The organism is Actinomadura rifamycini DSM 43936, from assembly GCF_000425065.1.
GTDB lineage: Bacteria > Actinomycetota > Actinomycetes > Streptosporangiales > Streptosporangiaceae > Spirillospora > Spirillospora rifamycini.
Map to the genome: position 1 here is coordinate 1 of NZ_AULB01000022.1, position 57,671 is coordinate 57,671.

Annotated in this window: 43 protein-coding genes and 1 pseudogene (1 of these 44 running past the window's edge); 26 read left to right on the plus strand and 18 right to left on the minus strand. The window is 75.5% G+C overall.

The features are described 5' to 3' along the window. The 3 genes from H505_RS0121220 to H505_RS0121230 form a co-directional block, all read right to left on the minus strand. A partial coding sequence (locus tag H505_RS0121220; protein ID WP_211238525.1) for a hypothetical protein occupies positions 1–1,254 on the minus strand: 1,254 nt, incomplete at its 3' end. Beyond that, entirely contained in the window at positions 1,251–4,535 is a 3,285-nt protein-coding gene (locus H505_RS0121225) for an ABC transporter permease (protein WP_026403592.1), read from the minus strand. The genes H505_RS0121225 and H505_RS0121220, both read right to left, overlap by 4 nt. Positions 4,536–4,649: 114 nt before the next feature. After that, complete coding sequence (locus tag H505_RS0121230; protein WP_026403593.1) at positions 4,650–7,895, minus strand: AfsR/SARP family transcriptional regulator; 3,246 nt, start codon at positions 7,893–7,895, stop codon at positions 4,650–4,652. Positions 7,896–8,029: 134 nt separating this feature from the next. On the opposite strand from H505_RS0121230, the gene H505_RS0121235 reads away from it, so the two are divergent. After that, entirely contained in the window at positions 8,030–8,785 is a 756-nt protein-coding gene (locus tag H505_RS0121235; RefSeq protein ID WP_341849569.1) for an NADPH-dependent FMN reductase, read from the plus strand. Positions 8,786–8,808: 23 nt separating this feature from the next. Continuing rightward, positions 8,809–9,369, plus strand: a complete 561-nt coding sequence (locus tag H505_RS0121240; protein WP_026403595.1) for a dihydrofolate reductase family protein — start codon at positions 8,809–8,811, stop codon at positions 9,367–9,369. A 25-nt stretch (positions 9,370–9,394) separates the two neighbouring features. Here H505_RS0121240 and H505_RS0121245 read toward each other — a convergent pair whose 3' ends face one another. Beyond that, positions 9,395–10,021, minus strand: coding sequence for a TetR/AcrR family transcriptional regulator (locus H505_RS0121245; protein WP_026403596.1), 627 nt, complete (start codon positions 10,019–10,021; stop codon positions 9,395–9,397). A 71-nt stretch (positions 10,022–10,092) separates the two neighbouring features. Between H505_RS0121245 and H505_RS0121250 the strand changes: the two genes are divergently transcribed. Both H505_RS0121250 and H505_RS0121255 read left to right on the plus strand, forming a co-directional pair. Then, positions 10,093–10,878 carry an ABC transporter ATP-binding protein gene (locus tag H505_RS0121250; RefSeq protein WP_026403597.1) on the plus strand — a complete coding sequence of 262 codons (786 nt, stop codon included), beginning with the start codon at positions 10,093–10,095 and terminating at the stop codon, positions 10,876–10,878. 27 nt (positions 10,879–10,905) lie between these two features. Continuing rightward, complete coding sequence (locus H505_RS0121255) at positions 10,906–11,655, plus strand: ABC transporter permease (protein WP_026403598.1); 750 nt, start codon at positions 10,906–10,908, stop codon at positions 11,653–11,655. 31 nt (positions 11,656–11,686) lie between these two features. On the opposite strand, the gene H505_RS43410 is transcribed toward H505_RS0121255, so the two are convergent. Continuing rightward, positions 11,687–12,613: a helix-turn-helix domain-containing protein gene (locus tag H505_RS43410; protein ID WP_425248266.1), complete on the minus strand. Its 927-nt coding sequence runs from the start codon at positions 12,611–12,613 to the stop codon at positions 11,687–11,689. A 266-nt stretch (positions 12,614–12,879) separates the two neighbouring features. Between H505_RS43410 and H505_RS0121265 the strand changes: the two genes are divergently transcribed. The 3 genes from H505_RS0121265 to H505_RS0121275 all read left to right on the plus strand — a co-directional run bounded on the left by H505_RS0121265 (position 12,880) and on the right by H505_RS0121275 (position 15,528). Continuing rightward, on the plus strand, positions 12,880–13,230 hold the full coding sequence (locus H505_RS0121265) for a YciI family protein (protein WP_026403599.1): 351 nt from the start codon (positions 12,880–12,882) through the stop codon (positions 13,228–13,230). Positions 13,231–13,363: 133 nt separating this feature from the next. Then, positions 13,364–14,605, plus strand: a complete 1,242-nt coding sequence (locus H505_RS43415; protein WP_245592602.1) for an RNA polymerase sigma factor — start codon at positions 13,364–13,366, stop codon at positions 14,603–14,605. Then, complete coding sequence (locus H505_RS0121275; protein ID WP_026403600.1) at positions 14,602–15,528, plus strand: threonine/serine dehydratase; 927 nt, start codon at positions 14,602–14,604, stop codon at positions 15,526–15,528. The genes H505_RS43415 and H505_RS0121275 overlap by 4 nt, the downstream gene beginning before the upstream one ends. On the opposite strand, the gene H505_RS43420 is transcribed toward H505_RS0121275, so the two are convergent. The 4 genes and pseudogenes from H505_RS43420 to H505_RS0121295 all read right to left on the minus strand — a co-directional run bounded on the left by H505_RS43420 (position 15,525) and on the right by H505_RS0121295 (position 24,544). After that, positions 15,525–16,778 carry a serine hydrolase domain-containing protein gene (locus H505_RS43420; protein ID WP_051300982.1) on the minus strand — a complete coding sequence of 418 codons (1,254 nt, stop codon included), beginning with the start codon at positions 16,776–16,778 and terminating at the stop codon, positions 15,525–15,527. The two genes, H505_RS0121275 and H505_RS43420, sit on opposite strands and share 4 nt — an antisense overlap. 191 nt (positions 16,779–16,969) lie before the next feature. After that, on the minus strand, positions 16,970–19,933 hold the full coding sequence (locus H505_RS0121285) for a DUF6493 family protein (protein ID WP_026403601.1): 2,964 nt from the start codon (positions 19,931–19,933) through the stop codon (positions 16,970–16,972). A 59-nt stretch (positions 19,934–19,992) separates the two neighbouring features. Beyond that, positions 19,993–20,895 (minus strand): annotated as a pseudogene (locus tag H505_RS43425) (RNA polymerase sigma factor); the annotation flags it as partial. Between the two features lie 277 nt (positions 20,896–21,172). Beyond that, complete coding sequence (locus tag H505_RS0121295; protein ID WP_026403602.1) at positions 21,173–24,544, minus strand: pyruvate carboxylase; 3,372 nt, start codon at positions 24,542–24,544, stop codon at positions 21,173–21,175. A 986-nt stretch (positions 24,545–25,530) separates the two neighbouring features. Here H505_RS0121295 and H505_RS50650 point away from each other — a divergent pair. The 3 genes from H505_RS50650 to H505_RS0121310 are packed head-to-tail and all read left to right on the plus strand — an operon-like array spanning position 25,531 to position 27,745. Continuing rightward, entirely contained in the window at positions 25,531–26,505 is a 975-nt protein-coding gene (locus H505_RS50650; RefSeq protein ID WP_051300984.1) for a nucleotide-binding protein, read from the plus strand. Then, entirely contained in the window at positions 26,502–26,810 is a 309-nt protein-coding gene (locus tag H505_RS43435; RefSeq protein ID WP_051300985.1) for a hypothetical protein, read from the plus strand. The genes H505_RS50650 and H505_RS43435 overlap by 4 nt, the downstream gene beginning before the upstream one ends. Continuing rightward, positions 26,810–27,745 (plus strand): DUF6177 family protein, encoded by a 936-nt coding sequence (locus H505_RS0121310; protein WP_051301009.1) that lies wholly within the window; start codon positions 26,810–26,812, stop codon positions 27,743–27,745. The genes H505_RS43435 and H505_RS0121310 overlap by 1 nt, the downstream gene beginning before the upstream one ends. 40 nt (positions 27,746–27,785) lie before the next feature. On the opposite strand, the gene H505_RS0121315 is transcribed toward H505_RS0121310, so the two are convergent. From H505_RS0121315 to H505_RS0121325, 3 genes are read right to left on the minus strand one after another with little or no spacing between them, the layout of a single operon-like run. Next, positions 27,786–28,511, minus strand: a complete 726-nt coding sequence (locus H505_RS0121315; RefSeq protein WP_026403604.1) for a hypothetical protein — start codon at positions 28,509–28,511, stop codon at positions 27,786–27,788. Then, the gene (locus tag H505_RS0121320) at positions 28,508–28,843 is read right to left on the minus strand and encodes a PadR family transcriptional regulator (protein WP_026403605.1); all 336 of its coding nucleotides are present in this window, start codon (positions 28,841–28,843) and stop codon (positions 28,508–28,510) included. The genes H505_RS0121315 and H505_RS0121320 overlap by 4 nt, the downstream gene beginning before the upstream one ends. A gap of 38 nt (positions 28,844–28,881) precedes the next feature. Further along, a complete protein-coding gene (locus H505_RS0121325) occupies positions 28,882–29,604 on the minus strand; it encodes a CPBP family intramembrane glutamic endopeptidase (protein WP_026403606.1) in 723 nt (240 codons plus the stop codon). A 209-nt stretch (positions 29,605–29,813) separates the two neighbouring features. Here H505_RS0121325 and H505_RS0121330 point away from each other — a divergent pair, with 209 nt between their 5' ends. Together H505_RS0121330 and H505_RS51810 are read left to right on the plus strand one after the other, a co-directional pair. Then, complete coding sequence (locus H505_RS0121330) at positions 29,814–29,996, plus strand: hypothetical protein (RefSeq protein WP_125620191.1); 183 nt, start codon at positions 29,814–29,816, stop codon at positions 29,994–29,996. Between the two features lie 167 nt (positions 29,997–30,163). Further along, on the plus strand, positions 30,164–31,993 hold the full coding sequence (locus H505_RS51810) for a serine/threonine protein kinase (RefSeq protein ID WP_245592596.1): 1,830 nt from the start codon (positions 30,164–30,166) through the stop codon (positions 31,991–31,993). 264 nt (positions 31,994–32,257) lie between these two features. On the opposite strand, the gene H505_RS0121340 is transcribed toward H505_RS51810, so the two are convergent. Then, the gene (locus tag H505_RS0121340; RefSeq protein WP_051300988.1) at positions 32,258–32,542 is read right to left on the minus strand and encodes a DUF397 domain-containing protein; all 285 of its coding nucleotides are present in this window, start codon (positions 32,540–32,542) and stop codon (positions 32,258–32,260) included. Then, entirely contained in the window at positions 32,539–33,405 is an 867-nt protein-coding gene (locus tag H505_RS0121345) for a helix-turn-helix domain-containing protein (RefSeq protein ID WP_026403609.1), read from the minus strand. Before H505_RS0121345 ends, H505_RS0121340 begins: the two co-directional genes overlap by 4 nt. Before the next feature lie 307 nt (positions 33,406–33,712). Between H505_RS0121345 and H505_RS51815 the strand changes: the two genes are divergently transcribed. The 6 genes from H505_RS51815 to H505_RS0121375 all read left to right on the plus strand — a co-directional run bounded on the left by H505_RS51815 (position 33,713) and on the right by H505_RS0121375 (position 40,492). Further along, positions 33,713–34,372, plus strand: coding sequence for an ATP-binding protein (locus H505_RS51815; protein ID WP_026403610.1), 660 nt, complete (start codon positions 33,713–33,715; stop codon positions 34,370–34,372). A 227-nt stretch (positions 34,373–34,599) separates the two neighbouring features. Further along, on the plus strand, positions 34,600–34,953 hold the full coding sequence (locus tag H505_RS0121355; protein ID WP_026403611.1) for an STAS domain-containing protein: 354 nt from the start codon (positions 34,600–34,602) through the stop codon (positions 34,951–34,953). Between the two features lie 153 nt (positions 34,954–35,106). Beyond that, positions 35,107–36,366, plus strand: a complete 1,260-nt coding sequence (locus tag H505_RS43445; RefSeq protein WP_034519112.1) for a M16 family metallopeptidase — start codon at positions 35,107–35,109, stop codon at positions 36,364–36,366. Continuing rightward, positions 36,363–37,730 (plus strand): M16 family metallopeptidase, encoded by a 1,368-nt coding sequence (locus H505_RS0121365; protein ID WP_026403612.1) that lies wholly within the window; start codon positions 36,363–36,365, stop codon positions 37,728–37,730. The genes H505_RS43445 and H505_RS0121365 overlap by 4 nt, the downstream gene beginning before the upstream one ends. Before the next feature lie 104 nt (positions 37,731–37,834). Continuing rightward, positions 37,835–39,538 carry a sporulation protein gene (locus H505_RS52465; protein WP_157433082.1) on the plus strand — a complete coding sequence of 568 codons (1,704 nt, stop codon included), beginning with the start codon at positions 37,835–37,837 and terminating at the stop codon, positions 39,536–39,538. A 99-nt stretch (positions 39,539–39,637) separates the two neighbouring features. After that, positions 39,638–40,492, plus strand: a complete 855-nt coding sequence (locus tag H505_RS0121375; protein WP_026403613.1) for a hypothetical protein — start codon at positions 39,638–39,640, stop codon at positions 40,490–40,492. Here the strand turns inward: H505_RS0121375 and H505_RS0121380 are convergent, their stop codons facing one another. The 3 genes from H505_RS0121380 to H505_RS43460 form a co-directional block, all read right to left on the minus strand. Next, a complete protein-coding gene (locus tag H505_RS0121380; RefSeq protein WP_157433083.1) occupies positions 40,493–41,206 on the minus strand; it encodes a hypothetical protein in 714 nt (237 codons plus the stop codon). Positions 41,207–43,827: 2,621 nt separating this feature from the next. Next, positions 43,828–44,673, minus strand: a complete 846-nt coding sequence (locus H505_RS43455) for a hypothetical protein (protein ID WP_245592597.1) — start codon at positions 44,671–44,673, stop codon at positions 43,828–43,830. Positions 44,674–44,730: 57 nt separating this feature from the next. After that, positions 44,731–47,127: an ATP-binding SpoIIE family protein phosphatase gene (locus tag H505_RS43460; RefSeq protein ID WP_051300990.1), complete on the minus strand. Its 2,397-nt coding sequence runs from the start codon at positions 47,125–47,127 to the stop codon at positions 44,731–44,733. Positions 47,128–47,770: 643 nt separating this feature from the next. Between H505_RS43460 and H505_RS43465 the strand changes: the two genes are divergently transcribed. From H505_RS43465 to H505_RS43490, 8 genes are all read left to right on the plus strand, one after another. Beyond that, positions 47,771–50,563 carry a M14 family metallopeptidase gene (locus tag H505_RS43465; protein ID WP_051300992.1) on the plus strand — a complete coding sequence of 931 codons (2,793 nt, stop codon included), beginning with the start codon at positions 47,771–47,773 and terminating at the stop codon, positions 50,561–50,563. A 535-nt stretch (positions 50,564–51,098) separates the two neighbouring features. Further along, entirely contained in the window at positions 51,099–51,725 is a 627-nt protein-coding gene (locus H505_RS43470) for a sigma-70 family RNA polymerase sigma factor (protein ID WP_051301010.1), read from the plus strand. A gap of 285 nt (positions 51,726–52,010) precedes the next feature. Further along, a complete protein-coding gene (locus H505_RS0121405) occupies positions 52,011–52,385 on the plus strand; it encodes an SSI family serine proteinase inhibitor (protein WP_026403616.1) in 375 nt (124 codons plus the stop codon). A gap of 164 nt (positions 52,386–52,549) precedes the next feature. Then, the gene (locus tag H505_RS0121410) at positions 52,550–52,984 is read left to right on the plus strand and encodes a CBS domain-containing protein (RefSeq protein WP_026403617.1); all 435 of its coding nucleotides are present in this window, start codon (positions 52,550–52,552) and stop codon (positions 52,982–52,984) included. Positions 52,985–53,034: 50 nt separating this feature from the next. After that, positions 53,035–53,787, plus strand: a complete 753-nt coding sequence (locus H505_RS43475) for an ANTAR domain-containing response regulator (RefSeq protein ID WP_051300993.1) — start codon at positions 53,035–53,037, stop codon at positions 53,785–53,787. A 103-nt stretch (positions 53,788–53,890) separates the two neighbouring features. Further along, positions 53,891–56,065 carry a SpoIIE family protein phosphatase gene (locus H505_RS51835; protein WP_084550623.1) on the plus strand — a complete coding sequence of 725 codons (2,175 nt, stop codon included), beginning with the start codon at positions 53,891–53,893 and terminating at the stop codon, positions 56,063–56,065. A gap of 134 nt (positions 56,066–56,199) precedes the next feature. Continuing rightward, complete coding sequence (locus H505_RS43485) at positions 56,200–56,724, plus strand: DUF6328 family protein (RefSeq protein WP_051300994.1); 525 nt, start codon at positions 56,200–56,202, stop codon at positions 56,722–56,724. Positions 56,725–56,825: 101 nt separating this feature from the next. After that, positions 56,826–57,353, plus strand: a complete 528-nt coding sequence (locus H505_RS43490; RefSeq protein ID WP_034519113.1) for a DUF6328 family protein — start codon at positions 56,826–56,828, stop codon at positions 57,351–57,353. Between the two features lie 27 nt (positions 57,354–57,380). Here H505_RS43490 and proS read toward each other — a convergent pair whose 3' ends face one another. Beyond that, positions 57,381–57,671, minus strand: the 3' end of a protein-coding gene (gene proS / locus H505_RS0121435) for a proline--tRNA ligase (protein ID WP_245592598.1). The gene runs 1,158 nt beyond the window's last position; 291 of the gene's 1,449 nt are visible here — the last part of the coding sequence; its start codon lies off the right edge, out of view; its stop codon occupies positions 57,381–57,383.

A 57,671-nucleotide genomic window follows, 5' to 3' on the forward strand; every position in this document is an offset into this window, starting at 1 on the left:
GGCCGCCGTGGGGACGCGTTCCCGCAGGACGGCGGCGGCCGGGACGGCGACGGCGAGGGCGGCGAGCACGGCGACGGCGACCGCGGACGCGTCCTGCGGCGGGCCCGCGTCCAGCAGGCGCCCGGCCGCGTACCCGAGGGCGGCGGCGGGCAGCACGGCGGCGGCGGTGACGGCGCAGGCGGGCGCGGCGAGCTGCGGCAGCGACGCGCCGCGCGCCCGCATGGCGGCGAGCGCGGGGCGGAGCCGGTCGCCGAGCAGCCCGGCGGCCAGCAGCACCGCCCCGGCGGCGACGGCGGCGAGCCCGCCGAAGGCGAGGCCGAGGACGGACCGGGCGGCGTGCAGCCGGCCGGCGTAGCCGGCGAGGTCGTCGCCGAGGGACGACTCGACGGCGCACGGGAAGATCTCGACGCGGCTCTTGACGGCCGTGCGGTACGCCTCCAGCGCGGCGGCGAGCCCGGCGGCGCCGGCCGCGTCGACGGCGTCCGCCCGGACGGGGAACCGCCACGTGTAGGTGAGCCGCCGGGCGGGCTCGGCGGTCAGCAGCCGGTAGCCCGGGCCGTCGGCGAGCAGGGTGCCCGCGTCCGCCCGGGTGCCGTCGGAGCCGACCGTCACCGTCTCCGGCCGGAGCAGGAACCCGCGCTCCGCCCAGTAGGGGTCGCCGGGGTCCTCCGGCTCGTACAGCCCGGAGACGCGCACCCGCAGCGGCCCGGCGTCCTTGTCGGGAAGGACGAGTTCGTCGCCGACGCGGTGGCCGAGCCGTTCGGCGAACGGCCGGGCCATGGCGACGTGCAGCGCGGCGCCGTCGCGGTCGTTCGGCCCGTTGCGGGGCGGGACGCCGTCGACGAAGCGGACGCGTTCGAGCGCGCCGGCGTCCCAGCCGACGGCGAGCAGCTGCGGCCCGCGGTCCCCGGCGACGGACATCCGGTCGGTCGTGACGGACGGCTCCGGCTGCCCGGCGGCGCCGTGCAGCGCGGGCGGCAGCAGGGCCTCCCAGGCGCGCCCGTGGTGCATCATCGCGGCGTTGGTGGGGACGGCCGTGCGCGCCTCGCCCGCCTGCACCTTGCCTTCGACGACGACGGCGGGGGTGCGGCCGACCGCCGCCCGCGCCGCCCGGTCGTACCCGGCGGCCGTCGAGGCGGGCACGGCCACCGCGAGCAGCGCGGTCACCAGCGTCAGGACGCCGAGCGCGGCGAGCGGCGCCCACTGTGCGCGCGCGAGCCGGCTCCAGGGCCCGTTCGGCGGACGCGCCATCATTCCTCCCCCGTGCCGGGTCCGGTGCCGGGTCCGCCGCGGCCGAGCGCCCGCAGCACCGGCGGGAGGACGAGGCCGAGGACCGCGACGACGCCCGCGAGCATGGCGAGCACGAGGGGCCAGCGGACGACGAGTTCGGCGGGCGGGTACGGATCCGCGGCCTGCACGCCGAGGACGATGTGCGGGACGACGAGCCGTGCGACGGCGAACCCGAGGACGGTGCCGCCGGCGAGGCCGAGCGCGATGAGGAACGCCTGCTCGACCGCCAGCGTCCCGGCGATCTGCCGGGGGTGGACGCCGAGGGCGCGCAGGACGGCGAACTCGCGGGCGCGCTCCCCGGCGGTGACGGCGGCGTTGACGGCGAACGCGAGGGCGGCGAACGCGACGGCGGCGCCGAACCCGAGGACGAGCGTCCCTTGCAGGGCGGCGCCGAGCGGGGCGTCGGCGAGACCGGCGCGCAGCCGCGACCGGTCTGCGGCGACCGTCCCCCAGGCGGGCCGCTTCGCGAGCGCGGCGGCCGCGGGGCCGGTGTCGCCGCCGCGCACCGCCGCCCACCACTCGCCGGGCGCGGCGTCGGCGGTGTCCGCACCGGCGGCGAGCCGGGCGCTCTGGAGCGCGGGCAGGTCGACCAGGACGCCCGGCAGGCCGGGGTCGGTCGCGGGCAGCGCGGGCACGATCCCGACCACCGTGACCGGCTGGTCGCCTTCGGGTGTGGCGAGGGTGACGGTGTCGCCGGCGCCGGCCTTCGCGCGGTCGGCCGCCGCGCGCGTCACGACGCCGGGCACGGCGGGCAGCGGGGCGTCCGCCCCGGACGCGGCGGGGGCGGGCGCGCCCGGCGCGGTGAGGACGGCGTGGACGCTCCGCGACCGGGTGGACGCGTCGGGCGGTGCGGCGGCGGGGATCGGGAGGTCGGCGATCTCGCCGCCGGCCCGCTCGTTCGGCACGGGCCGCACCCCGGGCGCGGCCAGGTCGTCGGTGATCCGCCAGCGGGCCCCGTCCGGGAGCGCGGCGGGCCGCCCGTCCCCGCGCACGCCGAGCACCTCCAGGCGCATCGGCCCGGTGGGCGGGCCGTCCTCGTAGGAGTAGTGGAACGCGCGGACCGCCAGCGGGAACGCCGGGCGGCCGTCCGGCCCGGCGAGGTCGGCGACGCGGACGGCGACGGTGCGGGCGCGGCCGTCCGCGCGGACGGTCGGCAGGTCGACGCGGTGCAGCAGGCCGCGCGCGTCGGCGATCGTCGCGGCGACGGTGTAGGGGGCGGCGGCCGGCGGTTCGGGGGTGTCGCCGTGCGGCGGGCCCTCGCGGGTGAGGCGCAGCTCGAACTCGAGCCGTCCGGGCGTCCCGGGGACGGCGACCGCGGGCGCGGGCAAGCGCCCCGCCGCCAGGTCGCCGAGCCGCAGGCCGTCCCGGAGGCCGGGCCGGACGCGCAGCAGCGGGGCGAGGGCGCCGGTGTCGGCGGCGAGCAGCGTCGCGTCGCCGGTCCCGAGGGAGCCGCCGGTGCGCAGCACCGCGGCGGTGCCGGTGACGCCGGGCAGCGCCGCGAACCGCCCGCCCGCGCCGAGGACGGTCGGGCCCCCGCCGCCGGTGGCGGCGGCGATCCGCAGGTCGGCGCCGCCGCGGAAGTCGGCCTGGTCGAGCTGCGAGCGCCGCCAGGTCGACATCGTCGTCACCGACAGGACGCCGACGGCCATCGCCATGACGAGCAGCAGCACGGGGCCCGCGTAGCGGAGCGGGCGGCGGCCGACCTGGCGGGCGGCCAGGACGGGCGCGAGCCCGCGGCGCCCGGCGGCGAACCGCTCGGCGGCGCGGGTCGCGGCGGGCAGCAGCCGGAGCAGCAGCACCGCGCCGGCGAGCAGGCCCAGCGCGGGACCGGCCACGATGAACGGGTCCACGCCCGCCCCCGCGCCGCCGGCGCCGTACCGGGTGAGCTGCCAGATCGCGAGCGCCGCGACGAGCAGCAGCGCGAGGTCGCCGCCCGAGCGCCGCAGCCGGCCCCGCTCCGTCCGGCCGATGCCCGCCCGCGCCTCGACGAACGTCCGGTTCGCGCCGCGCAGCGTCGGGACGGCCAGCACGATCGCGCACGCCGCCGCCGTGGCCACCGACACCGCGTACAGCGGGGCGAGGGGGCCGGTGCCGGGGGTGAGGCCGGCGGCGCGCACGGCGGGCGCCGTCCCGGCGAGCCGCAGCAGCGGCCCCGCGAGCAGCGGGCCGAGCAGCGCGGCGGGCGCCGCGATCAGCACGCCCTCGGCGAGCGCGAGCCCGGCGAGCTGCCGCATCCCGAGGCCGCGGGTGCGCAGCAGCGCGACCTCGCCGCGCCGGTGGTCGGCGACGAGCCGGGCCACCAGCAGCCAGGCGCAGCCCGCCAGCAGCACGAGTTGCAGCACCGGGATCAGCATCGTCGACCGCGCCGCCTGCAGCGCGCCCTGGAGCCGCCCGGTCAGCTCGGGCAGCTCCGTCACGACGGTGTAGCCGGCGCCCTGCCCGGCGAGGGCGTCCGAGCCGCGCGCGACCCGGTCGCCGAGCGCGCCGAGGTCGTCGGCGCCGACGCCGCGCAGGTCGGGCATGACGGTCCAGCGGGCCTCCGTGCCGGTGCCGCCCGCGAACCGCTCCGCGAACGCCTCGGGGCGGACGACGAACGGCCCGTACGTCGTGTAGTCGAGCCGCTCGGCGCCCGTCGTGATCAGCCGGTCGCCGCTCCACACGTGGTGGCGGGGGTCGCGGACCTCGAACAGCCCGACGACCGCGACCCGCGCGACCGCCGTCTCGTCCACGCGCCCCCGCAGCGTGAGGACGTCGCCGACGCGGACGTCCAGCGCCGCGGCGGCCGGGGCGGGCAGCACCGCCTCGACCTCGTCCGCCGGCTCGCCGCCCGCGCCGGGCCAGCGCCCGCCGGTCAGGCGCGCGTGCCGCTCGATCGCGGTGTGCGTCTCGAAGACCGTGAGGTCGGGGCGGCCGCCGCGCTCCCGGCCGGGCAGGGCGTAGGAGTCGCTGCGCGCGGACAGCGCGACCGCCGGGGGCGCGTCCGGGTAGATCCGCCGGATCTCGCCCTCGATCCGCCCGCGCGCCTCGGTGAGGCCGCCGCCGGGGACGTGCCCGGTGATCGTCGTCCCGGCCGTGGCGAACGTCGCGTCGCCGAGGGTGCGCTGCAGCCCCTGGCGGGTGACCGATCCGCCGTAGCCGACGAGCGCGGCGAGGACGGTCGTGGCGAACAGCGCGGTGGCGCAGGCGGCCAGGACCAGCGCCCGGTCCCCCGCCATCCGCCTGGCCACGAGCCCCGGATGCCACATGCTCGCCCATGCTCGGCGCGGGTGATCCACCGCACAAGGGCCGTCGAATACTCGACGACAAATCGCAACAATTACGAAAGTTAACTGTTAAAACGCCAGATAAACCGGTCGTTCTTACGGCCCGCGCCACGGCGAGGGACCCGCGGCGGCCTCGGCGCGCCGCAGGACGTCCTCGACCTCGCGGCCGGGACCGTCCGCGAAAGCCGCCGCGAACGCGTCCGTCCCGAGCGCCGACCGGGACCGCTCCGCCGCGCGGTCGATGTCCGTGCGCTCCGCCGGGCTCGCCGGCAACCCGACCTCGGCCCGGACGGCCGCGGCCCTCCCCAGCAGCGCGGCGGCCTCCGCGTGGTCGCCCGCCAGCCCGTACGCGCCCGCCAGCCCCTCCAGGGCCCCGGCGAGGTCGCGCGGCGACTCCTGGCGGATCGCGACGGCCAGCGCGTCCCGGTGGTGGCGGACGGCCGTGTCCGCGTCGCCCCGCAGCTCGGCCACGTACCCCAGGCCGAGCAGGTTCAGCGTCAGCGACAGCGGCGGGAACTCGTCCGGCGACGCGCCCTCCATCATGGCCGCGTGCCGCCGCGCCGCCTCGTCCAGCAGCCCGGCGTACCGCGCCGCGAGCGCCATCCCGGCCTCGGCGAACCGGACCGCCTGGAGGTGGCCACGCTCCGTCCCGAGCCGCATCGCCCGGTCGCACAGCCGCAGCGCCGCCTCCGGGTCGCCGCGCATGACGGCGATCCAGCCGCGCCAGGCGAGCCGCCCGGCGACGTCCGGCCACAGCCGCAGCTCCTCCGCCATCCGCTGCCCGTCGCGGTGCAGCCGCTCCGCCCCGTCGAAGTCGCCGGTCAGCTCCGCCAGCCCGCCCAGCCACTCGGTCGCCTGGAGCCGCCCCCACCGGTCGCCGAGGCCGCCGAACAGGACGGCCGCGCGCCCGGCGTCGCGCTCCAGCGCGGCGAGGTCGCTGCGCACGTGGGCGTGCTTGGCGCGCAGCAGCAGCGCCGCCGCCTCGCCCCACGCGTCGCCGGCGGCGCGGAACGCGGCGAGCGCCTCCGCCAGGACGGGCGCGACCGCCGTGACGTCGTCCACGTCCGAGCCCGCGAACGCCAGGAACCACCGCGCCCACGCGGCCAGGTGCGGGTCCCCGGTCGCGTCCGCGGCACGGAGCGCCGCGGCGCTGCGCGCCGGCCAGTCGCCCGCGTCGCCCTTGAGCATCGTGAGCCCGGCCCGCCACGTCACCGCGCGGGCGCGCGCGGCGGGCGAGCCGCCCTCCGGCGCCAGCGCCGCGTCGACCGAGCGCAGCGCCTCGCCCAGCCGGCCGCGCAGGAACCAGTACCAGGCGAGCGCGTCGACCAGCCGCAGCGCCCGCTCGGCGGCGCCGTCCGCGACGGCCGCGTCGAGCGCCGCGCGCAGGTTCGCGGTCTCGGCGTCGAGCGTCCGCAGCCAGGACGCCTGCCCGGCACCGCGCAGGTCGGCGCGCTCGGCGAGGCCGGTGTAGTACTCGCTGTGCAGCGTCCGGACGCGCGCGTACTCGCCCGCGTCCCGCAGCCGGTCGGCGCCGTAGGCGGCCACCGACTCCAGCAGCCGGTACCGCGGCTCCTCGCCCGGCCGCTCCACCAGCACGACCAGCGACCGGTCGACCAGCCGGACCAGCAGGTCCAGCACCTCCTCCGCCGGGACGTCCCCGCCCGCGCACACCGCCTCGGCCGACTCCACCGCGCAGCCGTCGGCGTGCACCGACAGCCGCCGCAGCACCGCCCGCTCCGGCTCCGCGAGCAGGTCCCAGCTCCAGTCGATCATCGCGGTGAGGGTGCGCTGCCGGGGCGGCGCGCCCCGGTGGCCGGTCGCGAGCAGCCGGAACCGGTCGTCCAGCCGCGCGACGAGCCCCGCGACGCCCAGCGTCCGGACGCGCGTCGCCGCGAGTTCCAGCGCGAGCGGCAGCCCGTCGAGCCGCCGGCACAGCACCGCGACCGCCGCGGCGGTGTCGCCGTCCAGCCGGAACCCGCGCGCCGCCGCCTCCGCCCGCGCCGCGAACAGCCGCACCGCGCCGGACCGCGCGAGCGCCGCGGGGTCGTCCGTCCCGTCCCGGCCGGGCACGTCCAGCGGCGGCACCGCCCACACCACCTCGCCGGGCGGGCCGAGCGGCTCCCGGCTCGTCGCCAGCACCCGCAGCCCCGGGACGCGGGCGAGCAGCCGCTCGGCCAGCTCGGCGGCCTGCTCGACGACGTGCTCGCAGTTGTCGAGGACGAGCAGCAGGCGGCGCCCGGCGAGCGCGGCGGCGAGCCGGTCGAGGGGCGCGTCCGGGCCGCCGGGCGCGTCGTGCACGTCCAGCACCGCCGTGACGACCTCGGCCAGGTCCGCGGCGGCGGCCCGGTCGACCGCCGCCAGCTCCACCAGCCACACCCCGTCGGGGAACCCGTCCGCGAGCCCGGCGGCGACCTCCACGGCCAGGCGGGTCTTGCCGACGCCGCCCGGCCCGGTCAGGGTGACCAGCCGGTCGGTGGCGAGCCGGGCGCGGACGTCCGCCACCGCGCCGTCCCGTCCGATCAGCTCGGTCGGCGGGAGCGGCAGGTTCGTGCGCGGCGCCGGGCGGGACTCCGCGGCCCGCGCGGGCGGCGCGTCCAGCGCGGGGTCCTGCCGCAGGATCGCGCCGTGCAGCTCCGCCAGCTCGACGCCCGGGTCCAGGCCCAGCTCGTCGGCCAGCAGGGCCCGGAACCGGTCGAAGCCCTCCAGCGCCTCGTGCTGCCGCCCCGCCCGGTACAGGGCCCGCATGTGCGCGGCGCGCAGCCGCTCCCGCAGCGGGTGCGCGGCGACGGCGGCGGCCAGCTCCCCGGCCAGCGCCCCGTGCTCGCCGAGGTCCAGCCGCACCTCCGCGTGCTCCTCCAGCGCGGTCAGCCGCAGCTCCTCCAGCCGCGCCGCCGCCGGACGGACGAACGGCTCGTCGGCGAAGTCGGCGAACGCCGCGCCGCGCCACGTCCCGAGGGCCTCGGCGAGCAGCGCGGCGCGCTCCTTCGGGTCCGCAGCCGCGCGCGCCGCGGCGACGAGGGCCTCGAAGCGGCGCGCGTCCACGCTCCGGTCGGCGGCGGCCAGCAGGTACCCGGCGGGACGCGACTCCACGAGGGCCCGCGCGCCCGGTTCGGCGTCCTCCAGGACCCGCCGCAGCTGCGACACCTTCGCCGACAGCGCGCCCGCCGGGTTGCCCGGGAGCGCCTCGCCCCACAGGTCGTCGACGAGCCGGTCGGCGGGGACGGGCCTGCCCTCGTGCACGAGCAGGTCGGCGAGGAGCGCCCGCACCTTGAGGCCGGGTACCGGGACGAGCCCGCCGTCGTCCGTCCACACGGCGAGCGCGCCGAGCACCCCGAATCGCATGCGTCGAACCCTAGCGACGCCCGTCCCCACCTGCGGCATATCGGGCGAATCGCCGGACGGGAAGGCGACCGTAAGGATCCCGTAAAGCACCCGCGCCACAGTGGGTCGTGTTCGAGAGGGACAGGGAGGACACGGTGAGGGAGGTGGGCATGGGCGAGGCGGGCACGATCCCGCCGGGCACGATCTCGGCGGGCACGGTTCCGGCGGGCGCGGTTCCGGCGGGCGCGGTTCCGGCGGGCGCGGTTCCGGCGGGCGCGGTTCCGGCGGGCGCGGTTCCGGCGGGCGCGGTTCCGGCGGGCGCCGGCGGGACGGGCGGCGGGCGGCTGCGGCTGGCGGTGATCATCGGCAGCACGCGGCGCGGGCGGTTCGGCCCGACCGTGGCGGAGTGGTTCGCCGGGCGGGCCCGCAGGCGCCCGGACCTGGACGTCGACCTCGTCGACCTCGCGGCGTGCGCGCTCCCGCAGGCGCTGCCGGACGAGGACGAGCCCGCTCCGCCGGCGGTCGCGGCGCTGGGGCGGCGGCTCGCGGCGGCGGACGGGTTCGCCGTCGTGACGCCCGAGTACAACCGGGGCTACCCGGGCGTGCTCAAGACCGCGATCGACTGGTACTACGACGAGTGGCGGGCCAAGCCCGTCGCCGTCGTGTCCTACGGCCGCGAGTCGGGCGGCCTGCAGGCGGCCGCGCAGCTCCGCGAGGTGTTCACCGAGCTGGAGGCCGTCCCGATCCGGGACGGGGTGGCGCTGCCCTGCTACTGGCGCGACTTCGCCGCCGACGGCTCCTGGCCCAAGACCGGCGCCGAGTGCAACACCACCGTGACCACGACCCTGGACCGTCTCTCGTGGTGGGCCCGCGCCCTCCGCGACGCACGTATCGCACACCCGTACGGCTGAAGCCGTTGATCCGGAGGACGACCATGCGCAAGATCATCAACTCCACCTACGTCACGCTCGACGGCGTCATCGCGGACCCGCAGATCTGGACCGCCCCGTACTTCGGGGAGGAGGCCGGCGCGTACGGCAGCGAGCTGCTGTTCTCCTGCGACGCCCTGCTGGCGGGCCGCGAGACCTACGTCGCGTTCGCCGAGACGTGGCCGGCCATGGAGGAGCAGACCGGCGAGTTCGGCGCCCGGATGAACTCCATCCACCACTACGCCGTGTCCGACTCGCTGGAGAAGGCCGAGTGGGGCGACAGCACGATCATCCGGCGGGACGACGCCCCCGCGACGATCGCCGAGCTGAAGGAGCGGGACGGGCAGAACATCCTGCAGTACGGCTTCGGCAAGGTGACGGAGACGCTGATCGAGCACGGGCTCCTGGACGAGCTGCGGCTGTGGATCCACCCGGTGATCGTGGGGCCGTCCGAGACGGCCGGGCTGCTGAGCAGCGCGGGGTTCGGCGCCTCGTTCGAGCTGGCCGACACCCGGACGTTCGCGAGCGGCGTCATCGTCGCGACCTACACCCCGGCGGCCGAGTGAGCCGGAGCCGGGCGCGCGCGGCCGCTCAGCGGCGCGCGTAGTCCAGGACGCGGGGGCCGAGCAGGCCCTCGGCGGCGTCCAGCAGATCGAGCATCGCGCCGGCCGTGGCGTCCACGTCATGGCCGGCTTCGGTGCGCCTGCCCAGCTCCATCAGCACCCGCGCGTGCAGCCAGCCGATCTGTCCCGCGACCAGCCCGGGGACCGGGTCGTCCGGGCCGGCGCCGGTCTCCCGGGCGAGCAGCGCGGCGAGGTCGGCCTCCATCCGGACGGCGATGTCGTCGAGCCGGGCGAGCAGGGTGGGGGCGGCGCGCATCATCGCGTGGAAGGCCGCGAAGCCGGGCGTGAGGCCGAGCACCGGGTCGCGCCGCCGCACCTCCTCGCGGAGCCGCCGCAGGACGGCCTCCGCGGCGGACTCGCCGGGCTCGCGCGCCGCGACGATCGCGGCGAGCCGGTTCCCCTGGTGGGGCGGCAGCACGAGGTCTTCCTTGGTCTCGAAGTAGTTGTAGACGGTGTTCACCGAGACGTCCGCGGCCGCCGCGACCTCGGCGATCGTCACCGCGTCGAACCCGCGCGCCGTGAACAGCCCCGCGGCCGCGTCCGCGATCCGCCGGCGCGTCTCCCGCTTCTTGCGCTCCCGCAGACCCTCCGCCATGCCGCCACTCTAACGCCCTCCAAACTTGGAGTCGATTGCAAGTTTGGAGTCCGCTGTGATTTTATGCGGGCATGCCCACGCCAGCCATCGACGTCCGGGGCCTGACCCGGACCTTCGACCTCAAGACCGGCCCGGTCCACGCCGTGCGCGGCATCGACCTCGCGGCCGAGCGCGGCGAGATCCTCGGCTTCCTCGGCCCGAACGGAGCCGGGAAGACCACGACGCTCCGCATGCTCACCACGCTGCTCCCGCCCACCGGCGGCGAGGCGACGATCGCCGGACGCGACCTGCGGCGGGACCCGGCGGGCGTGCGGCGCCGCATCGGCTACGTCGCGCAGGCGGGCGGCCTCGACCCGGCCTGCTCGGTGCGGGAGGAGCTGGTCACGCAGGGCCGCCTGCACCGGCTGCCGCGCCCGGAGGCCCGCGAGCGCGCGGCCGAACTCGCGTCCGACCTCGCCCTCGGCGACCTGCTGGAGCGGCCCACCGCCGCGCTGTCCGGCGGGCAGCGCCGCCGCCTGGAGATCGCGCTCGGCCTCGTCAACCGCCCGGAGGTGCTGTTCCTGGACGAGCCGACCACCGGCCTCGACCCCGGCGGCCGCGCGGAACTGTGGGAGCTGGTCCGCCGCATCCGCGCCGAGCACGGCACCACGATCGTCCTCACCACCCACTACCTCGACGAGGCCGACGCGCTCGCCGACCGGGTGGTCGTCGTCGACGCCGGGACGGTCGTCGCCGCGGGCTCCCCCGCCGACCTCAAGGCGCGGCACGCCGGCGACCCCGCCGCGAGCCTCCAGGACGCCTTCCTGGCCATCACCGGGCGCGCCCCGGCGGGCGAGAACGCCCCCATCGCCATCTAGACGGACCACCGAACGGAAACCGGAACCATGCGCCCCTTCCTCGCCGACACCGGCGTCGTCTTCGGCCGCTACCTGCGCGCCACGCTGCGCTCCAAGACGAACCTGTTCTTCGGCATGCTCCAGCCCCTGCTGTTCCTGGCCCTGTTCGGGCCGCTGCTCACCGGCCTCAGCCTCGGCGTGGGCGGCTCGTCCTGGCAGGCGCTCGTGCCGGGCGTGCTGGTGCAGCTCGCGCTGCTCGGCGGCTCCTTCGTGGGGCTCGGCGCGATCATCGAGAAGAGCACCGGGGTGCTCGACCGGATGCGCGCCACCCCCGTGAGCCCCGCCGCGCTGCTGCTCGGCCGGACGCTGCGCGACGTCGTCCAGCTCGTCGCGCAGTCGGCCCTCCTCGTGCTGCTGGGGCTGGCGTTCGGGCTGCGCGCCCCGGTCGCCGGGATCGTGCTCGGGCTGGTGTTCGTCGCCGTCCTGTCGGGCGCGCTGTCGGCCCTGTCGTACGGGCTGGCGATGCGGGTGCGGACGCCCTCGGAGTTCGCCGCCGTCACGAACACGGCCGTGCTGCCGCTGATGCTCGTGTCCGGGCTGCTGCTGCCCATGTCGCTGGCGCCCGCGTGGCTCGACGGGGTCTCGCACGCCGTCCCGTTCCGGTACACGGTCGACGCGGTGCGGCAGGCGTACCTCGGGAACTACGCGAACGGGACGGTCGCCGCCGGGGCCGCCGTCACGCTCGCGTTCGCCGTCCTCGCGTTCGCCGCCGGCGCCCGCCTGTTCCGCCGCGCCTGAGGCCGCCGGACGCCGCGCCCGGCGCGCCGGGTCACTCGTCGAGGACGGCCCGCAGGACCTCCGGCGTCCGCACCGGCGGCTCGGCCTGGACGCCGAGGCGGTTCAGGACGTCCTGGTAGCGGGCGATCTCCGACGGGCGGTCCGGGTAGAGGGCGCCGGTGAGCTGCTCCAGGTAGACGACGTCGGGCAGTTCGGGCTCGGCGAACCGCAGCAGCGTCACCGGGCCGCCCTCGGCCGCGTGGCCGCCCGCGGAGAACGGCAGCACCTGCACGGTGACGTTCGGCCGCTTCGCCATCTCGATGAGGTGCCGGAGCTGGCCGCGCATCGTGCCGGGCCCGCCGACCGCGCGCCGCAGCGCCGCCTCGTCGATCACCGCCCACAGCTTGAGCGGGTCGGGCCGGGCGAACACGCGGCGGCGCTCCATCCGCAGCTCGACCAGCTTGTCGATCTCCTCCTGCGGCGACTCGGGATGCCGCGCCCGCAGCAGGGCGCGCGCGTACTTCTCGGTCTGCAGCAGTTCGGGGATCGCCTGCACCTCGTACTGGCGGATCAGCACCGCGCCCTGCTCCAGCCCCAGGTAGGGCTCGAACCAGCCGGGCACGACGTCCCCGTACCGCTGCCACCAGCCGGGCTGGTTGGCGTGCTCGGCGAGGGCCAGCAGCGGCTCCCGGACGCCCGGGTCGGCCACGCCGTAGAGGGTCAGCAGGTCGGCGACGTCGCGCTCCTTGAACCCGACGCGCCCCAGCTCCATCCGGCTGATCTTGGAGTGGGAGCCGCGGATCTCGTAGCCGGCCGCCTCGGTGGAGATGCCGGCGGCCTCGCGGTGCCTGCGGAGCTGCGCGCCGACCAGCATCCGCAGCACGGTCGGGCCGGCGAGCTCCCGGCCGCGGACGGGCGGCCCGCCCCGGGCACCGCCGGGCGCGGACGGCGCGCCGGATGCGCGCGGTGGTTCTCCCACGGGGCGCCTCCCAGGACGCGCGGAACGTGCCGACGGAGAAAAGTTACCCGGCGCCCGTGGCTTTGCCCAATGTCCGGACGTGCCCGAGCGAGCGCTCGTCCTCGACCGATACCGGTGGCACGGGTACCTCGCGGCGCCGTGACCTGCCAGGATGCGAATCTGAAATTTTCTCGAAGAAAATCCGGCCCGGATGTCGATCCGGCCGCCCCCGCTTCGACGCGCCAGTGAAGGCCCGGGAGGCACCCGGGCCGCACGGAGGAGACGACATGCGCTACCTGATGATGACGACGGACAACGGCCCGGCCGAGCAGGCGCCGCCGGACGAGAAGATGATGGCCGAGATGGGCGCGTTCATCGAGGAGCTGACGAAGTCGGGCGCCCTGCTGGCCACCGGCGGCCTGGAGCCGGGCGGCACCCGCATCTCGGCGGCCGGCGGCAAGATCACCGTCACCGACGGCCCGTTCAGCGAGGCCAAGGAGACCGTCGTCGGGTTCGCGCTGATCGACGTCCGCACCCGCGAGGAGGCGATCGAGCTGGCCACCCGGTTCTGGAAGATCGCCGGGGACGGCCAGGGCGTGATCCAGCAGGTGTTCGGCCCCGAGGACATCCCGGGCTGACTTGCGCGGGTGCGCCGCCGGTGCTCTCATCGGCGGCGTGACGCTTCCCGAGAGCGGACGCTCCCGCGTCCACGCCCGCATCGACGCGGTCTGGCGGCTCGAGTCCGCCCGGATCATCGGCGGGCTCGCCCGCATGGTCAACGACGTCGGCCTCGCCGAGGAACTCGCGCAGGACGCGCTCGTCGCCGCGCTCGAACAGTGGCCCGAGTCGGGCGTCCCGGACAACCCGGGCGCCTGGCTCATGGCCGTCGGCAAGCGCCGCGCGATCGACCGCATCCGCCGCGACCGGAGCCTCGACGGCAAGCTGGCGGAGCTCGGGCACCGGCGGGAGGCGGAGGCGCACGACCCGCCGTCCGAGTTCGCGGCCGCCGAGGACCCCGAGCGCATCGAGGACGACGTCCTGCGGCTCATCTTCACCGCGTGCCACCCGGTGCTGTCCGCCCGGGCGCGCACCGCCCTCACCCTCCGCATGCTCGGCGGCCTCTCCACCGACGAGATCGCGCGGGCGTTCCTCGTCGGCGAGGCGACCGTCGCGCAGCGGATCGTCCGGGCGAAACGGACGCTGTCCGAGGCCGGGGTCCCGTTCGAGGTGCCCGAGGGGCCCGACCGTGCGGCGCGGCTGGCGTCCGTCCTGGAGGTCCTGTACCTGATCTTCAACGAGGGGTACGCGGCCACCGCCGGGGACGACTGGGTCCGCACCGACCTCTGCCAGGAGGCGCTGCGGCTCGGCCGGATCCTCGCCGGGCTCGCGCCCCGCGAACCCGAGGTCCACGGGCTCGTCGCGCTCATGGAGATCCAGGCGTCCCGCTCGCGCGCCCGCACCGGGCCGTCCGGCGAACCCGTCCCGCTGCTCGAGCAGAACCGCGGGCGGTGGGACCCGCTGCTCATCCGGCGCGGGTTCGCCGCGCTGCTGCGCGCGAAGGAACTCGGCGGGACGCCCGGCCCGTACGTCCTCCAGGCCGCCATCGCCGCCTGCCACGCCCGCGCCCGCACCGCCGCCGACACCGACTGGACGCAGATCGCCGCCCTGTACGAGGTCCTCGCGGGCACGGCGCCGTCCCCCGTCGTCGAACTCAACCGCGCCGTCGCCGTCGGGATGGCGCACGGCCCCGAGCGGGGCCTCGCCCTCCTCGACGCGGTCGCCGACGACCCCGCCCTGCGCGGCTACCACCTGCTTCCCGGCGTCCGCGGCGACCTCCTCTCCCGGCTCGGCCGCACCGCCGACGCCCGCGCCGAGTTCGAGCGCGCCGCCGGGCTCACCCGCAACGAGCCCGAACGCCGCGCGCTCCTCGACCGGGCCGCCCGCCTCGCCGCCGCTGGTATGCATGAGGGTCGGGGCACGGCGACCGACCGTGCGGAAGAGGAGAGCCGATGATCGCCCGTCCGGACGTCGAGGCCGCCGCCGCGCGCGTCGCGGGGCACGTGCGCAGGACGCCGCTGCTGGAGATCGAGCCGCTCGTCCCCGCCGGACGCATGTGGCTGAAGCTGGAGTACACCCAGCACACCGGTTCCTTCAAAGCCCGCGGCGCGTTCAACCGCATCCTGGCCGCCCGCGCCGACGGCCTGCTGCCGGACGCCGGCGTCGTCGCGGCGTCCGGCGGCAACGCCGGCCTCGCGTTCGCGTACGCGGCGGCCCGGGCCGGGGCGCCCGCCGAGGTGTTCGTCCCGGAGACCGCCCCGCAGGTGAAGGTCGACCGGCTGCGCGCGCTCGGCGCGGCCGTCGTCCGGTCCGGCACCCGCTACGCCCAGGCCGCCGAGGCCGCGCACAAGCGCGCCGCCGACACCGGCGCCCTGTTCTGCCACGCCTACGACCAGCCCGAGGTCTGCGCCGGGCAGGGCACCCTCGGCCTCGAACTGCTCGCCGAGGCCGACGTCGACACCGTCCTGCTGGCCGTCGGCGGCGGCGGGCTCATGGCCGGCGTCGCCGCCGCCCTCGAAGGGCGCGCCCGCGTCGTCGGCGTCGAACCGGAGACCATCCCCACGCTGGAGCGCGCGATGGCCGCCGGGCGCCCCGTCGACGTCGACGTCTCCGGCGTCGCCGCCGACTCCCTCGGCGCCACCCGCCTCGGCGGCATCGCGCACGCCGTCGCGTCCCGCACCGGCGTCCGTCCCGTCCTGGTCGACGACGACGCGATCGTCGACGCCCGCCGCGCGGTCTGGGACGAGTACCGCATCGCCGTCGAGCACGGCACGGCCGCCGCCGTCGCCGCGCTCCGCACCGGCGCGTACCGTCCCGAACCGGACGAACGCGTCGTCGTCGTCCTGTGCGGCGCGAACACCGACCCGTCGACGCTCTAGGACGCGGCCCGGAGCGCGACCGACTGCAGCGGCATCGGCCGCGCTCCGGACGACTTCACCGCCGGCGCGTCCCCGCACGCCGCCTTCAGCAGGAAGGACGACATCGCGTAGTCGATCGGGTGCGGCACGACCGCCCCGTTCTCGATCTTCTGGTACTTCGTGAGGTTCATCGCGAACGACACCTGCCGGCTCCCGTCGGCCGTCGACAGCGACTGCGTGCCCGCGCCCCACACGGCGCCGTCATGGCCCCAGAACGTCCCGCACGGCAGGTCCATCGAGTACAGGCCCAGGCCGTAGTTCACGATCAGGTTGCCGTTCTCGTCCGTCCACGGCCGGGTCCGCTTCATCTCCGCGAGCGCCGCCTCCCCGATCAGGTCGCCGGCCAGCAGCGAGCGGTAGAAGGCGTTCAGGTCGTCCATCGTGGACACCAGCGCGCCCGCCGTCCACGCCCAGCTCGCGTTGTAGACGCTGTAGTCGCGCGGCGGGTCGATGAACCCGAGCAGCGACTCGTACATCTTCGAGTGCGGCCCCTGGATCTTCGCCTTCTCCGGGAAGTACGTGTGCCGCAGCCCCGCCTTCCGGATGACGTTCCGCTCGATGTACCGCACCGCGTCCTCGCCGGTCGCCTTCTCCAGCAGCAGGCCCGCGATGACGTAGTTGGTGTTCGAGTACGACACCCGCTCGCCCGGCTCGTTCGTCGCCGGGGCCTCCAGGCCCCACCGCACGAGCCGCTCCGGCGCGACCTCCCGGAACCGGTGCTCGTCGAGGCTCCGCCCCGACGGCTCCTGCAGCGACGGGAACGCCGCCGGGACGTAGTCGGCGATGCCGCTCGTGTGGTTGAGCAGCATCCGCACCGTCACCCGCTCGCCCCGCTCCCCCGGCACGAGGTCCGGCAGGTACCGGCCGACCGGCGCGTCGAGCCCGATGCGCCCCGCCTCGACCTGCTGCAGGATCGCCGTCGCCACGAACGTCTTCGTGATGCTCCCGACCCGCTGCCGCATGTGCGCCCGCACCGGCCGGCCCGTCCGCACGTCCGCGTCCCCGGCCTCGCCGCGCCACGCGTCGCGGCCGTCCCGCACCTGCGAGAAGATCCCGTACATCCCCGCCTCGTGGACGTCCCCGAGCGCCGCGTCCAGCCCGGCCCGGTCGAGCCCCCGGCCGTTCCCGGTCCCCGCCGCCGCGGGCGCCTGCAGCAGCCCCGCCGCCAGCACCGCCGCCGCACCCGCGCCCACCGCGCGCCGCACCGTCATCTCGCTCCTTCCATCGGTGATCGTCGTCGCTGACGAGCATTTCGAAGGGGGCTTGCGGATGTCATCCGACGTGGGAACGAGATCGGCCTCCTGCTCGAGACCCAGCGCACCCCGTTCGAGCGGACGGCCCGCCCGGTGACAGACCGCCCGCCGACAAGGCGAACCGGCCGCGCCGCCGACCCGACGAGCCGTCAGGACGCGAGTCGCTCGGCCAGGACGCGCGCCGCGCGGACGTACGCGGCCGATCCCGGCCGTGCCGCCAGTGCCTCGACCTCGGGGATCGCGCCCCGCGCGCCGCACCAGCGCGCCGTCCGCGCGGCCAGGCCGAGGAGCCGGTCGAGGCCGTGCACGGGACGCTCGCCCGGCGCGGGGCACAGCGGCGGCAGCGCGGCCGCCAGCACCCGCCACACGTCGGCGAACGCCCCCGCCTCGGCGGCCCGCTCCAGCTCGCCGGTCACGCGGGACGGACGGACGTCCCCGTCGAGGAGGAGGCGGGCGACGGCGCGTCCCACGGCGGCGGCGGGAAGGTCGCCGCGGAGGCAGACGGCGAGGAACATGCGGTCGGGTCGCCGGTGCCGCTCAGCGAGCCGGCGGGCCAGGAAGCCGGCGATGTGGTCGGCGTACATCCCGTCCGCCGGCACCAGCTCGAGGAGTGCGGCGGCCGGACCGTCCCGCCTCGCGGAGTAGTACCCGCGGCCGCGCATCTCCGGCACCAGGTGGGCCGCGGCCGCCTCCGGATGGGACGGGATCACGCGCGTCCAGCCCACCCCGCGGTCGCCGTACTGCGACGGGTACTGCGACGGGGTGCTGAACACCGCGTCCACCAGCGGCAGCCCCGTCGGCCCGCCGTCCACCAGCCCGAGCCGCCCGCGCCGGGAGCGCCACATCGACCGGACGGACGCCCGGGCGACCACGCGTCCCTCGACCGGCCGCGTCACGCCCTCCGGCGGAGCGACCCCGCGCCCCGGGGCGCGGGGGTCCGACCGGTCCGCGAACGCGGGGCGGACGTCGGCGTCGGGGGCGTCCCCGGTCCGGTCTTCCGCGGAGCTCATCGCCGACAGGGCGGGGGACGACATGACGAAGCGGACCATGCCGGGCACCGAAACGCCCCCTCCCAGAGCGGGCGCGGCCTCTTCGCCGGTGACGGTCCAGACCCCGGGCGGAAGCTCGGTGGGGTCGTCCGCGTCGTCGGGGAACGGGAACGTCGTGTCGAGCCCGGGGTCGGCCAGGGGGCCGTCGAGGACGTCGAGGTCGATCGCCGCTTCGGGGAGGCGCCCTTCCTTCTCCCGCAGCGACATGCGCGGGACGGGCGGTGCGGCCAGCCAGCGCGCCGCGGTCCGCGCGGCGGGCGTGCCGACCGCGGCGGCGCGGCGGGACGCCTCGGGGTGCGGGCCGGGCGGCAGCCGGAGCAGGGCTTGCTGGAGGTCGGCCGGGCCGGGTTCGGCACCGGCGTCCGCGACGGTCCGCAGGCGGTCGGCGAGGACGTCCGGGGCGACGTGACCGGACGGTTCGGTGGGGGTCGCCAGCAGCAGCGGCGGCAGCGCGCCCGCCTCGACGGCGCCGAGGATCTCGGCGGCCCGGTGGAGTTCGAGGGCCCCGAGGGGGCCGTCCGGTGCGACCGCCATCCGGTCGCGCCAGTCGGCGGGGACGGACGCGGGATCGACCAGCATCCGGGCGGCGGCGTTGGTCCACTCGTGGGTGTAGCACCAGGTGCGGCGCTCCCGGAAGTGGGGCCAGGCGAGTCTCTCGAGGACGCCTTCGACGGCCGCGCGGACCCCGTCCGGGTCTGCGTGGGCGAGCCGCACGAACCCCTCCAGGAGCCTCTCGACGTTCCCGCCGGAGCCGGCGATGGCCGATGCGAGTTCGGACGGCGTCGCGATCGGGTCCGGCAGCGGCCGGGGCTCGCGGTGGGCGGTGGGCTCCGGGTCGAGAGCCGCGGCGGTGAGCACCGGCGGGGCGGGGTCGTCGTCGGCCTCCGCCTCGGCGGCGGCTTCGCCGCCGAAGCGGGCCGCGACCCGGGCGCCGAGGTCGGGCGGCAGCAGCGGCGCGGCGTCGGCGAGCGGGGCGCCGTCCGTCCCGCCGGGAAGGGCCAGCGCGAGCCGGACGGCCTTCTCCTGCACCGCGTACGACTCGTGCCCGAACACCTGCGCGAGCGCGCGGGCACCGGCGTCCGCCGTCTCGGGCCGGTTCCGGACGGTCTCGCGGAGCCACGCCAGCCCCGTCCGGACGAGCCCGGCCTCGGGGCGGAACAGCAGCCCGTCGAACGCCTCCGCCAGCCGGGCGGCGGGCAGGTCGGGCACCTCGCGGAGCAGGTCGAGGGCCAGGGCCGCCACCGGGCCCGGCGCGGCGGCGAGCAGCGCGGCGTAGTCGCGGACGCGCGCGGCCGTCTCGCGCCGCCGGGCGGACGGCTCGTCGTGCGTGAGCAGGTGGTGCAGGCGGACGAAGAAGCGCAGTTCGACCTCGGTGCCCCCGCGCAGGAACCGGCGGACGCAGCCGTCCAGCAGCGCGTCGCGGTCGGCGTCGCCGCGGGCGGCCATCGTGGCGAGGGTGCGCGGCCACGTGCGGCTCTCGCGCAGGGCCCGGCCGACGCCGTCGGCTTCGAAGACGCGCGGGAGGAGGGCGGGCAGCAGCGGGTCCTTCGGGCGCGGCGGGCCGGACAGGACCCAGCCGACGACGAGCGGTGCGTGGTCCGGCGGCTCGGCGCCGGTCTCCCGCAGGAGGGCGAGGGCGAGGCCGATGCCGGTGTGCCGGGGGCCGCGGACGCGGAGGGCGAGGCGGCGCGCGAGGTCGGCGCGCCACGCGTCGTCCCGCTCGGCCCAGAGGTCGAGGAGGCGGCCGTCGTCGTCGGGGTCGCCGAGCCACCGGTCGCGGAACTCGCGGCGGTTCAGCCAGGACGCGACGGCCGCGGCGCCGCCGAGCGTCCCGGCGCCCGCGGCCCGGAACGCCCAGAGCGCGTCGCCGATGCCCTCCCACGGCTCGCGGCGCGCCCGCACCTCCCGCAGGTGGCCGGGCAGTGCGGCGGCGACGGCGCGCCGGCCGCCGTCGTCGAGGTCGAGGACGGCGGCCGCGACGCCGTCGGCGTCCCGCGCGTCGATCAGGTCGGCGATCCGGCTCCACGCCGCCGCGGCGGCCGGGGGGTGCGCAACGCTCGTCATGCCGCGAACGGTAGGCGCGCCCCCCGACAGAACGGCGCACTGACAGAACGGCGGGCCGCTCAGCTCAGCAGGTCGGCGAGTGTCTCCCGGCGGGACGGGTGCCGCAGCTTGTGCATCCCCTTCGACTCGATCTGCCGGATCCGCTCCCGGGTCACCCCGTAGACGCGGCCGACCTCCTCGAGCGTCTTGGGTTCGCCGCCGGCGAGGCCGAACCGCATCGAGATGACGCCCGCCTCCCGTTCGGTGAGCGTCTCCAGCACCGCGTCGAGCTTGCCGCGCAGCATGGACGACGCGACGGCGTCGGCCGGGTCGCCGCCCTCCGGGTCCTCGATGACGTCGCCGAGCTCGCCGTCGCCGTCCTCGCCGAGCGGGGTGTGCAGCGACAGCGGCTCGCGGGCCTGCCGGCGCAGCCACTCGACCTTCTCGACCGTGACGTCCAGCTCGACGGCGAGTTCCGCGGACGTCGGCTCGCGGCCGAGGTCCTGCGACAGACGCCGCCGGACGCGCGTCATCCGGTTCATCACCTCGACGACGTGCACGGGGATGCGGATGGTGCGGCTCTGGTCGGCCAGCGCCCGGCTGATCGCCTGCTTGATCCACCAGACGGCGTAGGTGGAGAACTTGAGCCCGCGCCGGTACTCGAACTTCTCGACGGCGCGGATCAGCCCGAGGTTGCCCTCCTGGACGAGGTCGTTCAGCGGCAGTCCGTGGCCCACGTACCGCTTGGCCAGCGACACGACGAGGCGGAGGTTCGCCTCCACCATGTGCTCCTTGGCGCGGCGGCCGTCCTCGGCGATCCAGACGAGGTCCGCGCGGTCCTGCGGGTCGAGGGCGTCGCCGAGGTTCTCGAGGCGCTGCCGGGCGAACAGCCCCGCCTCGATGCGCTTGGCCAGGTCGACCTCCTGCTCCGCGGTGAGCAGCGGAGTGCGGCCGATGCGGGAGAGGTAGTCCTTCATCGGGTCGACGAGGTCGCGGTGCGTCGACGCGCGGCCGGGTGCGGCGGCGCGGGACGCGGTGGAACGGGGCGCGGTGGTGGCGCGGGGCGCCGCACTGGGGGCGTGGCTGGCGTTCAGGGCGGTGTCCTTTGCAAGTCCGGCCGGGAGGGAACGGGTCACGCGTTTCGGGTACCCGCCTCCGCCTCGTTCCAACCCCGCGCGTCCGGTATCGGGAACGCGCGTGCGCGGGTGCGGCGCGGCCGGTTCCGGCCGCCCGCACCCGCGCACGCCGACGCTTCCGCGGTCAGGTGATGACCAGCAGCAGGTCCCCCGCCTGGACGGGCGCCGCCGCGGGGACGGCGAGCCGCGCCACCGTCCCGGCGACCGGGGCGGTGATGGCGGCCTCCATCTTCATGGCCTCGATCGTCGCGACGACGTCGCCCGCCGCGACCTCGTCGCCCTTCGCGGCGCGCAGCGTCACCGAACCGTCGAACGGGGCGGCGACGTGCCCCGGCTCGTCCGGGTCCGCCCGCTCGACCGGCGGCGCGTCCGACACGACGGACTTGTCGCGCACCGAGAGGGTGCGGAGCTGGCCGTTCACCGAGCAGATCACCTGCCGGACGCCCGCCTCGTCGATCTCCCCGACGGCTTCGAGGCCCGCGAGGACGCGCACGCCCGGTTCGAGGTCGAACGCGACCTCGCGGCCGGTGCGCAGGCCGTACAGGAACGCCCCGGTCGGCAGCACCGACAGGTCGCCGTACGCGGCGCGGGCCTCCCGGTAGTCCTTCGCCGGGCCGGGGAAAAGGAGGCGGTCCAGCGTGTCGCGCACCTGCGCGCCCGCGAGCGCCTTCTCCTCGTCGCGGCCGAGGTCCGCGCGCGCCGGCGTGAACTGGCGTCCGGCCAGGGCCTTCGTGCGGAACGGCTCGGGCCAGCCCCCCGGCGGGTCCCCCAGCTCGCCGTTGAGGAACCCGATGACGCTGTCGGGGACGTCGTACCGGTCGGGGTTCTCGAAGAAGTCGTCCGGGTCGGCGCCCGCCGCCACCAGGTGCAGCGCCAGGTCGCCGACGACCTTGCTGGACGGCGTCACCTTGACGAGGCGCCCGAGGATGCGGTCGGCCGCCTCGTAGCACCGCTCGATCTCCTCGAACCGGTCGCCGAGGCCGAGCGCGACGGCCTGCTGCCGCAGGTTCGACAGCTGCCCGCCCGGGATCTCGTGCCGGTACACGCGCCCGGTCGGCGACGGCAGGCCCATCTCGAACGGCGCGTACAGCTTCCGGACGGCCTCCCAGTACGGCTCCATCTCCGTGAGCGCGTCGAGGTCGATGCCGGTCGCGCGGTCGGTGAAGTCGGTCGCCGCCACGATCGCCTGCAGCGGCGGCTGGCTCGTCGTGCCCGACAGCGGCGCCGCCGCGCCGTCCACCGCGTCCACCCCGGCCTCGATCGCGGCGACGTACGTCCCGAGCTGCCCGCCGGCCGTGTCGTGGGTGTGCAGGTGGACCGGCAGGTCGAACCGCTCGCGCAGCGCCGCGACGAGCGTCCGCGCCGCGGGCGCCCGCAGCAGCCCCGCCATGTCCTTGACGCACAGCACGTGGACGCCCGCCTCCACCAGCTCCTCCGCGAGGCGCAGGTAGTAGTCGAGCGTGTAGAGGCGCTCGTCCGGCGACGACAGGTCACCGGTGTAGCAGAGCGTCCCCTCCACGAGCGCGTGCGTCTGGAGCGCCGCGTCGATCGCGGGCCGCATCCGCTCGACGTCGTTGAGCGCGTCGAACACGCGGAAGACGTCCACGCCCGTGCTCGCCGCCTCCTTGACGAACGCGCGCGCCACCGAATCGGGGTACGGCGTGTACCCGACGGTGTTGCGGCCGCGCAGCAGCATCTGGATGCACAGGTTCGGCGCCGCCTCCCGGATCGCCGCCAGCCGGTCCCACGGCGACTCGCCCAGGAACCGCAGCGCGACGTCGTACGTGGCCCCGCCCCACGCCTCCAGCGACAGGAGCTGCGGCGTCGTCCGCGCCAGGTGGGGCGCCGCCTTCACCAGGTCGTACGTCCGTACCCGCGTGGCGAGAAGCGACTGGTGCGCGTCCCGGAACGTCGTGTCGGTGACGGCCAGCGCGTCCTGCGCCCGGAGCTGCTCGGCGAACGCGCGCGGCCCGAGCGCCAGCAGCCTGTCCCGGGAGCCCTGCGGGAACGGGCCGTCCGAGGCGAGCGGCGGCAGCTTCGTCGCCGGGTCCAGGTCCGTGGGCTGCTCGCCGTGCGGCTTGTTCACCGTCACGTCCGCCAGGTACCGGACGAGCCGCGTCGCCCGGTCGCCGCTCGACCGGGCCGTCAGCAGCTCGGGGTGCTCGGCGATGTAGGCCGTCGTGACGCCGCCCGCGCGGAAGTCCGGCTCGTCCAGCAGCGCCTGCAGGAACGGGATGTTGCTCGCCACGCCCCGGATACGGAACTCCGCGACCGCTCTGCGCGCGCGCCCGACCGCATCGGCGAACGTCCGTCCCCTACAGGTCAGCTTCACCAGCAGGGAGTCGAAGTGGGGGCTGACGATGGCGCCCCCGTACGCCGTGCCCGTGTCGAGCCGGACGCCCGCGCCGCCCGGCGACCGGTACGCCGAGATCTTCCCGGTGTCGGGCCGGAAGTCGTTCGCCGGGTCCTCCGTCGTGATGCGGCACTGCACCGCGAACCCGGACACCGTCACGTTCTCCTGCGAGACGCCCAGGTCCGGCAGGGTCTCGCCGCCCGCGATGCGCAGCTGGCTCTGCACCAGGTCGATCCCCGTGACCTCCTCGGTCACCGTGTGCTCGACCTGGATGCGCGGGTTCATCTCGATGAACACGTGCCGGCCCCGGTCGTCCACGAGGAACTCCACCGTGCCCGCGTTCTCGTACCCGATCTCGCGGGCGAACGCGACGGCGTCCCGGCACAGCCGCTCCGCGACCTGCGCGTCCAGGTTCGGCGCCGGCGCGATCTCCACGACCTTCTGGTGCCGCCGCTGCACCGAGCAGTCGCGCTCCCGCAGGTGCACCGCCCGCCCCTCGCCGTCGGCGAGGACCTGCACCTCGATGTGGCGCGGCCGGTCGACGGCCTGCTCGAGGAACACCGTCGGGTCCCCGAACGCGCTCTGCGCCTCCCGCCGCGCCGTCTGGACGGCCGCCTCCAGGTCCTCGCGGTGGTCCACCCGCCGCAGCCCGCGCCCGCCGCCGCCCGCCGCGGCCTTCACGAACAGCGGGAACCCCACCTCGTCCGCGGCCTCCAGCTCCCGCCCCTCCGCGGGCGTCGCCGACCGCAGCACCGGCAGCCCCGCCCGCCGCGCCGCCGCCACCGCCTCGATCTTGTTCCCCGCGAGGTTCAGCACCGCCGACGGCGGCCCCACGAACTTGATCCCGTTCCGCTCGCACGCCTCCGCCAGCTCCGGGCTCTCCGACAGGAACCCGTACCCGGGGTAGACGGCGTCCGCACCGACCCGCAGCGCGGTCTCCACGATCGCGTCCACGTCCAGGTAAGCCCGGACCGGATGCCCCCGCTCCCCGATCTCGTACGCCTCGTCCGCCTTCTGCCGGTGCAGCGACAGCCGGTCCTCGTGCGCGTACACCGCGACGCTGGCGATCCCCAGCTCGTAGGCCGCGCGGAACGCGCGCACGGCGATCTCGCCCCGGTTCGCGACGAGCAACTTCGAAATCACGTGTTCTCCCAGGAGTCGGCCGGCCCGTCCACCCGCACCGACGGCCTCCCGGGCTCGACGACGAACCGCGACACGCGCCTGGCCGACCCGGCGGGCGAACCGAATTTCCTGGTATCTACCCTCACAAACGAAACACTCGGCCGAATATCTCGGGCGAACATCCCGATAGATGATCGATCGTAGAAAAACCGCCAACCTTTCCCCGCGGCCCGCCCGGCCCCCCGACTCGCCCCGACCTCCCGGGTCGGTCCCGCGATCTACACTCGTTCCGATCCCCGAAGGCACGCCGTGAAAGGGGCTCGGTGACCGACCGCGACTGGCAGCGCACCGTCCTGCACGACCTGGGCACCCCCGGCACCACCCTCGTCCCCCCGGCCCCCGCCCCGGCCGAAGCGCTCCCGGCCCCGGCTCCCCGGCCCCCAGCGGCGCCACCCGTCGCCCCCGTCTCGACGCCCCCGGCCGCCCCGCACCCGCAGCCCGATGCCGTCCGGCCGGCCGTCGACCCAGCGGAGGCCGCTTCCCCCACACCGGCCGCCACGGCCGCTTCAGAAGGCGCAGTCCCGACCCCGGCCGACCCACCCGACCTCCACGTCCCGGCCCCGGCTCCCCGGCTCCCGGCGGCTCCACCCGTCGAACCCATCCCGACGCCCCCGGCCGCCCCACACCCGCAGCCCGATGCCGACCGCCCGGCCCTCGGCCCAGCGGAGCCTGCTCCTCCAGTCCCGGCCACCGAACCCCGCGCCCCGGCCGACTCACCGGTCGCCGCACCCGGCCTCCGCGCCCCGGCCGCAGTTCCCCAACCCTCAGCGGCTCCCCTCGTCCAGCCCGTCTCAACGCCCTCGGCCGTCCCGCACCCGGAGCCCGGTGCCGTCCGGCCGGCCGTCGGCTTTTCAGAGGCTGCTTCCCCCGTGCCGGAAGGCGTGGCGGCGGGGAGTGGGCCTCAGGGGGCGAGCGGGGCGGACGGTCCGGCGGGGCGGCCGTCGCCGGTGCGGCCGGCGCCCGAGACCGCGCCGGACTTCGCGCCGCCGCTCCCCCGCGCGGCGCCGCAGGCGGACCGGCACGCGGCGGCGCCGTTCGGCGGTGCGGACGTGTCGGGGCGGCGGGCGCCGCACGGGGACGGGGCCGCACGGCGGATCGGGCGGACGGTGCGGCGGGTGGTCGGCGCGGCCGGGGACGGACGGGCGCCGGAGGGCGTCGCGGCGCGGCTCGGGGCGCCGGTGCCGTCGTGCCGCCGGATCGCGGTGACGAGCATCCGGGGCGGCGCGGGCAAGTCGACGGTCGCGGCGCTCGTCGCGGAGATCGTCCGGCGGCATCGGGACGACCGGGTGGTCGCGATCGATGCGGACCCGGGGCTCGGGTCGCTGCCCGTGCGGCTCGGCGTCGAGGGGCGCGGGTCGGTCCGGCATCTGGCGGCGGCGCGTCCGGGGTCGTGGCGGGAGCTCGCGACGCACCTCGCGCGGACGCCCGGCGGGTTGTTCGTCGTCCCGGCGAGCCACGGGTCGGTCGCGGACGAGCTGGAGCACGAGACGTTCCAGCGCGGGGCGGGACGGCTCGGCGAGTTCTTCTCCGCGGCGATCGTCGACTGCGGCGGGGGGCTCGACACGGAACTGCACCGCGGGATCATCGCGGGCGCGCACGCGCAGGTCTTCGTCGCTCCGGCCACCGTGGACGGCGCGCTCAGCGCGCGCACCGGTCTGCAGTGGTTCGGCGACAACGGGTTCGGTCGGCTGCTGTCGCGCACGGTGGTGGTCCTGGTCGCGCACACGCCGAAGCCGGACACCGATCTGGAGCGGGTGCGGGAGTCGCTGGCCCCGTTCGGGCTTCCGGTGGCGCACGTCCCGTTCGACCGCCATCTCGCGGCTGGCGGCGCGATGAACCCGGACCGCGTCGGCGCGGCCGCGTTCGGGGCGGTCACGGACATCGCGTGCGACGTCTTCACCCGTTCCCTGGACGCCGCATGAGCCGCGAACTCATCGTGCTGTCCCCGCGCAGGCCCGACGTGGACGCGCTCCGGGTGCCGGGCCTCGACATCAGGAACGCCTACGTGTTCGACGAGCGCGAACAGTTGCTCGTCCGCATCGACGTCCCGGTGCTAGTGCCCGTCGCCGGGGAAGTGGAGCGCCTCCTCGGCGTTCCGGTCACCGGGCCCGTCTGGTGGGTGGAACTCCGAGCCGCCGCCGGTTCGACCCACGCGGCGGAGGTCCTGCGGCGGTGCGCGGACGAACTCGCGGCCCGGCACGACGGCACCGTGTGGAGCGCGCGGTGATGCGTACGGTGGGCGGGGCCGACGTCCTCACGGACGCGGCGATGGTCGTGCTGTGCGATCGTCCGCTCGTCCCGTTGAGCCCGGCCTTCGACGCGTACCTGGACGAGTGCGCGTCCACGAACCGCACCCTTCAGTTCGTCACCCCACCGGACAGCCGGGTCACGTTTCCTCTCGCGCAGTCCGAAGCGCATTGGATCGTGCATGACGACGGCTACTACGAGGGCTTGACGGGACGTCCGATGCACTGGGACGGCGCCATGTTCGTCCCGGATCCGGACGCCCGCGACTACGCCCCCGCCTACACGACGCCGCTCGCCGCGCCGATCAGCCCGCGGCTCGTGCTGACCGTGCGGGCGTCGCACGCAGCCGACGAGCCGCTCGGCGCGCACGTCCACCACCTGATGCGCCTGTTCACGGGAAGTCCCCCGGCAGGCTGGGGGACGACCGAACCCCTGCGGCACGCGTGGGACGCGACGGATCTGACGGCGCACGTCCACGGCGTCGGGGAGGCGCGCCTCGTCGCGGTCGGCGCCGGCGAACGCCCGTGCATCGCGGCGCTGCGGTTCGCGCCGCTCGACCCGCCCGCGTCCGGTGTGGCGGAGACGACGACGCTCACGGTCGGGTACGGCCCTGACGAGACCGTGCCCGTCGGCGACGTCCCGGCCCTCATCGGCGACCTCCCGGGAACGCCGCCCGCGTCGGTTCTGGCCCAGATCGACCCCGGACGCCCGGACCTCACGCTCGAACCCCGCTGGGCCGGCCCGTCCGCCCCGATCGGCCTGGCCGCCCACGGCACCTTCACCGGCCCGCCTGGCTTCAGCCGCCGCCCGCTGGGCGGCCTCACCTGGTTCCCCCTGGGCGAAGGCCGCTCCCCCGACTACTGGCGGCGCCACGACGCGCTGCTCGCCTTCCTCGAGACGGCCGGCGCCGACTGATCCCGGCACCGCTCGGGAGACGCCGCGCCCAAGTGAGCGGTCAGGGGCGGCGGTTGCGGAGGAGGATGGAGGTCAGGGCGAAGAGTGCGGCGAGGGCGGCGCCGATGAGGGCGCCGCGGGTGAAGCCGCCCGTGAAGCCGTCGCCGCCCGGGTCGCCGAGGAGGAACCAGGCAGCCGCGGCGCCGGCGCCGAGGAGCACGTAGCCGGCGAGGAACGCGTAGAAGCGGCGGCTCCAGAACAGGTGGCGGGCCGGGGTCTCGGGGGCGGCGGGGAGTTCGGCGCCGGGGCCGAGGGAGGCGGCCTTCGGGCGCTTGAAGTACTCGAAGTAGACCCAGGTGCCGCACGGCTCCCAGCCGTCCGGGGCGAGGCGGGCGGCGAGGGCGGCGCGGCGGCCGGGCAGGACGGTCTCGCGGCGGTACTCCCAGCGCTGCGGGCGCTCGGGGTCGCGGCGGCTGATGAAGCGGCCGGCGTTGTCGATGCGCTCGACCTCCCAGCCCTCGTCGCCGAAGCGGTTCAGCAGCCGCCGGTCCTGGAAGGCGTCGGCCGTCCAGCGCCAGGTGTCGTCGGACGGGCCCGGCTCGGCGGCGGGCGCGGACGGGTGCAGGACGGCGGCGAACTCGGCGGCGGGGCCGAACTCGTCCTCGGGGTCGGTGCCGGACTCGGCGACGTGCGCGGCGAGGTCGTCGACCGTGGCCGCGGCCTCGTCGTCGGGGACGCCGGCCGCCCGGAGGCGGGCGGCCAGGTCGGCGAAGTAGGCGGCGCTCATCGTTCTCCCCGGGCGAGGACGTCGCGGACCGACTCGTCGAACGCGAGCCACAGCCGCGACTGCTCGGCGAGCGTCGCGCGTCCCTCGTCGGTCAGGTGGTAGTAGCGGCGGCCGGGACCGCGGTCGGCGACGCGGAACTCGGCGGAGACGAGTCCCGCCTCCTCGAGGCGGTTCAGCACCGGGTACAGGGTGCCTCCCTTGATCTGCCCGAACCCCGCGTCGGCGAGGCGCTTGGCGATCTCGTAGCCGTAGCTCTCGCCGTCGGTGAGGGTCGCGAGCACGAGCAGGTCGAGGACGCCCTTGAGCCAGCTCGCGCGGCGGTCAGCGGCCATGGTGGTCATCTTCTCCGCGATCCAGGTAGTGGTGCAACCTAGCCGGCCGCGGGCGCGGTGCGGCGGGTGGCGACGGCGGGCAGGACGACCATGGCCATCACGTCGATGAGGACGTGCACGGCGATCGGGAGGACGAGGCTGCCGCTGGACAGGTAGAGGTACGTGAGGGAGTAGCCGGCGACCGCGACGAGGAGCATGCCGCGCCAGCCCTGGTAGGCGTGGCCGGCGACGAACAGGGCGAGGGCGAGGGCGGCGGCGGTCTTCGGGCCGAGGCCGAGGACGCCGACGCCGAGGGCGATGAGCAGGCCGCGGTAGACGATCTCCTCGCAGACGCCGGCCGTCACGGCCATGGCGAGCGCCCAGCCGCGCTCGGCGGGGGTGCGGGGGTGCATGCCGGTCAGGGCGGGCTGTGCGGGGACGTCCTTGCGGAAGCGGGTGGCGAAGGCGATGAGCGTCACCGCGAGGGCCGCCCCGGCGATCATCCCGAGGGTCGTCGAGGGGTCGGCGGGGAGGCGCAGGCCCAGGTCGGACGTGGCGGCGCCGGGCGAGACGGCGAGGACGGCCAGGGCCGCGGCGGCGGAGGCCCAGGCGCAGGCGACCCAGAGGCGGAACATGCGCGTGAGGGCCTTCGGGTCCGTGTCGCGGCGCCGCAGCATGCGGTCGTAGGACCGCTTCCCGACCAGGCCCTCGGCGAGCACGTACCCGAGGAGCGGGACGGACAGGGCGAGGCCCAGGGTCGAGAAGTCAGGCGAGATGTGCATGGCGCCCTCCATTCGGATCGGTTCAACGATCTAAACTGTACGGCAATCTAGTTAGGAATACAATCTAGGTAGCCGAACCGGTGGCCCGGCGGGCGTCGCGGACGGGAGGCGGGCTCCGGAATAGCTCGCAAGTTCTTGCAGTTAGAAGTAATGACGGAACGCCCGTAAAACGGGTATCAGGCCACATAACCGACACCATGGAGGTCTCCGTGCCCAGCAGCATCCCCAGGCGCCGGCCCGGCGCCGAACGCCGCCAGGTCAAGACCACGTCCCTGCGCGCCCTCGCGGTCGCCGCCCGCCTCGAACGACACCACGAGCAGGAGGGCCCACCGGGCGAGGCGTCCGGCCGGGCGGAGTCCCGCCCCGCGCGGCGGACGCCCGACCCGGCCTGACCTCGGCTTCCCGATGCCCCCGCGGTTCGCCCGCGGGGGCATCGGCGTTCCCGCGCGCCCGCCGCGGGCCGTCCGCCCGGGGGCTCGATCATCCGCTTCCGGGGCGGCGTACCATCATCTGCTCGTAGTCTTTCCGACATGACCGGAACGACGGGGGAGCGAGTGGCGTGACGGACAGGACGATGCCGGACGCCCATCCGCTGCACACGGGGGACCCGCGGCGGCTGGGCGGGTACGAGGTCCTCGGCCGGCTCGGCGAGGGCGGCCAGGGCGCCGTCTTCCTGGGACGACCGGAGGGCGCGACCGCCGCCGCCGACCACGTCGCCATCAAACTCCTGCACGGGGGCCTCACCGGGGACGACTCGGCGCGCGCGCGGTTCGTCCGCGAACTCGAGGTCGCGAAACGGGTGGCCCGTTTCTGCACCGCGCAGGTCCTGGACGCGGACGTCCTGGGCGACCAGCCGTACATCATCAGCGAGTACGTGCCGGGTCTGTCGCTGCACCGGGTGGTGCGCGAGGAGGGGCCGCGCCGGGGCGGCGCCCTGGAGCGGCTCGCCATCAGCACGCTGACCGCGCTCACCGCGATCCACCAGGCCGGCATCGTCCACCGCGACTTCAAGCCGCACAACGTGATGATGGGACCGGACGGCCCCCGCGTCATCGACTTCGGGGTGGCGCGCGCGCTGAGCACGGCCGGTGAGACCCAGAACGTCGGGACACCCGCCTACATGGCGCCGGAGAACTTCACCGGCGCCCCGATCGGCCCGCCCGTGGACATGTTCGCGTGGGGCACCACGATGGTGTTCGCCGCGACCGGGCGTCCCGCGTTCGGCAACGACGAGCTGGCCACGGTCATGCACCGCATCCTGACCGGCGAGCCGGACCTCGGCGAGCTGCCGAGCCCGCTCCGCGAGCTGGTCGTGGCGTGCCTCGACAAGGACCCGGCGCGGCGGCCCACCGCCCGGACGGCGCAGGAGAGCCTCGTCGGCGCGGCCAGCGGGGCGGCGCCGGGGGCGGCGCCCCCGCCGCTCCCGGCCTTCCCCGGTCCCGCCGCGCCCGGCCCGCAGGCGTCCGGTCCGCAGGCCGCGCCGCAGGCCGCGGGGCCGTACTCGACGAACCCGCACCCCACGAGCCCCCATCCGTCCGGCCCGTACGCCGCGGGGGCGGCGGGTCGGCCGTCCGACCACGCCACCGACCCCCGGTACTCCGGGACGGCGCCGCAGCCGGACCCGTTCGGCGGCATGACCCCGCCGCCCGGCACCGTGCACCCGCACGCCGTTCCGGGCGCGCACCAGGCCCCGCACGGCGCGCCGGGCCCGGACGGCCGGCGCCGCGGCGGGCTCGCGCTGCCGATCGCCGCGGCCGTCGCCGTGGCGCTGGTCGTCGGCGCGGGCGGCGCGTGGGCGGCGATGCGCTCGGGCGGCGACGACGGCGGCGACCGGCCGGTCGCGTCGGACGACCGCGCCGCGGCGCAGGACGGCACGGCGGGCGACATCCGGCCCGGCCCGGAGGAGGCGGACGGCAAGGCGTCGAAGCCGTCCCCGACGAAGAGCGGGAGCGCGAAGCCGACGCAGAGCACGAACACGCGGAAACCGGGCGGCGGAGCGCAGCCGACCCCGGGCCGGAGCACGGGCACCGGCGGCGGTGGCGGCGGTGGCGGCGGCTCGGCTCCCCAGCCGGAACCGGCCAACAAGTACACGCCGCAGCAGGCGTGCGGCGGCGGCTACTCCGTACTCCGCTCGATGACGGTGCCGGGCGGCCGCGCCTACCTGCTCTACAGCAGCGCAACGCGGAAGAACTGCGCGGTGACGATGAAGACGCAGAACGTGGGGACGAAGTCGTCCGTCTCGACGTTCGTCCAGGCGAAAGGCAAGGGGCAGGTCTCCGACGGCGGCTCGTTCGAGTGGTACGCGGGCCCGGTGTACGTGCAGGCGCCGGGCGTGTGCGTCCGGTTCGGCGGCAACGGCAGCGCCTCGTCCTACGGCAACTGCGGCTGAGCGGCGCTGAGCCGCCCGGTGCGGTCCGGAGCCGCTCGGACGCGATCAGGGGGGCCGGATACGAGAAAAGGCCGCCTCCAGGGCGGCCTTCGCCGTCTGCCACGGGAACCGCACGCGATGCGGACGGGTCGACGTTCGACACTCCGTTGCCGACCCGCCTGCGTTTCGACGAACCGCATTGGGGCGATCCCGCGGGCGGGATCATGCGGGGTTGGGTTGCGGTCTCGAGAGGTTCCGGTAGCGGGTTTTTCTGTCCTGGACGGACTAGTTGCGGGACGCGATCAGATGATCGAAGTCGCCGTCTTTCGCGCCCAGGATGAGAGCTTCGATCTCGGGGCGCGTGTAGATGAGGGCCGGGCCCTCGGGGTGGCGGGAGTTGCGCATCGCGACGCGGTCGCCGGGAAGTTCGGCGATCTCGACGCAGTTCCCCTGGGAGTTGCTTCGCCGGGACTTCAGCCAGCGCGCCCCCTCGAGGGCCGTCGCGGGCATCCCGTTGTCGTAGTCGTTCTGACCGGCCGGAAAGCGGCCGTGATCGGTCTGGAGCATCATGTCTCTCTGAGAAGATCACCAAGAAGCTCGACGGTGCGTTCCGGGGTGGCACTGTCGACGCACAGGCGTTCCATCGCCTGCAGATAGGTGTCGACGTCGTCGCGCTTGTCCAGGTACATCGCGCCGGTGAGGTTCTCGACGTAAACCACGTCCGGCAGATCCTGCTCGGGAAACCGCAGGATCGAGAAGGCCCCTCCCTCGGCGGCGTGGCCACCGAACCTGAACGGCATGATCTGGATGGTGACGTTGGGCAGCTTCGACATCTCGATGAGGTGCTCGAACTGGCCGCGCATCACTTCCGGACCGCCGATGGGTCGCCGCAGCGCCCCCTCGTCCAGGACGGCCCACAGGCGCGGCGCTTCCGGGCCCGTGAGGCGCTCCTGGCGCTGCAGGCGCAGCTCCACGCGCTGGTCGATCTCTTGTTCCGAGGCACCGGCGTTCCCCAGGCGGATCACCGCACGCGCATACCCCTCCGACTGCAGCAGTCCCGGGACGAACTGCAGTTCATACGTGCGGATCAGCGCCGCCGACTCCTCCAGACCCACGTAGGTCTGGAACCAGCCGGGCAGGACGTCGTTGTACCGGTGCCACCAACCGGGGGTGTTGGCCTCCCGCGCCAGCTGCAGCAGGGCGTCGCGTTCGGACTTCGCCGTGACGCCGTACAGCGAGAGCAGGTCGTCCACGTCTCGTTCTTTGAAGCTGACCCGCCCGAGCTCGAGGCGGCTGATCTTCGACTCCGACGCGCGGATGACGTACCCGGCGTCCTGACGGGTGACGCCCTTCGCCTCCCGCAGGCGACGAAGCTGCGACCCGAGCAGGATCCGACGCACGGTCGATCCGCTTCCCGGCGTCTCTGAAGTCACGCCCAACCTCCCGGCTTCACTGGCGGACAGCGAACCTAGTGTGCCACTGACCTCCGTGTCCTGCGGTTACCTCCGATCGACCGAGCCCCTCCAAGCCGTCTCACTCCCCCCACGACCCGGATGCACGTGCATTGGGCCTTGCATTCGCACGCTACGATGCGCAGGATAACGCACGAGACTTCCGAGCCACGGCTGCACAACGAGAACACTCTGCGGGGTCCCGGGAATGACGTCACGCCACGCGCACGACGACACGCGGTGGGAGCTCGGCCCCGTCGTGGGGCCGGCCGACCCACAGGACCATGCCGTGCATTCGACACCCGTACCGGAATCGTCCGACCTGCCCCCTCGCCTCGACCGGGGCCTGGCCGCGCTGAGCGAGCTGACCGGGCCGACGGTCTCCTTCACCGTCGCGCCCGACCCCGAGTCCGTCACCGAGGCGCGGCACTTCACGCTGTCCCGGCTCGACGAGTGGGGCCTGTCCGATCTCGCCGACGACGTCGGGCTGGTCGTCTCCGAACTCGTCACCAACGCCCTGCGGCACAGCGGCGGCGCCCTGGCCGGCGGGCGCCGCACGGGCGACGCCGTCCACCGCGAGGACGCCCACGGCCCCGCGCCCCACGAGGAGAGCCCGTACGGCGCGGCGCAGTACGGCGAGGCGCGGTTCGGGCCGGACGCCCGCGGCGCGAACGCCTTCGGGACGGGCGCGTTCAGCGACCCCGCGGACCCGCTGGGCTCCGCGCCGTCCGCGATCCGCCTGCGGCTCGTCCACGAGGGCCCCTGGCTGCTGTGCGGAATCCTCGACGCCAGCCGCTCCGCGCCGCGCCGCAAGGAGCCCGACTACATCGCCGAGACGGGCCGGGGCCTGCACCTCGTCGAGTCGTTCAGCGTCCGCTGGGGGTGGCGCACCCTCGCCCGGGGCAAGGTGGTCTGGGCGCTGTTCCGCTCGGACCCGCCCCGATCCTGACGGCACCGGACGCCGGAGCGGCACCCGACACCGACTCACGGCGACGACACCTGCACACGACGACGACACCGATATACGACGACGACACCGGCATCCGGCGACGCGGAGCGGCCCTCGGCGGCAGGCGCGACAAACCAGACGATCCGGGTATGACACGCTTCAAAGGGAATGACCCGGCAAAGACCGGCGGCCAGGACCGGCCGGGACGACCGCAGGGAGGAGCACCGGTGGAGTTCGCCGTCGAGCACCGCGAGGAGAAGGGCCTCACCGTCGTCGAGATCAGCGGCGAGATCGACGTCTTCACCAGCCCCCGGCTGCGGGAGGAACTGCTCGACGTCATCGAGGGCGGCGGCCTGCACCTGGTGATCGACCTGAGCGAGGTCACCTTCCTCGACTCGACGGGCCTCGGCGTCCTCGTCGGGGTCTACCACCGGCTCCGCGCCCGCGACGGCTCGATGTCGTTCACCGGCGTCGGCGACCGCGTCCGCCGCGTCTTCCACGTCACCCAGCTGACGAAGATCTTCGTGCTGCACCCGTCGCTGGAGGACGCCGTCGCGGCGCACGAGTCGCAGGCGTCCTAGAAGTTATCCACAGGTTCCCGCGAGGGTTCGGCGGGGCCGTGCAGCCGGTACGGTGGCACAGAGATCAAGCCCGCCGCTGGGCCGTGTTCCGAAGGGCCCGTCCCGCCGACGCGCGCGGTGCTGTCCGCAAACCGATACGGACGGGAGCGCTCCGTGGCAGAACAGCCGCTGCATGAGCACACGCTCGGCAATGGCCTGCGCGTGGTGGTCTGCGAGGACCATGTCGTACCGCTGGCCGCAGTGAACCTCTGGTACGGCGTGGGGTCGCGGCACGAGCGCGCCGGCCGGACGGGGCTCGCGCACCTGTTCGAGCACCTCATGTTCCAGGGATCCGCGAACGTCGCCGAGGGCGAGCACGCCGCGCTGCTGGAGAGCGCGGGCGCGTCCTTCAACGCCAGCACGTCCTTCGAGCGCACGAACTACTACGAGACCGTCCCGGTCAGCCACCTGGAGCTCGCGCTCTGGCTGGAGGCCGACCGGATGGGGACGCTGCCCGCCGCGCTCACCCAGGCCAACCTGGACAACCAGCGCGACGTGGTGAAGAACGAGCGCCGCCAGCGGTACGACAACCAGCCCTACGGGACGGCGTTCGAGCGCCTGTGCGCGCTCACGTTCCCCGAGGGCCACCCGTACGCGCACACGCCCATCGGCTCCATGGAAGACCTCGACGCCACCACCCTCGAGGACTGCGCCGACTTCTTCGCCACCTGGTACGCCCCCGGCAACGCCGTCCTGTCCGTCGTCGGCGACGTCGACCCGGAGAAGACGATCGCGGCCGTCGAGCGCTACTTCGGCGGCATCCCGTCGGGCCCGGCGAAGCCGCCCGCCCGCGCCGGCGACCTCGGCCCGCTCGGCGAGATCCGGGGCGAGACCCTCGACGAGGAGGTCCCCTCCCCCGCCTACTTCGCGATGTTCCCCCTCCCGACGGACGGCGGCGACGACGTCGAGGCCGCCGAACTCGCCGTGGAGATCCTCGGCGGCGGGTCCGGCTCGCGGCTGTACGACCGGATGGTCCGCCGCGACGAGATCGCCACCGAGGTGTGGGCGGGCGTGACGCGGCTGGCGTCCGGCCCGTCCCTGGCCATCGTCGACGCGATCGGCCCCGACCCGGAGAAGATCGCCGCGGTGCTGGACGAGGAGCTCGCCCGGTTCGCCGCCGAGGGCCCCGACGCCGACGAGACCGCCCGCGCCACCGCGCAGGCCGAGCGCGGGTTCCTCGAGCAGACCGAGACGGTCACCGGGCTGGCGAACGCGCTGTCGCAGAACGCCACCCAGTTCGGCGACCCCGCCCGGGTCTTCACCGCTCCCGGCCGCGCCGCCGCCGTCACCGGCGACGCCATCAAGGAGATGGCCGCCCGCTGGCTCGCGCCCGGCGCCCGCACCGCCCTGACCTACGGAGGCACGCAGTCGTGACGCAGACCCCGGGCCTGAACCTCGCGCCCCGTCCCGTCCCCGGGCCCGTCCCGGCGTGGGCCTTCCCCGCCGCCGACGCGGGCCGCGTCCCGGCCGGTCCCGCGACGCTCCGCTGCGACCTGCCCGGCCGCCGCCTCGCCGCCGTCCGGCTGGTGCTGCACGCCGGCGCGGGCCGCGAGCCCGCCGGGGCGGACGGCGTCGCGGCGCTCACCGCGCGCGCCCTCCAGGAGGGCACCGAACCCGGCGGCGGCACCGCGCTGACCGCCGCGTTCGAGCGGCTCGGCGCCAGCCTCTACACCTTCGCCGACCTCGCCGCCCTGCGGATCGGGCTCGACGTCCCCGCCACCCGGCTCGCCCCGGCGATGGAGCTGCTGTCCGCGGTGGTCCGGCGTCCCGCGCTGGACGACGCCGACGTGCGGCGGCTCGTCCGCGAGCGCCTGGAGGACATCGCGCAGGAGGACGCCACCCCGGCGTCCCGCGCGATGCGCGAGCTGCGCGCCGTGATGTTCCCCGCCGAGGCCCGCGCGTCCCGCCCGACCGGCGGCGGCCGCGCCTCCGTCGAGGCCCTGACCGGCGCCGACGTCCGCTCCTTCTACGGGTCGATCGTTCCCGCCGAGGCCACCGCCGTCGTCGCCGGCGACCTCACCGGCCTCGACGCCGACGCCGCCCTCGCCGCCGCCCTCGAAGGCTGGGCCGGCACCGGCGGCCCGCTGCCCGCCGCCGACACGATCCTGCCCGAGTCCGCCCCGCGGATCGTCATCGTCGACCGCCCCGGCTCCGTGCAGACCTACCTCAGCTTCGGGCACGGCGTCCCCGACCGCTCGCACCACGACTGGCCGTCCCTCACGGTCGCGGCGCACGTCCTCGGCGGCGGGCTCACCTCCCGGCTGAACACCGTCCTGCGCGAGGAGAAGGGCTACACCTACGGGATGCGCGCCGGGCTGCTCCGGATGCGGTACTGCGGGCTGTTCGTCGCGCAGGGCGCCGTGCACACCGAGGTCACCGCCGACGCCGTCGCCGACGCCCTCACCGAGCTGCGCGGCATCGTGTCCCGCGGCATCGAGGCCGACGAGCACGGCGCGTCCGTCCGGGCCCTGGCCGACCGGGCGCCCGCCGAGTACGAGACGCCGTTCGCCATCGCCACCGAACTCGCCGACGCGTCCGCCAGCGGCCTCGGCGCCGACTACCCCACCCGGTACCTGGAGGCCGTCCGGGCGTCCACCCCGGACGGCGTCGCGCGCACCTACCGCAAGCACGTCGACCCCGACGCGCTGACCGTGATCGCCGTCGGCGACGCCGAGCAGATCCGCGGCCCGCTCGAAAAACTCGGTTACGCCTCTGTCACCGTCACCTCGAAGGAATGACCCATTTCCCCTAGGGTTTCGGTTGTCGGCATGAACCGTCGCACGGCGGCTTCCGTCTGACCTCTGCGGGGAATCCGCGCCGACGTCACAGAGAGGAACGGCCGGTGTCCTACGGGCAGCCCCACGGGGGCATGGCGGGCGGACCGTCCGTCGACACGATCCTGTCGGAGCCGAACTGCAAGCCGGGCGGCGTGATCGCGGGCACGGTGCACCTGCGCGGCGGGGGCCGGCCGGTCGACGTCCGGCACGTCACCCTCGCGCTGATGCCGCGCATGCAGAACGGCTACGGCGGCGAGACCGCGGGCCCGGAGGTCTACCGGGGCGCGCTCACCCGCTCGTTCCGGCTGGAGACCGGGCAGCAGCGCGACCTGGCGTTCTCCATCCCGCTGCCCTACGAGCTGCCGTTCACGACCGTGCTCGGCCGGACGCTGCCCGGCTTCACGATCGGGATGTGCACCGAGGTCGACGCGGTCGGCCAGCCCGACCCGGGCGACATCGACCCGATCTCCGTGGAGCCCCTCGAGTCGCAGCAGTGGGTGCTCGCCGCGATCGCGCAGCTCGGCTTCAAGATCGGCAAGGTGACGTTCGAGGAGTCGAAGCTGCGCGGCGTCTCGCAGCAGCTCCCGTTCCACCAGGAGATCCACCTGTCGCCGCCGTCCCAGTACCGGGGACGGCTCGGCAAGGTGGGCCTGAGCTTCGTCGCCAGCCCGCGCACGATGGCGTTCGTCCTCCGCGCCGAGGACCGCGAGGCCCCGCCCGACGACGCGTTCGGCGTCTTCCAGGTCCCGCACGCCGAGGCCGCCGAGGCCGACTGGCAGCGCAAGATCACGCAGTGGCTCGACGCCGCGGCGGCCCTGCGGCCCAAGGCGTCCCCGCACGGGCCCGCGCCGTCCCCGCACGGTCCGGCGCAGTCCCCCTCGGGCGGCGCGCCGCTGCCGCCGCCCGGCGGCGCCTACCCGCCGCCGCCGTCGCCGTCGCCGTCGCAGGGCTACGGCCCGCCCGGCAACGCGAACTACCCGCCGCCCGCGCCCGCGCCCGGCCAGGCCCCCGCGCCCGCCGCCGCGCACGCGTCCGGCCCGCAGCCGTACCCGCCGCCCGGCCAGGGCGGCGCCCCCGGCTTTCCCGGCACCCCGCCGCCGCCCGGCCCGGGCTACCCGGCCGGAGCACCGCACGGGCGGCCCGCCCCCGCCGGCCCTCCGCCGCACGGGCAGCCCGCCCCCGCCGGGCCCCCGCCGCACCAGCAGCCCCCGCCCGCCTACCCGCAACCCGGCGGCCCGTACGCCGCGCCGCCGCCGTACCCCCCGGCCGCCCCCGGCCATCCGGCGCCCCCGCCCCCGCACGTCCACCACGGGCATCCCGGGCACTCCGGGCACCGGCACGGCCGCGGCGCCGGCATCGCCGCGGCCGGTCTCGCGGCGGGCGGCGTGGCCGCCGCGGGCGGTGCGGCCGCCGCGGGCGTCGGCGGCGCCATGGCGGTCGGCGCGATGGGCGACGCCGCGGTGAACGCCGCCGGCTACGCCGCGAACGCCGCCGCGTACCCGGCCGTCGACCAGTTCGGCAACGCCATCGGGCAGGCCGGGCAGGAGGCGTTCGCGCAGGCCGGGCAGTACGCGTTCGACCAGGCGGGCCAGTACGCCGGGCAGATGGCGCAGGACTTCGCCGGGCAGGCCGCCGGCGAGGTCGCGAACGCCGCGTTCGGCGAGGCGGCCAACGCGATCGGCGGGGAGGTCGCCGGCGCCATCGGCGGCGAGATCGCCGGCGGCGTCGGCGAGGTCCTCGGCGGCCTGCTGGGCGGCCTGTTCGGCTGAGGAAAATGCCGGGCCATTCGGACGACATCGGCCGCCCCCTCGGCGGGGGCGGCTCCGGGTGGTTATCGTCGAGAGCGCAGCCGCCTCTCGAGGAGTGACATGACCACCGTGATCCTGGTCCTGCTCTGCCTTGCGATCGCCGGACGCGAGCTCTACCTGGCCTCCGACAAGCGGCTCCCCCGCGCCCAGGTCGAACTGCGCGAACTCCGCGCCCAGCTCGCCGAACTCACCCGCCGCCACGAATCCCTGCAGGCCGACGTCGCCGAGGTCGCGGCGCCCGGCATCCCGATCCCGCAGCCCGACCGGTCCCCGGACGTCCTCGACCGGTTCGACGCCCTGCACGACCGCGTCGTCGTCCTCGAGAAGACCGTCGGCGAACTCACCGAGGACCTCGCCGGCCTCGACGCCGACCGCGACGCGCAGCGCGCCCTCGCCCGCTCCCTCGACACCGTGGAGCGCGACGTCCTCGAACTGCACCGCGAGATGCTCGACCGGCTCGACCGCGACGAGGGCGTCGTCGGCGGGCTCCTCCTCTCCGAGGAGGGCGAGGCGGAAGCGCTGCTCTCCGACGCCTTCGAGGGCTGCGCGTCCGAGTACGGGCTGCGCGTCCGCGTCCGCGCGCCCCGCACCGACGGCGGCTGGCTCGGCACCGCCTACCACCTGTCGGGCATGCGCCCCGACGCGCTCGCCGAGGAGCTGTTCTCCTACGCGCGCGGCCTCTACGCCCCCGACGACCCGTCCGCGCTCGGCGCCCTCCTCGCCGAACTCGCGCAGCTGCGCGGCGGCGGCGTCGCGCGCTTCGGCCCGTTCACCGCCGTCCGCACCCAGAGTTCGCTGCTCTGCGGGCTGCTCCCCGACGACGACGCGGCCGAGCCGTGGGAGCTCGCGGGACGCGTCCGCGAACTCCCCGAGGACCGCCGCTGCGACCTCACCTGGCTCCGCGCCGACGACTGATCACGCGCGCACGAACCGCGGCGTCTCGTCCCGCACCGTCAGCGCCAGCAGGCACCGCGGCACGCGCGCCTCGTCCACGCCCAGGCACAGCGCCAGCCGCAGGTCCGGGTCGACCACCACGGCCCGCCGCAGCGCCCGGAGCGTCCGCCGCGCCCGCGCCCGCGTTTCCGCGCGCCCCGGCTCGTGCAGCGTTTCCGTCACCACCCGCCCCGCATACCGCCACAACTCCGCCGAATCCAGGACGCGCGTCCCGGCCGCCGCGAGACTCGCGACGATCACGACGCCGCTGTCCTCGTCCTCGGCCCGCGGCGCCGCGAGCGTCCCCTCGCCCGGCGCCACCGGCCCCCCGACCGGCCGGTGGTAGCGCAGCGGATCCAGCGTGTCGATGACGAACGCCCCCGGGTACGGGCGCGACGCGCGCCCCTGCCGCACGTCCGGCCGCGCCCGTCCGGTGTGCGCGCTGAGGTCGAGCACCATCCCCGCGTGATCGACCCACGCGGGAACCCCCAGCCCCGGCGCGCGCCGATCCAGCTCGACCATCGCGCCCCACAGTTCGTCCGCCCGCCGGGACAGCGTCACCGCCATCCCCGACCCCGGGAACGCGCCCTCCAGCACCGCGAGCGTCGCGGCCCACGTCGCGCTCCCGACGAACTCCCCGACGAACGCGTCCACGAGCGCCGCACGCCGCCCCGGCTCGACCTCCGGCCGACGCACCGACTCCGACGGCTTGCGAAGCCGAACCGACTCGGGCGCTGGAGCCGGTGTGCTCCCCGGTCCCCGTGCGCCTGTCGCTCCCGGGGCCGGCCCCGGGGCCGGTCCCGGAGCGCCCGCCGGTTCCCGAGCCGACCCCCGAGCACTCGCCGGTTCCGGGGCACGCGCCGGGTTCGATCCCGAAGCCGGTCCCGAAGTGCTCGCCGTTTCCCGGACGCTCGCCGTTTCCCGAGCCGCCCTCCGAGCGCTCGCCGTTTCCCGGACGCTCGCTGGTTCCGGTTCCGAAGTGCTCGCTGGGTACGGTTCCTGAGCCGGTCCCAAATCGCTTGCCGATTCCGCTCCTGGAGCGCTCGCTGGTTCCGAAGCGCTCACCGATTCCCGGCCGCCGATCGGTTCCCAGCCGCTCTCCGATTCCCGGGCGCTCATCGGTTCTCGGGGGGCCACCGGTTCTCGGGGGGCCACCGGTTCCCGGCCGCTCACCGGGTCCCGGCCACTCATCGGTTCCCGGGGGTCAACCGGCTCCCGGCCACTCGTCGGTTCCGTCGAACTCGTCGGCCCTGAGGATGGGGCCGTGCCGAGTGCCCCGCGCCGCACCCACGCGGCCGAGTCCTCCCGCTCTTCTCCCAAGTGCCCACCGGACGGTTTCCCGGTCTCGCTGGACGGGTCGTCCGGTGCGGGTGCCGAATCGGACGGCCCGTCGACCGTCCCGACGACGCTCCACAGGTCGTCCGCCGATCCCTTCCCCGGCGGCAGCCCTCGCGGCGCGGACGACGCACGTCCCGGCGGGAGCCCGCGCCCGGCCGCCCGATCGGGCTCGTCTCCGGCGCCCGGCGGCGGTTCCGGCGCGGCGCCCTGGACGGGCGGCGCCGGTTCGTCCTCGGGCACGCGCGGACCGCGAGGCGTCCAGTCGAGGGACGTCGCCGAGGGCTCCTCCCGCGGCTCCTCCCGCGGCTCCTCCCGCGGCACCTCCTGGGGCACCTCCTGGGGCACCTCCTGGGGTGCTGCGGGCCGCTTCGCGGCGTCCGTCCGACCCCGCGTCTTCCACAGCCACGACATGCGCCGCCCGCGCCCCTTCCGCGCCGGGGGCTCGGGTCGCCACTCGTCCTGCCCTGGTGGCGTCTCCGCGGACGCCGCCGCCCCTTCGGGCGCGGCCGCCCCGGCCGACGACGCGGCACCCCACGAGGCTCCGGTGACCCACCCACCGTCCGGCTCACCGGACGGCGGCTCACTCCCCCCGGCCGACGCCGAGCCTGCTCCCCCACCCGCAGGCGGGGGCCCGGAGCCCCACTCGGCCGGAGTCGGCGCCACATGTCCAGAAGCATTGCCCAGCGCGGATTCACCTTCGGGCGGCCCAGCGACCGACGACCACTCCGCGCCGCCCGCATCCGCAGGCGACACCGGCGACGGCTGCCCACCATGCGCGACCGAAGCCGACGCCGCATCCTCATATCCCGCACCGGGAGTGTCCTCCGACGAGGAAGCACCCCACGACGCCGGGCTTCCGGGCGCGGAACCGCCTCCGTCAGAGCCTGGAGCCCAATCCCGACCGCCCGCCACTACGGTCGGCGGGCCGGCCGCGCCCGTAGACCCCGACTCGGCCCACGAAGCCCACTGAGGCACCTCCGGCGCCGCACCGCCCGGACCGTCCTCCGTAGGCGACACCGAGCCGCCAGGCACGGAACCGCCCCCGGACGAACCGGACACCGGCGACCAATCCGCGCCGCCCGAACCCGGTGACGGTGCGCCACCCTGCGACGGCCCTGACAAGTCCGAAGACACCGATTCAGTTTTCGAGACCCGCTGAGGCAACCCCGATGCCGCACCGCCCGCACCCCCGGACGCCTCCCCGTCCTGGGACGGGCCGGACGCGCCCACAGACGCACGATCGTCCCCCGACGACCACAGAGGCGACACCGAACCCGCACCACCCCCACCGGCCCCCGGTGCAGCAGCACCCCACGACGCGCCGCCCCCACCGCCGGGCGGCTGGGCCTGTGACGGGGCGGACGTGCCCGCGGGCGGGCCCTCGGCTTCCGGCGACCACTGAGGCGACAGCGAACCCCCGCCACCCGCAGCGGCGTCCGGTGCAGCAGCACCCCACGACGCGCCGCCTCCACTACCGGGCGGCGGGGCCTGTGACGGGGCGGACGTGCCCGCAGGCGGGCCCTCGGCTCCCGGTGACCACTGAGGCGACAGCGAACCCGCACCACCCCCAGCGGCCCCCGGTGCAGCAGCACCCCACGACGCGCCGCCCCCACCGCCGGGCGGCTGGGCCTGTGACGGGGTGGACGAGCCCGCAGGCCGGTCCTCGGGTCTCGGTGACCACTGGGGCGATGTCGGGGCCGCGCCGCCCGGGGGGGCCGCGCGGCCGGGGGTGGGCGTTCCCCACGACGGGGTCGGCGAGGTGCCCGGGGTCCACTGCGGGGCCGTCGGGGACGGGCCGGGCGGGGGGAGGGAGGGTGAGGCAGATGTCTCCGGACGGTAAGGGCGCGGTGGTGCGGCGCCTGCAGGCGGCTTGGATCTGCCCGCCACGTGGACGTCTCCCGGGTGCGGGAGCGCGGGTTCGGGTGCTGGACGTTCGTGCGGGCCGGATGTCACGCTTCCGATCCTGCGTCCCACGAAGATCATCGGCAAGGTCGGCCGAAGAGTGCGGCGCACAGGGATTCGAGGCGGGCGGGGCCGTCCTTGACGGGGTGGACGGTGAGGGCGTCGCCGTCGTGGTGGAGGCGGACGGCGATCTCGCGGCCGACGGGTTCGGTGAGGCCCTGGGCGGCGGCGACGTCGCCGAGGCCGACGGAGACGACGGCGGGGAGGCGGGCGGTGTCGGCGGCGGTGCGGAGCGCGTCGTGCCAGAGGTCGAGGAGCCGGTGGGTGAGGCCGTTGAGGACGCGGGCCCACGGTTCGACGAGGGGGGCGGGGACGTCCTCGGTCTGGAGTTCGGGGAGGCCGAAGCGGGCCAGGCCGCGGGTGGTGAACCAGTAGCCGTCGCCGGACGGGGTGTGCGGCAGCAGCACCCAGTCGGTGAGCCGGACGGTGCCGTCGGGGGACGGGAGGGAGCGTTCCAGGCGTTCGGGGGTGAGGATCTGCGGGGTGAAGACGTCGATGACGGTGCCGGGGACGGCGTGCGCGATGGTGCGGGCGGCCCATTCGTGGGCGGGCGGGCGGCCGGGACGGTACGCGGCGCGGACGACGAGGAGGTGCGTCGCGCGGGCGAGGTCGGCGAGGTCGGCGGGGGCGGCGCCGTAGGCGGTGAGGAGGTCGGTGGGGAGCGGGGGCCAGTCGGCGGCGGGGCGCTGGTCGAGGGTGACCATGGGACTGTCGAGCATGCCGAGGGTGAGGTCGCGCAGGGGCGGTTCGATGCGGCGGGCGATCTCGGTGCGGGCGAGGTCGGCGGTGACCGGTGCGGTGGAGGCGACGGCGTAGACGGCTTCGAGGGTCTCCGGGACCGGCAGCGTCAGTTGTTCGCCCACCTTTCGATCTGAACGGAGCGGGCGCCGGAAATGATCTGGCGCGGGGGTGACGGTTCCCTATAGGTCGTGCTCGAACCAGACGACCTTGCCGTGCGCGGTGCGGTGGGTGCCCCAGCGGCCGGCGAGGTGGCTGACGAGCTGGAGGCCGCGGCCGGTCTCGTCGGTGGCGGCGGCCGTGCGCAGGTGCGGGAGGTCGGCGCCGTCGTCGTAGACCTCGCAGACGAGGGCGCGCCCCCGGACGAGGCGGAGGCGGACGGCTCCGGCGCCGTGCAGGAGCGCGTTGGTGGCGAGTTCGCTGGCGAGGAGCTGGATCGTGGGGGTGAGGGCGTCGAGCTTCCAGGCGGCGAGCCGGTCGGCGACCTGCGCGCGCGCCCAGCGGACCATGGACGGTTCGGGTTCGAGGTCCCACGCGGCGACGTCGGCGGGCGGGATCCCGTCGAAGCCGACGGCGACGAGGGCGACGTCGTCGACGGGGTTGTCGCTGCCGAGGCCGGCGAGGACGGCGTCGCAGGCGGCGTCGAGGTCGGGGGGCGCGGCGGCGAGGTGGCGGCGGAGCTCGCGGAGGCCCTGGTCGAGGTCGCGGTCGCGGCGTTCGAGCAGCCCGTCGGTGCAGAGGACGAGGCGGGAGCCGTCCTCGACGGGGATCTGGACGGCTTCGAAGGAGGCGCCGCCGACGCCGATGGGGACGCCTTCGGGGAGGTCGAGGACGCGGCTCTCGCCGTCGGGGCCGACGAGGACGGGCGGGACGTGCCCGGCGTTCGCGAGGGTGCAGGTGCGGGCGACGGGGTCGTAGATGGCGTAGAGGCAGGTGGCGAGGTAGTCCTCGCCGAGGCGGCGGGCGAGGCCGTCGAGCTGGCGGAGGAGGCGGCCGGGGCGGGTGTCCTCGCCGGCGAGGGTGCGGACGGCGGTGCGGAGCTGGCCCATGATCGCGGCGGAGGTGAGGCCGTGCCCCATGACGTCGCCGACGACGATGCCGAGCCGGCAGCCGGGGAGCGGGATGGCGTCGAACCAGTCGCCGCCGACCTGGGCGGCCTGCCCGGCGGGCCGGTACCGGTAGCGGACGCGCGCGCCGGCGACGTCGGGCGGGTCGTCGGGGAGCATGCTGCGCTGGAGTTCCTGGGCGACGTGGACCTCGCGGCGGTAGAGGCGCCCGTTGTCGATGCAGAGCGCGCCGCGGCGGGCGAGTTCGCCGAGGAGGGCGAGGTCGACGTCGTCGAAGCCGGGGCGGTCGGGTTTGCGGAGCAGCTTGATGTTGCCGAGGGCGCGGCCGCGGGCGATCAGCGGGACGATCACCAGCGCGCGTCCGGTGTAGAGGGGGCGCAGGTCGCGGTCGGTGAAGGGCGCGGCGAGCCGGTCGGCGCACGCCTTGTCGACGCGGGGCAGGTGGACGGTGCGGCCGGTGCGCATGGCCTGGAGGCAGGCCGTGCCGGGCGGCAGCCGGAGGATCTCGCCTTCGGGGGCGATCTCGTCCCACCGGCCGGGGTCGTCGTTGTGGACGACGCCGACGCGGCGGACGCGGACGGTGTCGGCGATGTCGGCGGCGGGGCCGGCGGAGTCGGCGACGACGTCGAGGAGTTCGACGGCGGCGAAGTCGGCGAGCCGGGGGACGACGGCGGCGGCGAGGGCGCGGGCGGCCTGGAGGTGGTCGAGGGAGCCGCCGACCTGGTCGCCGGCTTCGCCGAGGAACGCGAGGTGCTGCCGGACGGCGTCGGGGCGGGCGGGCGCGACGGGGCGGGCGGTGCCGGCGGCGGCGGCGAGGGGGCGGACGCGCGGTTCGTCGGGCGGGCCGCCGCGGTAGGGGACGATCGGCAGCCGGATGGTGAGGCTGAGGGTGACGGCGGGGCAGCCGAGGCCGAGGACGCGGCGGGTGATGGCCGGGGTGGCGGGGTCGGCGGGCAGGAGGGCGGCGAGGGCGCGGGCGGCGGCGTCGCTCGCGGCGGTGACGAGGGCGGGTTCGACGCGCAGCAGGCTGGCGCCGGAGTCGCGGCGGGCGGCGCCGTCGGGTCCGGCGACGAGGACGCCGCCCATGGACAGGCCGGGGCCCTGCTCGCGGAGGTGCCGCAGGTCGGCGGCCAGGGCGAGGACGGCGGCGCCGGGCGCGTCCTCCAGGGGGTAGACCCACCAGGCGGTCTCGACGAGTTCGCCGTGGTCGGCGCGGGGCACGGTGCAGGCGCCGCACCAGACGTGCCCGAACGCGCCGGGCTGGAAGGCGGCGCGGTGCTCGCCGGGGAGCCGCAGGAGGGCGGCGGGGGCGCGCCCGACGGCGTCGTCGGGCGGGACGCCGAACAGGTCGGCGGCGGCGGCGTTCCAGTGCACGATGCGGCCGTCGCGGTCGAGGGTGAAGGCGGCGATGCGGGCGACGCCGAGCAGCTGCTGGTGCAGGAACCTGGGCGTGTACGCCTCGGGCGGCGCCCCGTCGGCGATGTCCGGCGGGCGGCTCTGCGGGACGGTCATGCGGACCCCCTGGACGAACGGCGCGCGCGCCTGATCGGCAGGCGCCTGACGAGCACTGGCGACCCTTGGTGAAGGTGACGCTACATCGTGTGACGGCGGCGTGTCCGCGCTACGCGGAAAGCGGCCGGGGTTTCTCGCGCCGGGCGGACGCACCAGTCGGACGTCCGGTGCACGCCCGCCCCAAAATGACCAGAAGCGGCAAATGGCGCCAATAGTGCGTTGACACCCCTCTCACCCCGGATGACGATCACGCAACCCCCAGTTGTGATCAATGCCAGGGAGGGCGCGATGACGCGCACGCTGTTCCGGCACAGACGACTCACACCCATCCTGGCCGCCGGGGCGCTCCTGCTCGGAGCGCTCACGGCGGCCCCCGCGAGCGCCGCCCCCGCGCCGCCCGCCGCGAGCGGCGCCGTGGACGTGTACACCGCCGAGCTGTCGCCGGCGCAGATGAAGATCCTCGACCGGGCCGGACTCGGCCACGAGGACGTCGAGATCGCGAAGGCGGACGGCGACCGCGTCCGCGTCGAGGCCGTGATGAACGGCGCGATGGCCGCCGAGCTGAACCGGCAAGGGCTCGGCCTGAAGGTCAAAAAGGTGGACGGCAGGGACGCCCGCGCGCGCCAAGGCGGCCCCCGACAACGTGTTCCGCCCCTACAGCGGCCCCGGCAACCTCCGCGAGGAGCTGCTGAAGGTCGCCGCCGACAACCCCTCGATCGCGAAGACCGTCGACATCGGCGAGACCCACCAGGGCAAGCCGATCACGGCCGTCCGGGTGAGCAAGGACGTCGCGAACCTGCGGGACGGGCAGCGCCCGGTGGTCGTCTACCAGGGGACGCAGCACGCGCGCGAGTGGATCACGCCCGAGATGGTGCGGCGGCTCCTGCACCACTTCGTGGACGGCTACGGCTCCGACGCCGAGCTCACGAAGATCGTCGACACCACCGACCTGTGGTTCATCCCCGTGGTCAACGTGGACGGCTACGACCTGACGTTCGAGGACGGGTTCCGGCTCTGGCGCAAGAACGTCCGGGACAACGACGGCGACGGGCGGCTGACCGGGCAGGACGGCGTCGACCTGAACCGGAACTTCCCGTACAAGTGGGGGTACGACAACGAGGGGTCGTCGCCGCTGCGGACGAACGCGACCTACCGCGGCCCGTCGCCCGGCTCGGAGCCGGAGACGCAGGCGCAGATGCGGCTGTTCGAGCGGCTGCGGCCGACGTACCTGGTCAACTACCACTCGGCGGCGGAGCTGCTGCTGTACGGCAACGGCTGGCAGACGCTCACCCGCAGCCCGGACGACCCGATCTACGAGGCGCTGCTCGGCGACGCCGAGGACCCGGCCGTCCCCGAGTACGTCCCGCAGCTCAGCGCGCAGCTGTACACGACCAACGGCGACACCAACGACCACACCGACAACCTGTACGGCACGCTCTCGTACACCCCGGAGATGGCGACCTGCGAGACGGCCGCCGGATACGACCCGGACGACGAGTGGGAGCCGAACGGGTGCGGCAGCGGCTTCGAGTTCCCGGACGACGAGGCGCTGGTCGAGAAGGAGTTCCGGAACAACCTGCCGCTGGCGGTCGCCACCGCGCGGTCGGCGCAGGACCCCGACCACCCCGTCTCGGTCGTCGACCGGACGACGCCGGACTTCGAGACCGACCCGTTCGAGGTGTCGTACGGGTCCGAGCAGGAGGTCTCGGCGTACATCCGCCGGTCGCTGGCGAACCGCGACCTGCTCTACCGGATCAACGGCGGCCCCGTGCGGCGGGACGGCGCCCGCGAGTGGCGCGGCGGCGACCGGTACGGCGACGGGAACGACCGCTACTACGGCGAGTTCCGCGGCAAGGTCTCGGGGCAGAAGCCCGGCGACGAGGTCGAGGTGTGGTTCGCGGGGACGAACGCGAAGGGCGAGCGCGTCGAGAGCGAGCGCTTCACCTACGAGGTCCGCGACCGGGCGAAGGCGGACGTGCTCGTCATCGCCGACGAGGACTACACCGGCGTCAACCCGAGCTACCCAGCCGGGACGGACGAGCCCAAGTACGCGGGGCAGTACGCGGACCTGGTGCGCGAGGCCGGGCACACGCCGCTCGTGTGGGACATCGACAAGGACGGCGCGCCGCACCACCTGGGCGTCCTGAAGCACTTCCGGGCCGTGGTCTGGTACCTGGGCGACAACCGCCTGACGCAGGACGAGGCCGACGAGCCGGTGCAGACGGCCATCGGGCCGATGCCGGACTCGCAGGTCGCGGACCGCGCGAAGGACACGCAGCTCAACGTCCGCGCGTACCTGAACGAGCGCGGGAAGCTGCTGCACGTCGGTGAGACGACCGGGTACGCGGGCGAGGCCAGCCGGTACAACGGCGGCGGGCTCTACTACGGCCTCAAGGGCGCCCCGGACGAGCCCTGCGTCATCACGACCAGCTTCCGGGACGACTGCGAGCTGCTGTCGGACGACTTCTTCCAGTACTACCTGGGCGCCTACGACCGGCAGCACATCGGGTCCCCGGCGACGTTCGCGGGGTCCCGGCGGCCGTTCCAGGGCGTCGAGGCGGGGCTGGCGGGCACGCCGTCCAACGAGCTGAACGAGGCGGGCGGCTTCCAGGTCACCTCGTCGGTCCTGCCCGAGGCGGACTTCCCGCAGTTCCGCAGCTGGAAGGCCGGCGACTACACGGGCGCCGCCGCGGGGACCGAGCCGATCCAGGGCCGGTTCTACGTCGCGGGGACGCACCAGGACGCCGTCTACCGGCGGCTCACGCGGACGATCGACCTGACCGGGGTCACGGCCGCGCAGGCGCCGAAGCTGCAGGCCCGGCTCTCGTTCAGCACCGAGGGCGGGTACGACAACGTGATCGTCGAGGCGCACACCGCCGGGGCGGACGACTGGACGACGCTGCCCGACGAGAACGGGCGCACGGACACGTCCGTCCCGACCCAGTGCGAGCAGGAGTACCTGCTCGACATGCACCCGTTCCTGGAGCACTACCTGACGCGCGGCAACCCGTGCGGCGGCACGGGGACGACCGGTGAGTGGAACGCGTTCACCGGCGACTCGGGCGGCTGGGTGCCGGCCTCGTTCGACCTGGCCGCGTACGCGGGCAAGAAGGTCGAGGTGTCGATCTCCTACGTGAGCGACCCGGCCACCGGCGGGTCCGGCCTGTTCGTCGACGACACGAAGGTGACGACGTCGGGCGGGGTGCTCGACGCCGAGGGCTTCGAGTCCGGTCTCGGGCCGTGGGCGGTCCAGGGCGCGCCCGCGGGCAGCCCGGGCAACCTGTCCGAGTTCGTCCGGGCGGAGGCCGTCGTCGACTCGGTGTCGGCCGTCGCGACCAAGGACACCGTGCTGCTCGGGTTCGGCCTCGAACAGGTCGAGGGCACGGCCCGGCAGGAGGCCCTGATGAAGGGAGCGCTGAACCTCCTGCTCCCCTGACCGTCCCGACCGCCGGTCCGGCCCGGCGACCCCGCCGGGCCGATCGGGCACGTTTTCCCTGATCAACGGGTAAACTACGCCCCCAGGAGCCACGCGCTTCTGGGGGCGTCCCACTTCTTGTGACGGACGCCACGCAACCTTTTGGGCCTTACACCGCGTCTTACGTAACGGGAACACCACCGGAGAGCAACAGCGCCGGTCCGGACACGACCCGCGACGTCCCGGCCAACGGGGTCGCCCTGGCATCGCCCGACTCGCGCGTCTCCTCTCGGCCCACCTTCCAAGCGCGGCCGAGCAAACCCGACACGCCGGGCCCCGGCAAAGCCGACGGGGACCGAACCGGCGTCCCGCCACGGCCCGATGACGAGCACGTCCTGACGGCGGGCCCGTCACGAACCCGGCCGAGAACCGTCGGGGACCGGTGGCACGAACCGAACCGAACGGGGGGCGGTCCTTCCGCCCGACACGCGCGCGCACGCCGCCGAGCGCGCGACTGCGGGTCCCGAGCCCGCAGGCAACGACCACGGGAGCGATGATGACCGCTGCTACCTTCACCACCGACCTTCGCACCGAGCGCGACCTGCCGAGCGCCCAGCGTTACGAGCGGGACGTCCTTCCCTTGGCCGACCCTCTGTACGCGCAGGCCGTCCGGATGACGCGCAACAGCGCGGACGCCGAGGACCTCGTGCAGGAGACCCTCGCCAAGGCTTACGTGAACTTCCACCAGTTCAAGGAAGGCACGAACCTCAAGGCGTGGCTGCACCGCATCCTGACCAACAACTTCATCAACACCTACCGCAAGAAGCAGCGCGAGCCCCAGCGCGCCGGCTCCGAGGAGCTGGAGGAGTGGCAGATCGCCCAGGGCGAGGCCCACGCCGAGGGGTTCCGGTCCGCCGAGCACGAGGCGCTCGACCGCATCCCGGACGCGCGGATCGTCGACGCCCTGCGCGCGCTGCCCAAGGAGTTCCGCGACGCCGTGTACCTGGCGGACGTCGAGGGCTACCCGTACAAGGAGATCGCCCAGATGATGGGCACCCCGATCGGCACGGTCATGTCGCGCCTGCACCGGGGCCGCAAGCAGCTCCGCGAGGCCCTCGCCGACCACCCGCGCGCGGGAGGCGCCCGCCCCGAGGAGCCGGCCGACCACACGCTCGCCGCCTGACCCGCCGATCCGCCGCACGGCCCCGGCCGGAACGTTCCACGCGGACGTCCCCGCACGTCCCCGGACCGTCCGGCGGGACGCCCCGGACCCGCCCCCGGCACCCCCCGTTCCTCCCGATCCGACCCCGCGGCCGCCCCGTGGCCGCGGGGTCGCCCCCTTTCCACCCCCGGGCGGCCGCACCCGATCGGACCGTTTCCATGCGCATTGGGTAGTCGGGCGAGTACAGTGAGCGATGTCCCCCCCCAGTACCTCTCGGTCACTCGACCCCGACCCTCGGGAGCCTCGATGCCGCACACGCTCGGCAGCGTCCTCGTGGGCGCCGCCTTGGCCCTGCTGCCCGTCGCCCACTCCGAATCCGCCACGTCCCTGCGCCTGACGCTGAAGCATCCCGGCCGGGAGGGCGCCGCACCGCGGACGGCGACGCTGCGCTGCGATCCGCCCGGCGGCCGGCACCCGGAGGCGGTGCGGGCGTGCGGCGATCTGGAGGAGTCGGGCGGCCGCATCGAGCACGAGCCGGACGGCCGGATGTGCACGGCGGTCCACTCCCCCGTGACCGTCCGGGCCGAAGGCACGTGGCGCGGGCGTCCCGTCCGGTTCCGCAAGAACTACCCCAACGACTGCGTGATGCGCTCGCGGACCGGCATGGTCTTCGCGTTCTGAACGGCGGTCCGCTCCGGTGACGGGAGCGGCGGTGACCGGCCGCGACCGCCCGCCGGCGGCGGGCGCGGGCCGGATCACAAGACGGTCGCATGGACGGGCCTTGCGCGGGTAAAGCGCGCACACGGCCAATGCGAGCGCCGGAGAACCAGGAGGAACCGCACGCGATGTCACGAATGATCAGCGACGTGATGACCGCGGCCCCGCAGGCGCTGCCGCTGGACTCGACCCTCGACGAGGCGGCCCGCGTCATGCGCGACGAAGGCATCGGCGACGTCCTCGTCACCTACGCGGGCCGCCTGTGCGGCGTCGTCACCGATCGCGACATCGTGGTGCGGGCCGTGGCGGAGCGCCGCGACACCTCGCGGACGCCGCTCGGCGACGTGTGCACCGCCGAGCTGACGACCGTCCGGCCCGACGACGACACGGGCACGGCCGTCCGGCTGATGTGCGAGCACGCCGTCCGGCGGCTGCCCGTCGTGGACGCCCTGCAGCGCCCCGTGGGAATCGTCACCCTGGGCGACCTCGCCGTGGCGGACGGCGCCGGGCCGGGCACGGCGCGCCCGCTGCACGAGATCAGCAAGGCGGCCCCGAACAGCTGATCCCGGACCGAGGGTCGGCGCACGGCGGACGGCGAGATACCGTCAATGGTGTGACGCCGACCGACACGGTCCTGACCGACCAGCTCGCGCTGGAGATCGCGCGGCTGGGCGTGGTCGGGGAATCCTCCGACGTGGGCACGCTGCACCGCGTGGCCGAGCTGGCCTCCCGGGCCGTGCCCGGCTGCGCCGGCGCGTCCGGCGTCCGCTGGGCGATGCCCCGGACGAACGGCGCCGCCCCCGCCGTGCCCGAGGACGCGCGTCCCGAACCGCTGGCCGCCGCGGCCAGCCACCCCGACATCGCCGAGATCACCGACCGCCAGCTCGCGCGCGGCGAAGGCCCCCTGTTCGACATGGTGCTGGAGCGGCGCCCGCTCGGGTCCGACGACATCCTGGTCGAGACCCGCTGGCCCGACACCATGGCGGACATGCTGCGGCGCGGCGTCCGCTGCTTCACCATGTCCCCGCACCTGAACGCGAACGTCATGGTCACCCTCACGCTGTACGGGGTGACGCCCAAGTCGCTCGGCTCCGGGCGCCACGCGCTGGCCGCGCTGCTGATGGCGCAGGGCAGCGCGTCGATGTCGAACACCCAGCAGTACGACGACGTCCACCGCACGGCCGTCCAGCTCCAGGAGGCGGTCGAGGCCCGCGCCGTCGTGGACCAGGCGAAGGGCATCCTGATGCACGCGCTCGGCTGCGATGCCGACGAGGCGTTCGCCGAGATGCGCCGCATCTCCCAGACACGGCACGTGAAGCTCACGGCGTTGGCCCAGCGTATCGTCGGTGACCAGGGGATCACCTAGCCGGGCGGGCGATGGCAAAGCGATCGTCAGGAGCAGGGCCCGGCCCGGTCAGGGCGTCGGCCCGTCCGGTTTCGCCGTGGCGAACGGACGAAAGGGAGATCGGATGCACGATCAGTTCGACCAGCTCGAGCCGGAAGCGATGCTGCGCGAGATCACCGAGCTCGAAGGGCGCATCGGAGAGCTCCGGCAGGCCGCGGGCCTGCCGGAGCCCGATCTGCGCGCGACGCTCGACGCGGCACTGGTCGAACTCGAACTCGCGCTGGCGGCGCTGCGCGCCATGGGCACCGAGCACGGCGCCGAGCAGGGCGGGTCGGCGGCGGCCGAGAACGAGCGGCGCGTGCTGCGCACGGTGTTCCAGGACGCGCCCGTGCCGCTGTTCCTGCTCGACCGGAGCAGCAGCGTGCGGCGGGCGAACCGGCAGGCCGCGTCGCTGCTCGGGGTGTCGGCGGGGTACGTGTCCGGCAAGCAGTTCGCGTCGTTCTGCGACCTGGCGACGCGGGCGGCGGTGCGGTCGCAGCTCGCGGCGGTCGTCCGGACGGGCCGGCGGCGGCGCGTGCAGGTCCGCTTCCTCGGCCGCGAACGCGGCATCGACGCCGTGGTGACGCTGGCGCGGGTGTGGATCCGCGGCGAGCCGGATCCGATGGTCGTGGTCGCCGCGGGCGCCGCCGGCCCGCCGCAGGGCGCGAACCCCCCGCAGGGCGGGGAGGGCGCGACGCGGGCGCGGCCGGCCGGCGAGGCCGGGAAGCGGGAGCCGCAGCAGCGGGCCGCGGGCGCGCGGCCGGCGGGGAGCGCGCCGCGCCCGGACCCGGCGCGGGCCGTCCCGCGCACGGCGGTCCCGCGGCGGCCGGACGCCGACGGGCCGGGGGCGCGGCGCGCCACGGCCGGGACGGACGACGCGCGGGCCGAGCGGGCGGCGCCGGTGCCGCAGGTCCCGGGCGTCCCGGCGGGCGACGACGAGACCGTCGCCACGCTCGTGCACCGCATGGACGTCCTCGCGACCGCCTGCGAGCTGCTGCTGGACGAGCCGGTGTTCAACGAGACGGTCGCGGTGCGGCGCTGCGCCCGGCTGCTGGCGGCCGAGCTGGCCGACTGGGCGTTCGTCGACCTCACCGGCCCCGGCGGCCCGGCGCTCCCCGGGGCGGGCGGCGCGACCGCCGCGGACGCCGTCCCGATGCTGCGCCGCCAGGTCGCGATGGGCCCCGACGACGAGCGGTCCGTGGAGGCGGCGCGGATGCTGGAGGAGCTGGAGCCCGTGCAGGGCACGCTCCCGCACACCGTGTTCCTCACCCGGCAGAGCACCGTGCGGCCGCACGTGGACGACCTCGAACTGCTGGGCGTCTGCCCGGACGGCCAGCCCGTCTGCGCGAAGATCGGCGCGACGTCGGTGCTGAGCGTCCCGATCGAGGACGGCGAGCGCTGCCTCGGCACGATCACGCTGACGGCCAGCGGCGACTACGGGCCGTTCGACCTCGTCGACCTCGGCGTCGTGCAGCGGCTCGGCCGGTACCTGGCGCTGGTGATCCGCGCGTCCCGGCTGTACCGGCGGCGCGCCGAGGTCGCCGACACGCTCCAGGCGGGGCTGCTGCCGAAGACGCTGCCGGAGATCCCGGGCGCGTCCGTCGCGGCCCGCTACCTGACGGCGACGCACGGCGCCGCCGAGGTGGGCGGCGACTTCTACGACGTGTTCCGCACCGAGGACGGCTGGGGGCTGATCCTCGGCGACGTGTGCGGGAAGGGCGAGGACGCGGCGGCCGTCACCGCCACCGCGCGGCACTGCGCGCGCCTCGCGGCCCGCTGGAAGCCGACGCCCGGGGACGTCCTCGGCGTCGTCAACGAGGCGCTGCTGGACGAGGACCGGTTCGTCACGGCGGTGATGGCGGGGCTCACGATGGAGACGGAGCGGGCGCTGGTGTCGCTGGGCGTGGCGGGGCACCCGCCGGCGATCGTGGTGCGGGCGGACGGGGTGATCCGGTCGGCGTCGCGGGGCGGGGTGCCGCTCGGGCTGTTCGAGGACTTCGAGCCGGGCCTGGACGGCGTCGAGCTGGCCGTCGGGGACACGCTCGTCCTCTATTCGGACGGCGTCCTGGAGGGGTGCAACCTCCAGCGGCAGGAGTTCGGGATGGAGCGGCTGCTGGAGACGCTCGCCGCGCACGCCAAGGACAAGCCGGAGGGGATGCTCGCGGCGGTGGAGCGGGCCCTGCTGGAGTTCTGCGACGGCGATCTGCGCGACGACGTGTCGATGCTGGCGCTGCGGGTGGAACCGCCGTCCCTGAATTGAGCGGCCGCCCGCGCTCGCGCACGGAATGCGAAATCAATCCGAGAGATTGCGAATTCCCCGAAGAAACTGGTGCGCCCGGCAGACTTGACCTGCCAAATCGACTGGTCAGCGCACTGCCTGGGTACCCAAACAGCATGAGCGTCGACCCGTCACTCAAGCCACGCAACGAAACCGATCATGAGCGACTCGACCGGCAACTCATCGAAATGCTGCAGGGCTTCCGTGTCGCCGTCACGGGCGTGCAGATGCTCTTCGCGTTCCTGCTGACCGTGCCGTACGCGGCGGGGTGGGGAAAGATCGACCAGACGGGCCGGATCCTCTTCTTCATCGCGCTGTACGGGGCGGCATTCGCGTCGATCTGTTTCAGCGCGCCGGTGTTCCAGCACCGGATCCTTTTTCGGATGGACCAAAAAGAGATGCTGGTGCGCCGGGCGAACCGGCTCGGAATCTGCGGCGGCATCGCCCTCGCCCTGTCGATCTCGGCGTCCACCACATTGATCATGGAAACGCTGACGGCGTGGTGGGCGGCGGCCAGCACCGCGCTCTGCGTCGTGGCGTTGTGCGGCTGGCTGTGGTTCCTGCAGCCGCTGGGCCAGCGACTCCGGCTGATCCGCCGCATGGCCCGCACCACGCTCGAAGACATCCCCGGCACGGAGTAGCTTCCGGACCCCGGCTTCCGGACGACGGCCCGCGACGGGGCGCTCGCAACAGATCCGACTATGACCGACTGTTCACTTCTTTACCGGGTAATAGCACGTTCATGAGCGTGGACCCGGCCATGAAGCCTCGCAACGAGACCGAGCACGAACGTCTCGACCGGCAGCTGATCGAACTGCTGCAGGGGTTCCGTGTCGCGGTGACCGGCGTGCAGGTGCTGTTCGCCTTCCTGCTGACCGTCCCCTTCGCGGCGCGGTTCGACAAGGTCGACGACACCGGCGAGATCCTGTTCTACATCGCGCTCTTCGGCGCGGCGGCCGCGTCGATCTGCTTCAGCACGCCGGTGTTCCAGCACCGCATCCTGTTCCGGATGAACAAGAAGGCGATGCTGATCCGCCGCGCCAACCGCCTCGGCATCTGCGGCGGCATCGCGCTCGCCGTGTCGATCTCGGCCGCCACCACGCTGATCGTCCAGACCCTCACCGAGGACTGGTGGGCGATCGTCACCGCCGCCGTCGTGGGGGTCGTGTGCGCGTGGCTGTGGTTCGTCCAGCCGTTCCGGGACCGGGTGCAGGCCACCCGCGCGCTCGAGGAGGACGGAGGCGGCAAGGGCGCCGGGGACGGCGGCTGACCGCCGCCTCCCCCGGCGCCCGCCGCGTCAGTACGACCTGCCGAAGATCACGCGCTTGCCGTACGCGGACGGCTCCCCGCACTTCACGCACGCGCCCGCCTCCTCCGGCGCGTCCGCCGGGATGACGCGCGGGGTCGCGGCGGTGTCGGCCTTGATCGCGTCCTCGCACTCGGTGCGGCCGCAGTGCAGGGCGCGCGCCCACCCCTGCGCGACCTGGCCGGCGAAAGCGTCCCAGGAGTCGACGACCGCGGTGCGCTCCTCGCGGAACGCCTCGGCGCGGGCCAGCAGGAACGCCTGGAACTCGGCGAGGATCCCCGG

What these genes read in the sequence shown, in the direction of transcription:
- H505_RS0121225 (WP_026403592.1), bottom strand. Translation starts at nt 4,535, where the DNA reads ATGTGGCATCCGGGGCTCGTGGCCAGGCGGATGGCGGGGGACCGGGCG.
- H505_RS0121230 (WP_026403593.1), bottom strand. Translation starts at nt 7,895, where the DNA reads ATGCGATTCGGGGTGCTCGGCGCGCTCGCCGTGTGGACGGACGACGGC.
- H505_RS0121240 (WP_026403595.1), top strand. Translation starts at nt 8,809, where the DNA reads ATGCGCAAGATCATCAACTCCACCTACGTCACGCTCGACGGCGTCATC.
- H505_RS0121245 (WP_026403596.1), bottom strand. Translation starts at nt 10,021, where the DNA reads ATGGCGGAGGGTCTGCGGGAGCGCAAGAAGCGGGAGACGCGCCGGCGG.
- H505_RS0121250 (WP_026403597.1), top strand. Translation starts at nt 10,093, where the DNA reads ATGCCCACGCCAGCCATCGACGTCCGGGGCCTGACCCGGACCTTCGAC.
- H505_RS0121255 (WP_026403598.1), top strand. Translation starts at nt 10,906, where the DNA reads ATGCGCCCCTTCCTCGCCGACACCGGCGTCGTCTTCGGCCGCTACCTG.
- H505_RS0121265 (WP_026403599.1), top strand. Translation starts at nt 12,880, where the DNA reads ATGCGCTACCTGATGATGACGACGGACAACGGCCCGGCCGAGCAGGCG.
- H505_RS43415 (WP_245592602.1), top strand. Translation starts at nt 13,364, where the DNA reads ATGGTCAACGACGTCGGCCTCGCCGAGGAACTCGCGCAGGACGCGCTC.
- H505_RS0121275 (WP_026403600.1), top strand. Translation starts at nt 14,602, where the DNA reads ATGATCGCCCGTCCGGACGTCGAGGCCGCCGCCGCGCGCGTCGCGGGG.
- H505_RS43420 (WP_051300982.1), bottom strand. Translation starts at nt 16,778, where the DNA reads ATGACGGTGCGGCGCGCGGTGGGCGCGGGTGCGGCGGCGGTGCTGGCG.
- H505_RS0121285 (WP_026403601.1), bottom strand. Translation starts at nt 19,933, where the DNA reads ATGACGAGCGTTGCGCACCCCCCGGCCGCCGCGGCGGCGTGGAGCCGG.
- H505_RS43435 (WP_051300985.1), top strand. Translation starts at nt 26,502, where the DNA reads ATGAGCCGCGAACTCATCGTGCTGTCCCCGCGCAGGCCCGACGTGGAC.
- H505_RS0121310 (WP_051301009.1), top strand. Translation starts at nt 26,810, where the DNA reads ATGCGTACGGTGGGCGGGGCCGACGTCCTCACGGACGCGGCGATGGTC.
- H505_RS0121315 (WP_026403604.1), bottom strand. Translation starts at nt 28,511, where the DNA reads ATGAGCGCCGCCTACTTCGCCGACCTGGCCGCCCGCCTCCGGGCGGCC.
- H505_RS0121320 (WP_026403605.1), bottom strand. Translation starts at nt 28,843, where the DNA reads ATGGCCGCTGACCGCCGCGCGAGCTGGCTCAAGGGCGTCCTCGACCTG.
- H505_RS0121325 (WP_026403606.1), bottom strand. Translation starts at nt 29,604, where the DNA reads ATGCACATCTCGCCTGACTTCTCGACCCTGGGCCTCGCCCTGTCCGTC.
- H505_RS0121340 (WP_051300988.1), bottom strand. Translation starts at nt 32,542, where the DNA reads ATGATGCTCCAGACCGATCACGGCCGCTTTCCGGCCGGTCAGAACGAC.
- H505_RS0121375 (WP_026403613.1), top strand. Translation starts at nt 39,638, where the DNA reads ATGACCACCGTGATCCTGGTCCTGCTCTGCCTTGCGATCGCCGGACGC.
- H505_RS43460 (WP_051300990.1), bottom strand. Translation starts at nt 47,127, where the DNA reads ATGACCGTCCCGCAGAGCCGCCCGCCGGACATCGCCGACGGGGCGCCG.
- H505_RS43470 (WP_051301010.1), top strand. Translation starts at nt 51,099, where the DNA reads ATGACCGCTGCTACCTTCACCACCGACCTTCGCACCGAGCGCGACCTG.
- H505_RS0121405 (WP_026403616.1), top strand. Translation starts at nt 52,011, where the DNA reads ATGCCGCACACGCTCGGCAGCGTCCTCGTGGGCGCCGCCTTGGCCCTG.
- H505_RS0121410 (WP_026403617.1), top strand. Translation starts at nt 52,550, where the DNA reads ATGTCACGAATGATCAGCGACGTGATGACCGCGGCCCCGCAGGCGCTG.
- H505_RS51835 (WP_084550623.1), top strand. Translation starts at nt 53,891, where the DNA reads ATGCACGATCAGTTCGACCAGCTCGAGCCGGAAGCGATGCTGCGCGAG.
- H505_RS43485 (WP_051300994.1), top strand. Translation starts at nt 56,200, where the DNA reads ATGAGCGTCGACCCGTCACTCAAGCCACGCAACGAAACCGATCATGAG.
- H505_RS43490 (WP_034519113.1), top strand. Translation starts at nt 56,826, where the DNA reads ATGAGCGTGGACCCGGCCATGAAGCCTCGCAACGAGACCGAGCACGAA.